The organism is Streptomyces sp. NPDC059696, from assembly GCF_042733745.1.
In the GTDB taxonomy this organism is placed as follows: domain Bacteria; phylum Actinomycetota; class Actinomycetes; order Streptomycetales; family Streptomycetaceae; genus Streptomyces.
Genome location: NZ_JBHWFG010000047.1, coordinates 1 through 51,531, shown reverse-complemented (window position 1 = coordinate 51,531; position 51,531 = coordinate 1). Strand labels below are relative to the sequence as shown.

At 73.8% G+C, this 51,531-nt stretch carries 52 protein-coding genes; 30 read left to right on the top strand and 22 right to left on the bottom strand.

Going from position 1 to position 51,531, the window contains the following annotated elements; genetic code table 11:
- Nucleotides 1–417: 417 nt before the first annotated feature.
- Nucleotides 418–1,692, top strand: a complete 1,275-nt coding sequence (locus ACFV20_RS33680) for an MFS transporter (RefSeq protein WP_385664031.1) — start codon at nucleotides 418–420, stop codon at nucleotides 1,690–1,692.
- A gap of 13 nt (nucleotides 1,693–1,705) precedes the next feature.
- Here the strand turns inward: ACFV20_RS33680 and ACFV20_RS33675 are convergent, their stop codons facing one another.
- From ACFV20_RS33675 to ACFV20_RS33630, 10 genes are all read right to left on the bottom strand, one after another.
- Nucleotides 1,706–3,103 carry a PfkB family carbohydrate kinase gene (locus tag ACFV20_RS33675; protein ID WP_385664019.1) on the bottom strand — a complete coding sequence of 466 codons (1,398 nt, stop codon included), beginning with the start codon at nucleotides 3,101–3,103 and terminating at the stop codon, nucleotides 1,706–1,708.
- Entirely contained in the window at nucleotides 3,100–3,735 is a 636-nt protein-coding gene (locus ACFV20_RS33670; protein ID WP_385664017.1) for an SIS domain-containing protein, read from the bottom strand. Before ACFV20_RS33670 ends, ACFV20_RS33675 begins: the two co-directional genes overlap by 4 nt.
- Nucleotides 3,736–3,810: 75 nt before the next feature.
- Nucleotides 3,811–5,088, bottom strand: a complete 1,278-nt coding sequence (locus ACFV20_RS33665; protein ID WP_385664015.1) for a glycosyltransferase — start codon at nucleotides 5,086–5,088, stop codon at nucleotides 3,811–3,813.
- The gene (locus ACFV20_RS33660; RefSeq protein ID WP_385664012.1) at nucleotides 5,085–6,050 is read right to left on the bottom strand and encodes a glycosyltransferase; all 966 of its coding nucleotides are present in this window, start codon (nucleotides 6,048–6,050) and stop codon (nucleotides 5,085–5,087) included. The genes ACFV20_RS33665 and ACFV20_RS33660 overlap by 4 nt, the downstream gene beginning before the upstream one ends.
- Nucleotides 6,047–7,108 (bottom strand): glycosyltransferase family 9 protein, encoded by a 1,062-nt coding sequence (locus ACFV20_RS33655; protein WP_385664009.1) that lies wholly within the window; start codon nucleotides 7,106–7,108, stop codon nucleotides 6,047–6,049. The genes ACFV20_RS33660 and ACFV20_RS33655 overlap by 4 nt, the downstream gene beginning before the upstream one ends.
- Nucleotides 7,105–7,713 (bottom strand): D-glycero-alpha-D-manno-heptose-1,7-bisphosphate 7-phosphatase, encoded by a 609-nt coding sequence (locus ACFV20_RS33650; protein ID WP_385664007.1) that lies wholly within the window; start codon nucleotides 7,711–7,713, stop codon nucleotides 7,105–7,107. Before ACFV20_RS33650 ends, ACFV20_RS33655 begins: the two co-directional genes overlap by 4 nt.
- A complete protein-coding gene (locus tag ACFV20_RS33645; RefSeq protein WP_385664005.1) occupies nucleotides 7,710–8,783 on the bottom strand; it encodes a glycosyltransferase family 2 protein in 1,074 nt (357 codons plus the stop codon). Before ACFV20_RS33645 ends, ACFV20_RS33650 begins: the two co-directional genes overlap by 4 nt.
- Nucleotides 8,780–10,456, bottom strand: coding sequence for a carbamoyltransferase (locus ACFV20_RS33640; RefSeq protein WP_385664003.1), 1,677 nt, complete (start codon nucleotides 10,454–10,456; stop codon nucleotides 8,780–8,782). The genes ACFV20_RS33645 and ACFV20_RS33640 overlap by 4 nt, the downstream gene beginning before the upstream one ends.
- 64 nt (nucleotides 10,457–10,520) lie before the next feature.
- On the bottom strand, nucleotides 10,521–11,486 hold the full coding sequence (locus ACFV20_RS33635; protein WP_385664000.1) for an NAD-dependent epimerase/dehydratase family protein: 966 nt from the start codon (nucleotides 11,484–11,486) through the stop codon (nucleotides 10,521–10,523).
- A gap of 204 nt (nucleotides 11,487–11,690) precedes the next feature.
- The gene (locus ACFV20_RS33630; RefSeq protein WP_385663997.1) at nucleotides 11,691–12,218 is read right to left on the bottom strand and encodes a hypothetical protein; all 528 of its coding nucleotides are present in this window, start codon (nucleotides 12,216–12,218) and stop codon (nucleotides 11,691–11,693) included.
- Nucleotides 12,219–12,635: 417 nt separating this feature from the next.
- Here ACFV20_RS33630 and ACFV20_RS33625 point away from each other — a divergent pair, with 417 nt between their 5' ends.
- Complete coding sequence (locus ACFV20_RS33625; protein WP_385663994.1) at nucleotides 12,636–13,268, top strand: hypothetical protein; 633 nt, start codon at nucleotides 12,636–12,638, stop codon at nucleotides 13,266–13,268.
- A complete protein-coding gene (locus ACFV20_RS33620) occupies nucleotides 13,265–13,798 on the top strand; it encodes a hypothetical protein (protein WP_385663991.1) in 534 nt (177 codons plus the stop codon). The genes ACFV20_RS33625 and ACFV20_RS33620 overlap by 4 nt, the downstream gene beginning before the upstream one ends.
- A 15-nt stretch (nucleotides 13,799–13,813) precedes the next feature.
- Here the strand turns inward: ACFV20_RS33620 and ACFV20_RS33615 are convergent, their stop codons facing one another.
- Entirely contained in the window at nucleotides 13,814–14,137 is a 324-nt protein-coding gene (locus tag ACFV20_RS33615; protein WP_385663988.1) for a hypothetical protein, read from the bottom strand.
- A gap of 188 nt (nucleotides 14,138–14,325) precedes the next feature.
- Between ACFV20_RS33615 and ACFV20_RS33610 the strand changes: the two genes are divergently transcribed.
- On the top strand, nucleotides 14,326–15,180 hold the full coding sequence (locus ACFV20_RS33610; protein WP_385663985.1) for a fructosamine kinase family protein: 855 nt from the start codon (nucleotides 14,326–14,328) through the stop codon (nucleotides 15,178–15,180).
- Nucleotides 15,181–15,184: 4 nt separating this feature from the next.
- On the opposite strand, the gene ACFV20_RS33605 is transcribed toward ACFV20_RS33610, so the two are convergent.
- A complete protein-coding gene (locus ACFV20_RS33605; protein ID WP_385663983.1) occupies nucleotides 15,185–16,843 on the bottom strand; it encodes a catalase in 1,659 nt (552 codons plus the stop codon).
- A gap of 213 nt (nucleotides 16,844–17,056) precedes the next feature.
- On the opposite strand from ACFV20_RS33605, the gene ACFV20_RS33600 reads away from it, so the two are divergent.
- Nucleotides 17,057–17,683 (top strand): hypothetical protein, encoded by a 627-nt coding sequence (locus ACFV20_RS33600; RefSeq protein ID WP_385663980.1) that lies wholly within the window; start codon nucleotides 17,057–17,059, stop codon nucleotides 17,681–17,683.
- Nucleotides 17,684–17,738: 55 nt separating this feature from the next.
- Here the strand turns inward: ACFV20_RS33600 and ACFV20_RS33595 are convergent, their stop codons facing one another.
- Nucleotides 17,739–17,975, bottom strand: a complete 237-nt coding sequence (locus ACFV20_RS33595) for a hypothetical protein (protein ID WP_385663977.1) — start codon at nucleotides 17,973–17,975, stop codon at nucleotides 17,739–17,741.
- A 328-nt stretch (nucleotides 17,976–18,303) separates the two neighbouring features.
- On the opposite strand from ACFV20_RS33595, the gene ACFV20_RS33590 reads away from it, so the two are divergent.
- The 6 genes from ACFV20_RS33590 to ACFV20_RS33565 are packed head-to-tail and all read left to right on the top strand — an operon-like array spanning nucleotide 18,304 to nucleotide 23,658.
- On the top strand, nucleotides 18,304–19,824 hold the full coding sequence (locus ACFV20_RS33590; protein WP_385663975.1) for an ATP-binding protein: 1,521 nt from the start codon (nucleotides 18,304–18,306) through the stop codon (nucleotides 19,822–19,824).
- A complete protein-coding gene (locus tag ACFV20_RS33585) occupies nucleotides 19,821–20,243 on the top strand; it encodes a roadblock/LC7 domain-containing protein (protein ID WP_385663973.1) in 423 nt (140 codons plus the stop codon). The genes ACFV20_RS33590 and ACFV20_RS33585 overlap by 4 nt, the downstream gene beginning before the upstream one ends.
- Nucleotides 20,240–20,602, top strand: coding sequence for a DUF742 domain-containing protein (locus ACFV20_RS33580; RefSeq protein ID WP_385663971.1), 363 nt, complete (start codon nucleotides 20,240–20,242; stop codon nucleotides 20,600–20,602). Before ACFV20_RS33585 ends, ACFV20_RS33580 begins: the two co-directional genes overlap by 4 nt.
- Nucleotides 20,574–21,200, top strand: a complete 627-nt coding sequence (locus ACFV20_RS33575; RefSeq protein ID WP_385663969.1) for an ATP/GTP-binding protein — start codon at nucleotides 20,574–20,576, stop codon at nucleotides 21,198–21,200. Before ACFV20_RS33580 ends, ACFV20_RS33575 begins: the two co-directional genes overlap by 29 nt.
- Nucleotides 21,197–22,435: a cytochrome P450 gene (locus ACFV20_RS33570; RefSeq protein WP_385663967.1), complete on the top strand. Its 1,239-nt coding sequence runs from the start codon at nucleotides 21,197–21,199 to the stop codon at nucleotides 22,433–22,435. Before ACFV20_RS33575 ends, ACFV20_RS33570 begins: the two co-directional genes overlap by 4 nt.
- Nucleotides 22,432–23,658 (top strand): cytochrome P450, encoded by a 1,227-nt coding sequence (locus ACFV20_RS33565; RefSeq protein ID WP_385663964.1) that lies wholly within the window; start codon nucleotides 22,432–22,434, stop codon nucleotides 23,656–23,658. Before ACFV20_RS33570 ends, ACFV20_RS33565 begins: the two co-directional genes overlap by 4 nt.
- 268 nt (nucleotides 23,659–23,926) lie before the next feature.
- Here the strand turns inward: ACFV20_RS33565 and ACFV20_RS33560 are convergent, their stop codons facing one another.
- Nucleotides 23,927–25,417, bottom strand: coding sequence for a helix-turn-helix domain-containing protein (locus ACFV20_RS33560; RefSeq protein WP_385663961.1), 1,491 nt, complete (start codon nucleotides 25,415–25,417; stop codon nucleotides 23,927–23,929).
- Nucleotides 25,418–25,588: 171 nt separating this feature from the next.
- Here ACFV20_RS33560 and ACFV20_RS33555 point away from each other — a divergent pair, with 171 nt between their 5' ends.
- From ACFV20_RS33555 to ACFV20_RS33515, 9 genes are all read left to right on the top strand, one after another.
- Nucleotides 25,589–26,209, top strand: coding sequence for an L-threonylcarbamoyladenylate synthase (locus ACFV20_RS33555; RefSeq protein WP_385663958.1), 621 nt, complete (start codon nucleotides 25,589–25,591; stop codon nucleotides 26,207–26,209).
- A 144-nt stretch (nucleotides 26,210–26,353) separates the two neighbouring features.
- Nucleotides 26,354–27,109, top strand: coding sequence for a dienelactone hydrolase family protein (locus ACFV20_RS33550; protein WP_385663955.1), 756 nt, complete (start codon nucleotides 26,354–26,356; stop codon nucleotides 27,107–27,109).
- 335 nt (nucleotides 27,110–27,444) lie between these two features.
- Entirely contained in the window at nucleotides 27,445–28,950 is a 1,506-nt protein-coding gene (locus tag ACFV20_RS33545; RefSeq protein WP_385663952.1) for a metallophosphoesterase family protein, read from the top strand.
- Between the two features lie 120 nt (nucleotides 28,951–29,070).
- Nucleotides 29,071–30,099 carry an LLM class flavin-dependent oxidoreductase gene (locus ACFV20_RS33540; RefSeq protein ID WP_385663950.1) on the top strand — a complete coding sequence of 343 codons (1,029 nt, stop codon included), beginning with the start codon at nucleotides 29,071–29,073 and terminating at the stop codon, nucleotides 30,097–30,099.
- Nucleotides 30,100–30,518: 419 nt separating this feature from the next.
- Entirely contained in the window at nucleotides 30,519–30,629 is a 111-nt protein-coding gene (locus ACFV20_RS33535; RefSeq protein ID WP_107047813.1) for a keywimysin-related RiPP, read from the top strand.
- Nucleotides 30,630–30,655: 26 nt separating this feature from the next.
- A complete protein-coding gene (locus ACFV20_RS33530) occupies nucleotides 30,656–32,506 on the top strand; it encodes a lasso peptide isopeptide bond-forming cyclase (protein WP_385663947.1) in 1,851 nt (616 codons plus the stop codon).
- A gap of 126 nt (nucleotides 32,507–32,632) precedes the next feature.
- Nucleotides 32,633–32,887, top strand: coding sequence for a lasso peptide biosynthesis PqqD family chaperone (locus tag ACFV20_RS33525; RefSeq protein WP_385663944.1), 255 nt, complete (start codon nucleotides 32,633–32,635; stop codon nucleotides 32,885–32,887).
- On the top strand, nucleotides 32,884–33,321 hold the full coding sequence (locus ACFV20_RS33520) for a lasso peptide biosynthesis B2 protein (protein WP_385663941.1): 438 nt from the start codon (nucleotides 32,884–32,886) through the stop codon (nucleotides 33,319–33,321). Before ACFV20_RS33525 ends, ACFV20_RS33520 begins: the two co-directional genes overlap by 4 nt.
- The gene (locus ACFV20_RS33515) at nucleotides 33,318–35,204 is read left to right on the top strand and encodes an ABC transporter ATP-binding protein (RefSeq protein WP_385663938.1); all 1,887 of its coding nucleotides are present in this window, start codon (nucleotides 33,318–33,320) and stop codon (nucleotides 35,202–35,204) included. The genes ACFV20_RS33520 and ACFV20_RS33515 overlap by 4 nt, the downstream gene beginning before the upstream one ends.
- 70 nt (nucleotides 35,205–35,274) lie before the next feature.
- On the opposite strand, the gene ACFV20_RS33510 is transcribed toward ACFV20_RS33515, so the two are convergent.
- Entirely contained in the window at nucleotides 35,275–36,249 is a 975-nt protein-coding gene (locus ACFV20_RS33510; RefSeq protein ID WP_385664028.1) for a TauD/TfdA dioxygenase family protein, read from the bottom strand.
- 171 nt (nucleotides 36,250–36,420) lie between these two features.
- Here ACFV20_RS33510 and ACFV20_RS33505 point away from each other — a divergent pair, with 171 nt between their 5' ends.
- Entirely contained in the window at nucleotides 36,421–37,251 is an 831-nt protein-coding gene (locus tag ACFV20_RS33505; RefSeq protein WP_385663936.1) for an aldo/keto reductase, read from the top strand.
- 84 nt (nucleotides 37,252–37,335) lie between these two features.
- The gene (locus tag ACFV20_RS33500) at nucleotides 37,336–37,944 is read left to right on the top strand and encodes a DNA polymerase ligase N-terminal domain-containing protein (RefSeq protein ID WP_385663934.1); all 609 of its coding nucleotides are present in this window, start codon (nucleotides 37,336–37,338) and stop codon (nucleotides 37,942–37,944) included.
- A gap of 32 nt (nucleotides 37,945–37,976) precedes the next feature.
- Here ACFV20_RS33500 and ACFV20_RS33495 read toward each other — a convergent pair whose 3' ends face one another.
- Genes ACFV20_RS33495 through ACFV20_RS33485 form a run of 3 tightly spaced genes read right to left on the bottom strand, consistent with a single transcriptional unit; the run spans nucleotide 37,977 to nucleotide 39,634 of the window.
- Nucleotides 37,977–38,444 (bottom strand): peroxiredoxin, encoded by a 468-nt coding sequence (locus tag ACFV20_RS33495; RefSeq protein WP_385663931.1) that lies wholly within the window; start codon nucleotides 38,442–38,444, stop codon nucleotides 37,977–37,979.
- Nucleotides 38,441–38,821: a DoxX family protein gene (locus ACFV20_RS33490; protein WP_385663928.1), complete on the bottom strand. Its 381-nt coding sequence runs from the start codon at nucleotides 38,819–38,821 to the stop codon at nucleotides 38,441–38,443. The genes ACFV20_RS33495 and ACFV20_RS33490 overlap by 4 nt, the downstream gene beginning before the upstream one ends.
- 45 nt (nucleotides 38,822–38,866) lie before the next feature.
- The gene (locus ACFV20_RS33485) at nucleotides 38,867–39,634 is read right to left on the bottom strand and encodes an AraC family transcriptional regulator (protein WP_385663925.1); all 768 of its coding nucleotides are present in this window, start codon (nucleotides 39,632–39,634) and stop codon (nucleotides 38,867–38,869) included.
- Nucleotides 39,635–39,724: 90 nt separating this feature from the next.
- Here ACFV20_RS33485 and ACFV20_RS33480 point away from each other — a divergent pair, with 90 nt between their 5' ends.
- From ACFV20_RS33480 to hemC, 4 genes are all read left to right on the top strand, one after another.
- Nucleotides 39,725–40,879, top strand: a complete 1,155-nt coding sequence (locus ACFV20_RS33480; protein WP_385664025.1) for an MFS transporter — start codon at nucleotides 39,725–39,727, stop codon at nucleotides 40,877–40,879.
- 169 nt (nucleotides 40,880–41,048) lie between these two features.
- Nucleotides 41,049–42,029 carry a non-homologous end-joining DNA ligase gene (ligD, locus tag ACFV20_RS33475; protein ID WP_385664022.1) on the top strand — a complete coding sequence of 327 codons (981 nt, stop codon included), beginning with the start codon at nucleotides 41,049–41,051 and terminating at the stop codon, nucleotides 42,027–42,029.
- A gap of 142 nt (nucleotides 42,030–42,171) precedes the next feature.
- Entirely contained in the window at nucleotides 42,172–42,948 is a 777-nt protein-coding gene (locus ACFV20_RS33470; RefSeq protein ID WP_385663922.1) for an NPP1 family protein, read from the top strand.
- Between the two features lie 166 nt (nucleotides 42,949–43,114).
- Nucleotides 43,115–44,050, top strand: a complete 936-nt coding sequence (gene hemC, locus ACFV20_RS33465; RefSeq protein ID WP_385663919.1) for a hydroxymethylbilane synthase — start codon at nucleotides 43,115–43,117, stop codon at nucleotides 44,048–44,050.
- Between the two features lie 24 nt (nucleotides 44,051–44,074).
- Here hemC and ACFV20_RS33460 read toward each other — a convergent pair whose 3' ends face one another.
- Nucleotides 44,075–44,596: a hypothetical protein gene (locus ACFV20_RS33460; RefSeq protein WP_385663913.1), complete on the bottom strand. Its 522-nt coding sequence runs from the start codon at nucleotides 44,594–44,596 to the stop codon at nucleotides 44,075–44,077.
- 446 nt (nucleotides 44,597–45,042) lie between these two features.
- On the opposite strand from ACFV20_RS33460, the gene ACFV20_RS33455 reads away from it, so the two are divergent.
- Complete coding sequence (locus tag ACFV20_RS33455) at nucleotides 45,043–45,834, top strand: RNA polymerase sigma factor SigF (RefSeq protein WP_385663910.1); 792 nt, start codon at nucleotides 45,043–45,045, stop codon at nucleotides 45,832–45,834.
- A gap of 78 nt (nucleotides 45,835–45,912) precedes the next feature.
- Here ACFV20_RS33455 and ACFV20_RS33450 read toward each other — a convergent pair whose 3' ends face one another.
- Nucleotides 45,913–46,233, bottom strand: a complete 321-nt coding sequence (locus tag ACFV20_RS33450) for an ANTAR domain-containing protein (RefSeq protein ID WP_385663907.1) — start codon at nucleotides 46,231–46,233, stop codon at nucleotides 45,913–45,915.
- A 246-nt stretch (nucleotides 46,234–46,479) separates the two neighbouring features.
- Here ACFV20_RS33450 and ACFV20_RS33445 point away from each other — a divergent pair, with 246 nt between their 5' ends.
- On the top strand, nucleotides 46,480–47,283 hold the full coding sequence (locus ACFV20_RS33445) for a VOC family protein (protein ID WP_385663905.1): 804 nt from the start codon (nucleotides 46,480–46,482) through the stop codon (nucleotides 47,281–47,283).
- A gap of 115 nt (nucleotides 47,284–47,398) precedes the next feature.
- Here ACFV20_RS33445 and glgX read toward each other — a convergent pair whose 3' ends face one another.
- Both glgX and ACFV20_RS33435 read right to left on the bottom strand, forming a co-directional pair.
- Nucleotides 47,399–49,555 (bottom strand): glycogen debranching protein GlgX, encoded by a 2,157-nt coding sequence (glgX, locus tag ACFV20_RS33440; RefSeq protein WP_385663902.1) that lies wholly within the window; start codon nucleotides 49,553–49,555, stop codon nucleotides 47,399–47,401.
- Nucleotides 49,552–50,064 (bottom strand): pep a2, encoded by a 513-nt coding sequence (locus tag ACFV20_RS33435; RefSeq protein ID WP_366718295.1) that lies wholly within the window; start codon nucleotides 50,062–50,064, stop codon nucleotides 49,552–49,554. Before ACFV20_RS33435 ends, glgX begins: the two co-directional genes overlap by 4 nt.
- 364 nt (nucleotides 50,065–50,428) lie before the next feature.
- Between ACFV20_RS33435 and ACFV20_RS33430 the strand changes: the two genes are divergently transcribed.
- On the top strand, nucleotides 50,429–50,797 hold the full coding sequence (locus tag ACFV20_RS33430) for a DUF5133 domain-containing protein (protein WP_385663899.1): 369 nt from the start codon (nucleotides 50,429–50,431) through the stop codon (nucleotides 50,795–50,797).
- A gap of 74 nt (nucleotides 50,798–50,871) precedes the next feature.
- On the top strand, nucleotides 50,872–51,531 hold a 660-nt coding region (locus ACFV20_RS33425; RefSeq protein ID WP_385663896.1), incomplete at its 3' end, for a maltotransferase domain-containing protein.

The following is a 51,531-nucleotide window of genomic DNA, read 5'->3' as shown; positions in this document are numbered from 1 at the left end:
GCAGCGGCTTGGTGGCCCGGGTGCGTCCGGCGCTCCGGGTACGGGCAATCTCCCTTTACCGCCGCTCACCCCGTGGGTGCGGGCCCCCTCGCGGCGCGGCCCCGGGCCCCGCTCCCATGTGCGTGTGATCAACCACACTGTGGTCTCAACGCCTTTGTGAGGGCGGCTCCTTGGAAGCTGCGGACGGCGGATCAAGGCCAGGCGGAACCGCTTCTCCGGCCCCCTCTGCCACGATGGTCGGCGCCGTACCCGTCGAGGGGATCCACCGTGCAGCGCCGCCGGTGTGACGCGCCCCTCGTCCCCTCCTCCTGAGTCCTCCGACTCGTCTTCGAGTACCGCACTGTGTCTTCCCTCTCCTCCCCCTCCCCTGCCCTGCCCGCCTCCCGCTCGCCCTGGCGGTCGCTGCGGTACCGCAGCATGCGCTGGTGGTCCGTTGCGAACTTCGTGTCGAACGCCGGTACGTGGATGCAGCTCACGGTGCAGAACCTGCTGGTCCTGCAGATCACCGGGTCCGCCGCCGCGACGGGGCTGTCCATGTCCGTGCAGGCCGCTCCGGCGCTGCTGATCAGCGTGCTGGGCGGGGCCGCCGTCGACCGGTGGCCCCGCAAGCTGACGGCGGCCGTGAGCCAGGCGGTGCTCGGCGCGATCGCCTTCACCACGGCCGTCCTCGTGGCGCTGGACCTCATCGACATGACCTCGCTGATGGTGCTGGCCGCCCTCACGGGCATCGTCGCCACCGTCGACAACCCGGCGTGCGCGCTGCTGGGGAACGATCTCGTGCCGGCCGAGGACGTGCCCTCGGCCATCGGGGTCGGTGCGCTGGTGCACCAGGCGGGCCGGCTGGCGGGAGCGGCCCTTGCCGGTGTGGCCGTGGGGTTCCTCGGCACGTCCGCCGCGTACTTCGGCAACGGGCTGTCGTTCCTGTTCGTGGCCTCCGTCATCCCGTTCCTGCGCCCCGCGGCGGGTGCGGCGCGGCGGGACGTCCCGGTTCCCGACGACACCGTCGCCGGCCCCGGGGAGACCCGCAGCGGCACCGGGCCGGACCTGACCGTCCGGGAGGGGCTGGCCTACTTCTGGCGGCGGCCGCGCCTGGTGGCGCTGGCGGGTGTGACGGGCATCAGCTCCGTCTTCGGCCGCAACTACGGGCTCACCCTGGCCGTGCTCGTCACCGGGCCGCTCGCCGGTGGTGCCGGTTCGTTCGGCACGGTGTCCACGGTGCTCGCCGTCGGCGGCATCCTCGGCGCGGTGCTCGGCGCGCGGCTGCGCAAGCCGTCGGTGCGGCTCGTGGGGGCGCTGGCGGCCGCGGGGGCGTTGCTGCAGGTGGTGGCGGGGCTGTCGCCGTCGCTCGCGGTGCTGATCGCCCTGGTGCTGCCGATGGCCGTGGTGGAGTCCGTCTCCGACACCGCCGGCACGGCCGTCCTGCAGACCGACCCGCCTGCGCACATGCGGGGCCGGGTGCTGGGCGTGTGGGGCAGCATCGGCACGGTGTGGGGTCTGGGCGGCCCGCCCGCGCTGGGCCTCCTGATGGAGCTGGCCGGGCCGCGCGGCGCCCTCGTCACCGGTGGACTGCTCATCGCCGGCGCGATCGGGGCGGGCGCCCTGCTGCGCCGGCGCCGGACCACGGCACCGGTCGTCCTGCGCACGCAGGAACACGAGGCCCCGGGCCGCCCGGCCCTGACCCCGGCGGCCTGACCGGACGCCATGCCTACGGCCGCAGTGCCGTCCGGGCCGCCTTCGCCGCCCGCCGGGCCAGCAGGGTCGTGGAGCGGCCGTCCAGGTAGGGCAGGACCACCGCCTGGCCGCCCCACGTGCGGAGCACCTCCGCCTCGGGCAGGTCCTGGACGGAGTAGTCGCCGCCCTTGACCCAGACGTCCGGCCGCAGGCGGGCCAGAACCGCCTCGGGCGTGTCCTCCTCGAACACCGCCACCGCGTCGACGCTGCCGAGGGCGGTGAGGACCCGGGCGCGGTCCGCCGCCGGGGTGAGCGGCCGGCCCGGTCCCTTGCGGCGGGCGACGGACGCGTCGGAGTTCAGGCACACGATGAGGCAGTCCCCGATCCGCCGGGCGCTCTCCAGCAGCCCGACGTGACCGGCGTGCACCAGGTCGAAGCAGCCGCCGGTGGCGACGACGGTGCCGCCGCGGGCCCGCACCCGCTCGGCGAGCCCGAACGCGTCGGTCGCGGACTCGTCGGCGGGGCCGGGCGCCGACTCGGTCCGCCACAGGCCGGGGTTGCCCGCGCCGCCCGCCGCGACGAACGCCGCCGCCTCGGCCACGGCCCGCTGCAGCGCCTCCTCGGGGAGCAGACCGTCGGCGAGGGCCGCAGCCGCAGTGGCGGCGAAGCAGTCGCCCGCCCCGCAGGGGTCCCCGTCGGCCCGGTAGGGCACCGGCACCAGCATCGGGGTGCCGGGTCCGGGCCGGGCCAGCAGCACCCCGCGTTCGCCGAGGGTGACGGCCACCCCGGCGGCGCGCCAGCGCTGGGCGAGCTCGGTACCCCGCTCGGCGTAGGCGCCCAGCGAGGTCCCCCCGGAGCCGGGATGCAGCGCCCGTGCCTCCGCCGCGTTGGGGGTGACCAGGCGGGCTCCGGGGACGGGCGGGTCGCCGGCGGGGTGCGGGTCCCACACCAGGGGTGTGCGGCGGGCGGCCTCCTCGAGGAGCGGTCGCAGGGCGCCCACGGTGTGCCGGCCGTAATCGGCGACCAGGACGGCGTGCGCGTCGGCCAGCGCCTGCCGGACCGCGTCGCCGGGTTCGCCCGGGGTGCCGCCGCCGCGGTCGATGCGGACGACCGGCCGGCCCTCCGCGAGGACGCGGGTCTTGACCGGCAGGGTGCCGTCCAGCGGGATCTCCAGCAGCCGGACCCGGCCGCGCAGACCCCGTCGTACCGTCTCGCTGGCCTCGTCGTCGCCGAGCGCGGTCACCAGGACCACGTCCCGGCCGCCCCGGGCCGCGAGGGCCGCGGCCAGGCCGGCTCCGCCGGGGTGGCGTCGGTCGCCGGTGACGTCAACGACAGGAGCGGGCGCGTCCGGGGACAGGCGGGTGGCGACGCCTTCGATGTCCTCGTCGAGGAGCACGTCCCCCACCACGACGAGCGGGCGTGGCCCGGTCATGACGTGCCTCCGCGGGTCAGGACCGCGCGCCGCGCCGACGGCGTGGACACGGCCGTGTCGAAGCATTCGCAGAGCAGGTGGACCGCGACGAGATGGGTCTCCTGGACGTTCGCGGTGGCGTCCGCGTCGATGCACAGGGCCTCGTGCGCGGCTTCCGCCAGGGGGTTGGGACCCCGGCCGGTGAGCGCCCAGACGCTCAGTCCGGCCTGCCGGGCGGTGACGGCGGCGGCGATGAGGTTGCTGCTGCGCCCGGAGGTGGACAGCAGCATCAGGACGTCGCCGGGGCGGCCGTGCGCGGTGACCTGGCGGGCGTAGACGTGGTCGAAGCCGTAGTCGTTGCCGATGGCGGTCACGCTGGACGTCTCGGCGTGCAGGGCGAGCGCGGAATAGGCGCGGCGTTCCCGGCGGTAGCGGCCGACCAGTTCGGCGGTGAGGTGCTGGGCCTGGGCGGCGCTGCCGCCGTTGCCGGCGGCGAGGAGCCGGCCGCCCGCCTGAAGCACGTCGGCGAGGCGGCCGCCCCAGTCCGCGATCTTGTCCAGGCCGTTCTCCCGGAACCGTCCCAGGACCTCCTCCAGCGACCGGCAGTGCAGACGGGCGGCGTCGAGGCCGGGCTGTGCAGAAGATTCGCTCATGCGGATCGGGCGCACCGCCGTGCGGGGACGGCGGGGACCCACACCTCCTTCGGACTGTGGGCTGGGGCGGACGGGTCAGCCGGCGTCGGTGGCGGCGGGCTCGGAGTCGAGGACCTCGCAGTAGGCGGCCTCGGTGGCGGCGGCGACCTGACCCCAGCCGTATCTGCTCAGCACCCGGCGGCGGCCGGCCGCACCGCAGGCCGCGCGGGCCTCGGGGTCGGCGAGCAGCCCGGCGACGGCGGCGGCCAGGGCCTCCGGGTCGCCGGGCGGCACCAGCCGTCCGGTGCCGGGGTCGGCGACGGTGTCGAGCTGCCCGCCGACAGCGCTGGCCACCACCGGCACGCCGCAGGCCATGGCCTCCAGCGGGACGATGCCGAACGGTTCGTAGTCGGCGGGGCAGACCACCACGTCGGCGGAACGCAGCAGCGCCGGCACCTTCTCGCTGGGGAGGGCTCCGGTGAAGCGGACGCGGTCGGCGACGCCGGCGTCCCGGGCGATGCCGCGCAGGCGCCGCACCTCCGGGTCGTCGTCGAGCCGCCCGGCGGGCGGCCCGCCCACCACCACCAGCTCGGTGCCGGGCAGCCGGGCCAGCGCGGCGAGGGTCACGGCGGCGCCCTTGCGCGGCACGAGCCGGCCCAGCTGGAGGATCCGGTGCGGGTGGGGCCCGCGCGGCGCGGCCGGGCCCTTGGGGGTGAACCGGTCGATGTCGACACCGCACGGCACGATCCCCACCCGGTGCGGGGGGATGCCCATGCGGGCCAGTTCGTGGACCTCGTCCCGGCAGGTGGCGATGACGCGGTCGCAGTTCAGGCCGATCTCGATCTCGCCGGGTATCCGCTCCGGCGGGCTGGTGTCGGCGAGCCGCTGGTGCCGTCGCTTCACCGTGCCGAGGGCGTGGTAGGTGTGCAGCAGGGGCAGGCCGTGCTCCCGGGTGGCGCGCAGTGCGGCCAGGCCCGACATCCAGTAGTGGGAGTGCACGACGTCCGGCGCCCGGGTGCGCCAGCCGCGCGCGAGGTGACGGCCGAACTCGTCCATGTGCGGCAGCAGTGCGTCCTTGGGGAGCGGTTCGGCGGGTCCGGCGGGTACGTGGTGCACCTCGACGCCGTCGCGCAGCTCGACCCGCCAGGGCAGGTCGGGCGCGTCACGGCGGGTGTGCACGGTGACGCGGTGGCCGCGGTCGGCGAGGGCGCCGGCGAGACAGGCGACGTGCATGTTCTGCCCGCCGGCGTCGACTCCGCCGAGGGCGGCGAGGGGGCTGGCGTGCTCGGAGACGAGCGCGATCGCGAGGACGCCCGGGGCCGGCGGTTCACCGCCGAGCGGTCCGGCGGGCAGGGGACTGAGGGACGGAGTCATGCGCACACCTCCGTGATCAGGCGCTCCCAGTCGGCCAGGAAGCGTTTGAGCCCGTAGCGTTCGAGGGCCGCCTGGCGGGCGCGGGTCCCGTCCGCGGCCGCGGCCTCGGGTTCGTGGAGGTAGTGGCGGGCGGCGCGGGCCAGGACGTCCGGGCGGGTGGTCAGGGTGCCGGCGCCGGGCGGGACCGCCTCGACCGCCTCGGTGGTGGCGAGCGCCAGCACGGGCATGCCGAGGTGCATCGCCTCCAGCAAGGACAGGCCGAGGGAGGTCCAGCGCACCGGGTGCAGGTACATGCGGCGTTCGGCCAGCGCCGTGTGCAGCTCGCTCTGGGGCAGGTCCGCGGTGCGGCAGTGCTCCGGCGGCAGGCCGAGGTGCCGGGCGAGCCCCTCGGTGCCCATCCCGAACACGTCGAGCGGCACCGCGTCGGCGAGGGCGGGCAGCAGGTCGGTGCCGGTGTACCGGGCGCGCCGTACGGGTTCGTTGACGACGACGGCGGCGCGGGCGAGCCGGCCGCTGTAGCGGTGGCCCGGGTCGACGATGCCGTGTTCGATCACGTGGGTGCGGGTGCTGCCGCTGTCCCAGAACAGCCGGTTGAAGTGGGTGACGTGCACGAGAGTCAGGTCGTCGCGGTCGGCGCACGGATGCCGGGTGTCGGGCACGTCGCCGTCGGGCGCGTTGTGCTCCAGGTACACCGCGGGCACGTCCCGGCCCGGCCGGCGCCCGCCGAGCCATTGTTCGGCCAGCGCCGCCTCGTGCGGCCGCTGGAGGAGGACCAGGTCGACCGGCGTGTCGCGCAGGTCGCCGGGGGTGATCTCGCGCACCTGGCCGGGCCAGGTGAAGGTCCGGGCCCGGCCCAGGCCGTCCGGGCCGCGGTCGGGCGTGACGGGGACGAGGTAGGTGTGGGGACCCTGGACGAACGCGGTCGTCCAGGAGCCGTGCACGTGCCACAGCAGGATGTTCATACGGCCGCTCCTCGCTCGGTCTGGTCTCCCCGGTCCGCCGGGCGGTCCGCGAGTGCCGCCACGGCGGCGAGCACCTCGCCGTCCCCGATGCCGTCGAGGCACGGGTGTCCGGGCACCGGGCAGTGCCGGGCCCGGGTCTGTGCGCACGCCGCGTGCGGGTCGCCGAGCAGGACGTGCGGTACGCCGTGGGGCGCCCACCGTTCGGCCGGCACGACCGGCGCGAAGAGGCTGACGACGGGGGTGCCCACGGCGGCGGCGAGGTGCGCCGGGCCGGTGTTCCCGGCCACCACGGCCCGGGCTCCGGCGAGGACACCGGCCAGGTGCGGCAGGTCCGTGGCGCCGCCGAGGTCGAGGCCGTGCCGTCCGGCGACGCGCGCGGTCAGGTCGCGCTCGCCGCTCCCGCCCGTGACCACCACCCGGTGCCCCGCCTCGGACAGGGCGGCCACGGCCCGTGCCGCCCGGCCCGGCGACCAGGCCCGTGCGGGCACGGCCGCGCCGGGGTGGAGCACGACGTAGGGTCCGGGGCCGGTGAGGTGGCCGGTGCCGGGTGGCGGCAGGACGCGCAGCCGGCCGTCGTCGCCGGGCGGCAGTGCGAAGCCCTCGGCGCGGGCCAGGTCGAGGGCGGCCAGGGCCTCGTGGCGGTGCGGTCTCCTGCGGTGCCGGTGGTCGAGGAGCGCGCCCGGGTAGTCCTCGCAGTCGGCGGCGGTCCGTCCGATCCCGGCCAGCTTCAGCAGCAGGGCGGCCGGCAGCGGGCTCTGGTGGTACGACACGAGCACCAGCGCCCGGTCGAAGCGGCCCGCCGTGAGCGTCTCCATCAGCCGCCGGGTTTCGGGGCGCGTGACCGGCGGCGGCTCCAGGCCCACCCAGGGGGCGTCGTAGGTCAGCACGTCGTCGACGCCGGGCAGCATCCGCCCGGCCGCCGCGCCCTGTGGTCCGCAGAGCAGCGCCGTGTACGCGGAACCGGCGGCGACGGCCCGTACGGCGGGCCCGGCGAGGAGGACGTCCCCGGCGCTGTCGAGCCGGACCACGAGGGTGCGGGGCAGGCGGGAGGGGGTCATCGCGGCTCCCGGGCGGGGACGGCCGGTGCGAGGACGAGGCGTACGGCCGCCGGCAGGTCCGGTGCCGTGACGTCGGCCGCCGCGGTCTCCTCGGTGCGCGTCGCGGCCGTGGGGACCAGGACCCCGCGGGCCCCCGCCGCGCGCGCCGCCTCCATGTCGGCTCCGATGTCGCCGATGACGGCGGTGTGCTCCGGTGGCACGGCGAGCCGGCGGCACGCGGCCAGGATCAGCCCGGGTGCCGGTTTGCGGCAGCCGCAGCCCTCGGCCGGCCCGTGCGGGCACACGGCCCAGACGGCGAACGGCCCGAGCAGTTCCTCGACCCGCAGCCGGACGTCCTCCACCTGGCGCCGGGTCAGCAGGCCGCGGGCCACGCCCGACTGGTTCGTCACGACGCCGACCGGCACGCCCGCGGCGCGCACGGCGTCCACGGCCTCGCGGGCGCCCGGCATGGGTGTGACCCGCGACGGGTCGCCGTTGTAGGGCACGTCCGCGACGAGGGTGCCGTCGCGGTCGAAGAGAACCGCGGCGGGGCGGGGGCCGCCCGGCCCGGGCGGGTGCTGCCGCACGGGGCCGGGGAGCAGCCAGGGGCCGGGGGACGGCGTCATGAGCGCAGCCGTTCCCTGGCCGCGGGGCGGGGCGAGGGCGTCGGCTCACCGCTTCCGGACGGGGTGTACCGCGCGGCCTTGCGGTGGGCGACGCGCCCGCGCAGCCAGTGCCAGGTCGCCGCGGGTGGGACGAGCGCGCTGGTCACCGTCATGGTGAGGACCTCGTCGCGGGTGCCCGGGCCGGGCAGGATGCGGGCGAGGGCGAACTCGGCGGTACCGGCGAGCCAGACGGCGGCGCACGCGGCGGCGGCCCGGTGCCGGCCGAGCAGGGCGCAGCCGAGGGCGGACACCCCCGCTCCGGTCAGGGCCAGATGCAGGGGGAGGCGTCCGCGCTGGGCCTGCGCCCGGCGCCACCAGTGACGGCCGTGCAGCCGGGTCATCAGCACGTCGTCGGCGTTGCCCGCCTGGAGCCGGACGGAGATCCAGCGCCCGGCCGGCCGTACGGGGTGGGTGGTGGTGCGCCGGCCGACGGTCAGCGTCCAGCCGGCGTCGAGCAGGCGCAGGGCGAGGTCGGCGTCCTCCCGGAAGGCCCGGCGGAAGCGTTCGTCGAATCCGCCCACGGCCGTCAGGGCGGCCCGGCGGTAGGCCATGTCCGCGGTGATCCAGTGGGCGGTGGCGAGTCCGGCCGTGTTGCGTTCCCAGTCCGTGGGGCGCCGGTCGGCGGGCAGGGGGACCTCGATCCGGGCGGTGATCCCGGCCGTGCCCCCGGCCGCCGCCGCCAGGTCGAGGGTCAGGTCGTCGCCCCAGGTGGCCCCGGGCACGACGTCGTCGTCGAGGAAGACGATCCAGGGCACGTCGCCGGCGGCCCGCCAGCCGAGGTTGCGTGCGGCGGCGGGTCCGCGCGCGCCGCCCGGGACGACGATGGTGCGTGCGCGCAGGGACGGCGGGACGTGGCCGGTGAGGGGGACGCCGTCGGCGGCGGGCCGGTCGTCGACGAGGACCACCCGGACGGGGCCCGGCCCGCTCGCCTCGGCGAGGGCGTGCAGGCAGGCGGCCAGGCTGGGCCGGCCCAGGGTCGGGATCACGACGGCGTAGGCGGCGTCGCCCGTCAGGGCCTCGGGTCCGGTCATCGGAGGCCTCCGGTGTCGGCGCTGCGGGGGTCGGTGCGGAACAGGTCGCCGCGCCGGATCGCGTACGGGCCGATGGCCAGCAGGTCGACGGGTGAGGAGCCGAAGCACTCCAGGGCGTCGCGCGGGTCGTCGACCATGGGCCGGCCGGCGGTGTTGAGGCTGGTGTTGACGACCACGGGCAGCCCGGTGAGCCGTTCGAACTCGCCGAGCATGCGCGCCACCAGGGGTTCCTGCTCCGGGTCGACGGTCTGGATGCGGGCGGTGCCGTCGACGTGCACGACCGCGGGGATGCGCTCCCGCCACGCCTCGGCCACGTCGTGCACGAACAGCATGTACGGGCTGGGCAGCGGCCCGTCGAAGAGTTGCGCGGCGCGCCCGGCCAGGACCATGGGGGCGACGGGCCGGAACTGCTCGCGGCCCTTGACGTCGTTGAGGCGTTCCAGGTTGCCCGCGTGCCCGGGGTGGGCCAGCAGGGAGCGGTGGCCGAGGGCCCGGGGGCCGTATTCGGAGCGCCCCTGGAACCAGGCGACGATCCCGTTGTCCGCCAAGGCGCCGGCGACGGTCGCGGCGATGTCCGGGGGTCGCTCGAAGGGGACGGCAGCGGTCTTCAGCCAGGCGCCGAGCTCGGCGTCGGACCACTCCCGGCCGAGGTCGGCGCCGGTCATGGGCTCCGGTCCGTCGCCCTCCACGGCGGCCAGCAGCAGCGCCCCGCCCAAAGCGGTCCCGGCGTCTCCCGCCGCGGGTTGCACCCACACCCGGTCGAAGGGGCCCTCGCGGGCGATCCGGGAGTTGGCGACGCAGTTGAGGGCGACGCCGCCGGCGAGGGTGAGCACCCGGTCGTGCGTGTGGCCGTGCAGCCAGCGCACCAGGTCGAGCAGGGTCTCCTCCAGCACGGCCTGGGCGCTGGCGGCGACGTCGGCGTGGTCCTGTGTCCACGGCTCCTCGGGGCCGCGGGGGGCGCACAGCTCGTGCCAGGGCACGCCGGTGGCGTGGAAGCCTCCGTCGCCCGTGGGATACACGTGGCGGCGCAGTTCGGCGAGCATGCGCGGCCTGCCGTGGGAGGCGAGGGCCATGACCTTGAACTCGTCGGAGGAGCGCAGGAAGCCGAGGTGCTCGGTGAGGTCCTCGTAGACCAGGCCTAGGGAGTGCGGCAGGTCCTGGGCGTGCAGGGCCTCCAGGCGGTCGCCCACGCGGCGCGCGGCCAGGTGGGAGGCGCGCTCACCCCGGCCGTCGAGGACGAGGACGGAGGAGTTCCCGGCGTCCGGTGCGGCGAAGGCGCTGGAGGCGGCGTGGGCCATGTGATGCGGCACGAAGCGGACGAGGCCGGGGTCGAGACCGGGCAGGGCGGTCGTCAGGAAGCCGGGTGCCTCGCGGGCATAGGTCAGCCGCAGGTGGTCCCAGGGGTCGTCCAGGCCCATCTCCTCGGCCGGCCGGGCGAGTGAGGGGTCGAAGGAGTAGGTGACGGCGTCGAGGTCCTGCGGGCGCAGTCCGGCCCGTTTCAGGCACCAGGCCGCGGCCCGCTCGGGCAGCTCCCAGGCGGAGAACGGCAGGGGTCGCTTGCCGTGCTTGCGCCGGGAGAACCGCTCCTCCTCCGCGGCGGCGACGGTCCGTCCGTCGATCACCAGGGCGGCGGCGGGGTCGTGGAAGAGGGCGTTGATTCCGAGGATGCGCATGGGGAGGCGGGCCTTTCGGCGGTCGGGGGACACCGGACGCGGCGGTGCGGGGCGCCCGGGTGGTTCACTCCTCGGTGCCGGCCTCGCGGAACCAGGCGATCGTGCGCCGCAGCCCCTCCTCGGCCCGCACCTGCGGTTCCCAGCCGAGCTTGTCGCGGGCCAGCGAGATGTCCGGGCAGCGCACGGCCGGGTCGTCCACCGGGCGCTCGATGTAACGGATCTCGGAGGGCGAGGCGGCGAGTTCGACGACCAGGCGTGCCAGGTCGAGCATGGTGATCTCGGTCGGGTTGCCGATGTTGACGGGGCCGCGCATGCCGTGGGCGGCGGCGGCGAGGATGCCGCGCACGGTGTCGTCGACGTAGCACAGCGACCGGGTCTGGTGGCCGTCGCCGGTCACGGTGAGGGGCTCACCGGCCAGGGCCTGCCGTACGAACGTCGGCACCGCGCGCCCGTCGTGGCCGCGCATCCGGGGGCCGTAGGTGTTGAACAGCCGCACGATGCAGGTGTCGGTGCCCTCGGCCTCGGTGTGCGCGGTGGTCAGCGCCTCGCCGAAGCGTTTGGCCTCGTCGTAGACGCTGCGCGGCCCGACGGGGTTGACGTTGCCCCAGTAGCGCTCGTCCTGGGGGTTCTGCTGCGGGTCGCCGTAGACCTCGGAGGTCGAGGCGAGGACGAAACGCGCCCGGCTCGCGTGCGCGAGTTCCAGGACGTGGCGGGTGCCGAGACTGCCGGTCTCCAGGGTGTGCAGCGGGAGGCGCAGGTAGTCGGCGGGGGACGCCGGGGAGGCGAAGTGCAGGACCAGGTCCGGCCGCCGCTTGATCCGCAGTCCCTCGGTCACGTTGGCCTGGACGAGCGTGAAACCCGGGCGTTCGAGCAGCGGCGATATGTTCTCGGGCCGGCCGGTGCTGAAGTCGTCGACGCAGGTGACGGCCGCGCCCGAGTCCAGGAGGGCGGCGCACAGGTGGGAGCCGACGAACCCGGCGCCGCCGGTGACGACGGCGTGCTCCCAGGTCCGTGAGAGGGCGGTGGTCATGGGGTCTCTCCTCCGTCGGCGTCGGCGCGCGGCACGACGGTCGCTTCCCGGCCGGGGTGGGGCCGGAGGGCCGTCGCGCCCACGCTCAGCGTCCGCCGACCGTGCGGGCACGGCACGGCCGCGTACGGCAAACCGGTGAGTGACGGAGGGTGAGAAGTGCGGCGGGGGCGCTGTCCTCACAGGTCAGCGCATTGCACCCGTAGGTCAGGCGATCAGCGCGCGGCCCGGGTTCAGACGGTCGAGGAGCTGGTCCTGGTGCAGGCCGGCGACGGGGGCGAGCAGGTCGGGGTGGCGCAGCAGGGCCGCGGCGTCGCGGTCACTGCCGTCGGGAGCGAGGAGCCTGCGGAACTCGGCAGGTGGGCCGCTCGTGCGGCTGCCCTCGGCGAGCGCGGTCACCGCCCGGTCCGCGAGCACCGGATCGGTGAGCAGGCAGGCCGCCCAGCTGGCCACGACCTCGTCGACCCAGGTGCGCCAGGCCTGTGCGTCCCTGTCGTCACCGAGGGCGGCGTCGGCGCCGGTGACCCAGTCGAGCCGCCCGGAGCCGCCGGGGCCGGCCATGCCGAGCAGGGCGGCGTCCATCGCTGTGGGGTACCTGAGCCGGGCCGCGACCGTCACGGCCTGCCGGGCCTGGACCTCGCACAGGACGCAGGCGAGGGCGCCGCCGGAGGCGGGGAAGGCGCGGGTCAGCCACTGGGCGGTCGCCGCGATGACCGGGGAGAGATCTGCGTGCACTGCCGGGCCGTCCGAGGGGAGGGAGCGGGGATCTGGTCGTAGACGGTAACCGCCGCTCGCCGGCCCCGGACGTGATCGGGACCTCGTCCGGGACGTGGCCTCGGCCACACCACCGCGGGACCGGCCACCACCCGTGCGGCTCGTCCCCCGGGCCCTTCGCGCCGAGTGCTCGCGTAGAGCCGTGTGCACCCCGTGGAGCCGTGTGCACCCCGAGGAGCGTGCCCGCCGTCGCGCCATGTGCACCCCGTGGAGCCGTGTGCCCGCCGTCGCGCCATGTGCACCCCGTAGAGCCGTCCGTCGCCCTGCGCGGGGCGGTGGTGGCCGTTTCGCCGGGGAGGCGTCGGGCACCCGGCCCGCGTGTTCTGCCCCCGACCCGAAACCTCAGGTCCGGCGCGGCGCGCGGGCGCACGGCCGCCGTTGCGCCCGCTGCGCTTCGACGGCTGGATCGCCGGGATCGGCACCGCGTCGGGCACGCGTGTGGTGCTCGGCCACTGGCCCCGCTCGCCGTTCGGGCCGTTCAGTGACGTGATGGTCGAGGGGGCCGACGGGCACCGGCTGCTGCTGGCCCCCACCCACGCGACGGCGGACTTCGTGGCCGCGACGTACGTCTTCGACGAGGTGCGGGTCGTGCCGGTCGAGGTGCGCGTCACCGACCGCAGGTACTGGACCGTCACGTCCCCGCCGTTCGAGGTGGGCTTCACCACCGGCCGCCGGAACCTGCCGGGTCTGGCGCTGCGGGCGGTCCCGGGGCGGCTCGCGTCCCGCCCGGGCTGGATCGCGCTGTGGGACCGGCCCGCCCGTCTGCTGCTGGGAGCACACACCCACGCCGGCGCCCGGGCCGGACGGCACCAGTGGTACGGGGCCCGGGATCTGCACCCGGTCACCTCGGCCCTCGTCACCCGCAACGGCGAGAGCCTCGGCGCTCTCGCCCCCGTCGAGCCCCCCGTGCGTTTCGGGACCGGCTCGACACCCCGACCTCCCTGTCTCGTGCGGGTCACCACGACGGTGACCGTGGAGCAGGGCCGGAGTACGACAGGAGTCGCGTCATGACGGAACAGCGAGCGGATTCGCCGGGCGCCCAGCGTGCCCCGGCCACCGACATGTCCCTGCTGGGCATCTACCTCAACGACCATCTCGCCGGTGCCACCGCCGCGACCGCGCGGGTGCGCTACCTGCTGCGCTCGTGCGCCGGCTCGCCGCTCGCCGACGCGCTGGCCCCGGTCGCCGACGAGATCGCCGACGACCGGTCGAGCCTGCTGGGCATCATGCGGCGTCTGGACGTGCCGGTGCGCCGCTACAAGGTCTATGCGGGCCGGGCGGCCGAGCAGGTGGGGCGGCTGAAGAGCAACGGCAGCCTGGTACGGCGTTCCCCCTTGAGCACCCTGTGGGAGCTGGAGGCGCTGGCGCTCGGGGTGGAGGGCAAACTGGCCGGCTGGGAGACGCTGCGCGATCTGGCGGCCACGGACGAACGTCTGGACCGGCGCCGGCTCGACGAGCTCATCGAACGGGCCCGGCAGCAGCACGCCACACTGGAGGCGCTGCGCCACCGGCAGGTCGAGGTCGCCTTCCGGGGAGCGTGACGAAGCGGACCCGGCTCACCAGAACCTGCTGCTGAGGGCCGGCTGATGGGCCGGCTGCACGGCGTCGCGCAGCCGCAGCGCGACGCTGATGGTGGCGCGCAGCGCGGACGGGGGTACCGTCTGGGCGGTCTCGGTGGCGAGGACCAGGAGGCACGCCGCCGCCTGTTCGACGATCGAGACCGGCAGGATGAAGTCGTTGTCGGCGGCCTCACGGAATGCCTTCAGCGGGGCGGCGGCCCCGTCGACGGCCCGGCGCGCGGCCTGCTCCAGGTGCTGTGCCGCCTGTTCGCACACGGGGGCCGGCAGGGCGATGGTGTGCTGGAACGGTGAACTCGTCATGACCCGACTGCTCCCCCGGCGGTGGCCGGTTCTGTCGCCCGGCGGCGGGATTTCACCGTCCCGCGTGACCGGCGCGTGGCGCATGTCCCGTCACCGGAACGACGTCACGCGTACGGAGATCTCGATGCCTCGCGGCCGATTCGGCTGCTCGACGTGGACCGCGGGTCCCGGCCTGACAAGGAGCTCTCATGACCGTCCGTGCGGAAGTCGTCGCCCGGCTCACCGGGCGGGCGGTCAGCGGTGAGCGGCCCCTGTCGGGGGCCCTCGCCGAAGTCACCCTGGACGACGGGCGGGTCGTGGTCGTCAAGCGGTCCGGCGCGCCGGGGGCGGCACGGGCCGAGGCGGCGGGGTTGCGGTGGCTGGCCGCCGCCGGAAGCGTGCGGGTGCCGGTGGTGCACGGGCACGAGGAGGGCTGGCTGGTCATCGACCGGGTCCCGCCCGGCCGGCCGGGTCCCGAGGCGGCGGTGCGGTTCGGACGGGACCTCGCGACCCTGCACGCCGCCGGGGCACCGGCGTTCGGGGCGGCGCCGCCGGACGGCCCCGTCGACGCGTACATCGGGCTCGCGCCGATGCGCAACGAGCCCGGCACCGACTGGCCGCGCTGGTACGCCGGGCAGCGGGTGCTGCCGTATCTGCGGCGGGCGGTCGACGAGGGCACGCTCCGGTCCGGTGAGGCGGCCGTCGTGGAGCGGCTGTGCGAGCGGCTGCCGGAGCTGGCCGGACCGGCGGAGCCGCCCGCGCGGCTGCACGGCGACCTGTGGAGCGGCAATGTGCTGTGGGCGGCCGACGGGCACGTCCGGCTGATCGACCCGGCCGCGCACGGCGGGCACCGCGAGACGGACCTCGCGATGCTGCGGCTGTTCGGCTGCCCCTTTCCGGAACAGGTGCTGGAGGGCTACCAGGAGGTCGCACCGCTCACGGACGGCTGGGCGGAACGCGTCGGCGTGCACCAGCTGTTCCCGCTGCTGGTGCACGCCGTGCTGTTCGGCCGGGGCTACGCGGAGCAGGCCCTCTCGGTGGCCCGTTCGGCCCTGGCCGGGTGACCCGTCAGCGGGTCACGACGTGCCGTTCGTCGGGGACGCAGTGGGTCATGGTGAGGCCCGCCACGTCACGCGGCTCGTTCTTGCCGAGGTGGGCGAGGCGTTCGCGGTCGTCGTCGGTGAGGTCCTGGCTCGCCAGCGGCTCCAGTCCGGCCACGTCCTGCGGGGCGATGCCCAGTCCTTCGCCGACCCGCAGGCCGAGGTCGTTCTCGACCAGCAGGAAGTGCCAGACCATGCGCTCCTGGATCGCCCGGTCGCACTGGGACAGTTGACCGATGAAGTTCTTCACCAGATCGTCCCGCTCCCAGTCCTCCAGCAGCAGGTAGCGCTGACCGGCCTGGAGGTAGTCGTTGGTGCGCGGGATGCGCTTGCGGGTCAGCCGGCCGGTGATCTCGGGGCCCTGCTCGTCGTGGGTCGGGTAGCGGGCTTCGCGCAGGCCGCCGGTGATGGACGGCTCATAGTTGACCTGCGGGTTCTCTCCTCCGCCGTCCACGTGATACGCCATCTGCCCGTCGCGCTGGTTGGTGCGCACGTCCGCGTTCCTGGCCTGGTTGACGGGCAGCTGCAGATAGTTCGGGCCGACCCGGTGGCGCTGGGTGTCGCTGTAGGAGAAGGTCCGGCCGACGAGCATCTTGTCGTCGGAGAAGTCCAGTCCGTCCACGAGGACGCCGGTGCCGAAGGAGATCTGCTCGTTCTCGGCGAAGAAGTTCTCCGGCATGCGGTCCAGCACCATCCTGCCCACCGGCTTGGGCGGGAAGTCCTGCTCGGGCCACGTCTTGGTGTCGTCCAGCGGGTCGAAGTCGAGTTCCGGGTGGTCGTGGTCGTCCATCATCTGGACGAGCAGCTCCCACTCCGGGTGGTCACCGCGGGCGACCGCCTCGTACAGGTCCTTGGTGGCGTGCCCGAGGGTGTCGGCCTGGACGTTGGCGGCGTCCTCCTCGGTCATGCTGCGCACGCCCTGCTTGGGCATCCAGTGGTACTTGACGAGCTTGGTCCCTCCCTCGGCGTCGACCCACTTGTAGGTGTTGACGCCGAAGCCCTGCATGTGGCGGTAGTCGGCCGGGATGCCCCGCGGGCTGAAGAGGTTGACCAGCATGTGCATGGCCTCGGGCGTCTGCGACATGAAGTCGAAGATGCGGTTCGGCTGCTGCTCGAAGGTCACCGGGTCGGGCTTGAGGGCGTGGATGACGTCCGGGAACTTGATGGCGTCGCGGATGAAGAAGACGCCCAGGTTGTTGCCGACCAGGTCCCAGTTGCCGTCCTCGGTGTAGAACTTGACGGCGAATCCCCGCGGGTCACGGGCGGCCTCGGAGGAGTCGCGCCCGCCGATCACGGTGGAGAAGCGGACGGCCACGTCCGTGCGCTTGCCGGGCTCCTGGAACAGCCTGGCCCGGGTGTAGCGGCTGATCGGCTCGTCGCCCCAGGTGCCGTAGGACTCGAAATGTCCGTAGGCAGTGACGCCGCGGGCGTGCACGACGCGCTCGGGGATGCGTTCCCGGTCGAAGTGGCTGATCTTCTCCAGGAACTGGTAGTTCTCCAGAGTGGCGGGGCCCCGGGCGCCGACCGTGCGCTGGTTCTGGTTGTCGTGGACCGGATGGCCCTGGCGGTTGGTGAGAATCGCGCGGTCGTCGCCCGGAGCGGGGCCGGTACCGGATACGTCCGTCATGTGGGTGGGCTCCTTCGGCTCGTGGCCGCTGCCTGCCGGGTCGTCTGCCGCGAGCGGCGCCCGGCCGGTCCTGGCGGGACGGGCCGGGTACCCGGAGGGGGAGGTCACTCACGTGCCGTCACCCGGTCGGCGGCATGTTCAGGACAGCGACGGCGGCAGGTGCGCCGTCGAGCCCGCGCCCGCGGGCCGGCGGTGGAAGAAGAGAGGAGAGGGATGCGGCACGTCTACTGGCTCGGAGGGGGCAGTGGCGCGGGCAAGTCCACGGTCGCCCGCCGGCTCGCCCGCTGGCACGGCTGGCGCCTGTACGCGACCGACGCCGTGATGGCGGATCACGCACGCCGGACCACCGCCGAGGAGGCGCCCCTGCTGCACGCGTTCCTGGCCATGGACATGGACGAGCGGTGGGTCGACCGGTCCCCTGGGGCCATGCTGGAGACGTTCCACTGGTTCAGGGGCGAGGGCTTCGGTCTGATCGTCGAGGATCTCGCGCGGCTGCCCCGCGACACCCCGGTGATCGTCGAGGGGTTCCGGCTGCTGCCGCACCTGGTGCGGCCGCTGCTGCCCGGTCCCGGACACGCCGTCTGGCTGCTGCCCACCCCCGGGTTCCGCCGGGCCGCGTTCGCACGTCGCGCCACAGCGGGGGGAGGGTTCACGCAGCGCACCCGTGACCCCGAACGGGCGGATCGCAACCTCGCCGAGAGGGACGCCCTGTTCACCGAGCGGCTGCGGGAGGAGACCTCGCGTCTGGGGCTGCCCGCGCTGACGGTGGACGGCACGATGACGGAGGACGAGCTGACCGAACGGGTCGGCGCGGTCTTCGGGCACGTCGAGCGCCGCTGACACGGGAAGGGGCCCGGACCCGCGCGGGGTCCGGGCCCTCTATGGCCGGTGAGCCTCAGCCTCCGTCGAGGCGTGCGCGCAACAGCCCCTTGCCCAGTTCGGCACCCTTGCGGCTGTCCGCCTGGGCCTTGCGGAACAGGTCCGCGACCTCGGTGTCCTTGGCGCGCTCCGCGTCCTGGATGTAGCTCTCCAGGCGCAGGGCGTTGCTCAGGCACGCCTCGACATACCAGATGAGGTTGTAGTCCTTGTCCTGCGTACCGGTCACATCGCCGGTCTCCGATGCACTGCTCATGCGGGCCTCCTTGTCGGGAGCGGACCTCTTCGAGCGCCGGACGGGTACCCGCCCACCCGGCGGGCACACAGCCCGGGTGCGTCGCGGCCCGCGACCGTCCGGTCAGGGTGGGCGCTCCCACGGCCAGACCCCCACACACCGCCAACTCCCCTCCGCTGTAGGGCAATCCCGACAGTTGACCCGGAAGCCCACAGACCCCGATCGCTTTCGGAACGAAGTGGCACTCCACCGTGCGAGATCGGTCGATGACGGTGTGTACTGTGCTGCGGGTGCCTCGCCTGAGCACCTCGGACCCAGCCCTGCCCGACTCCCTCCTGGAATCGACTCGATGATCGAAGTACCGGACCTGGCCGTCGGCGCCCTCGCTCTCGGCACACTGTCCGCGTTCGCCCTCGGCGGCGGGCTGCTGCGCTCCCGGCGGCAGCTGGCCGCGCAGCGCGCGAAGTCGGCCGCGCTGAGGGCTCAACTCGACGGCACCACCCGGGCGTTCATCTCCGAGGTGGAGCATCTGGCGGCACGGCGGGTGCCCGCCGCGGCCCGGCAGGCCGCACACTCCCACGTCACCGTGCCCGGCCCGCTCAACCCGCAGCTGGCCGGCTCACCCCTGGACTCCGCGCTGGAGCAGGTGCTGAAGGGGCTGCACGCCGAACTGGCCGCACAGCGCACCCGGATCGACGCGGCGGCACAGGCCGGGATGCGCGGGGCCACCCGGGAGATCCAGGCGGCGCTGTACCGGCTGCAGGACGCCCTGCGGCAACTGCAGCAGCGTTACGACGACCCCGAGTTGACGCAGACCCTGTTCGAGCTGGACCACGAGAACGAGCAGTCACTGCGGCGCGCGCAGATCGCCGCGGTGGTGTGCGGAGCATGGGTGGGTCTCGCCCGGGAGGAGTCCCACCTCGTGGACGCGGTGACGGGCGGCCAGGCCCGGCTCGCCGGATACCGGCGCGTCCGGGTCGGCAACCACGTCGCGCCCGGTACCGGTCTGGTGTCCCACGCCGTCGAACCGGTCGCCATCATCGTCGCCGAGCTCCTCGACAACGCGCTGCGCCACTCCGCGCCCGACACGGACGTCGTGGTCCATCTCGAGGCGGTCCACCACGGCGTCTGCGTCACCGTGGACGACGCCGGTCTGGGCATGACGCAGGACGAGCGGGACCGGGCCCGGCGGATGGTCGCCGGGTCGGATCCGATCCTGCTGACCGAGCTCGGGGACCCGCCGCGCATGGGGCTCGCGGCCATCGGCCGGCTGACACGGCAGTTCGATCTGAGCGTGGACCTGTCGTCCCCGTCCCCGTACGGCGGGGTGCGGGCGGTGCTGCGCATCGACAGCCACCTGCTGACCCGTATCGACCCCGAAGCGGTGCCTCCGGCGGCCGGCGCACCACGTTCGACCCGACGGGAGGCGGCACCCGGCGCGGGGGGCGTTCCCGGCGCATCCCGTCCCGCGGCCGCCGAACCCCGCACACCCGCACCGCTCCCCGCCGCGAGCGACGATCACGGCTACGGCGCGGAGACGGACCCCGGCGAGGACACCCCGGCGTCCGGCCACCAGGGTCCGCGCGACAGCGGCGGTCTCCCCCAGCGGCGGCGGCGCGGCCGGACCACGGCGGCGGCCGGCCCCGCCGTCGCACCCGCGCCACCACCGCGCGCACGCCGTCCCGAGGAGTCCGCCGCCGCCCTGGGCGCCCTCCAGTCCGGCACCACCGCGGCGCGCACCGCCGCCCGGTCGAACGCCGGCACCGATCCGGCCGTACCTGAGGGTGCCCCGGCCGCGACCACGGCCGACGCGGCGCCCGAGAACACCGACAGCAGCGACGACGACCACGAGGGGGGAACCGCTCGATGACCAGCCGCACGGCGGGGGACACGGCATGGGTGCTCGAACCGGTGCTGGAGGTGCCGCACGTCCAGGCAGCCGTCCTGCTCACCCGCGACGGTCTCGTCACCGGCTACACCGACGCGCTGTCACGGCCGTCGGCCGAGCGGGTCGCGGCCATCACCAGCACCGTGCAGGGCGCCTGCCGTACCGCGGCGGCGGCGTTCGCCGACACCGACCGGGCGGAGATCCGGCAGGTCGTCATCGAGTCGGACCACGGCTATGTGCTCATCGTGCCGACGGACCACGGCACCTGCGTCGCCGCGTACGGCGATCCCGAGGTGCGGCTGGACCTGCTCGCCCACCGGGTGCACTCGCAGGTCGCGCGGCTGGGTGAGAAGGCGATGGCCGCCGGGCCCCGAGGTGCCGACGGCGGCACGCCGGCATGACCGGCCGCCGAGGCGGCCGTCCCCTGGTTCCCGCGTACCTGTCGACCGGCGGGGTGGCGCGGCCCAGCCGTGCGCACCTGGAGCGGCTGTCGGTCCTCACCGGCTCCGGTGAGCCGGCCCCCGCCGACCTGCCCGCCGCCCAGACCGCCCTGCTGGAGGAGCTGGAGCACGGATCGCTGACGGTGCTGGAGGCCGCGGCCCTGCTGCGGCTGCCGGTCTCCGCGGTGCTGGTGCTGGCCGCCGACCTCCTCGACCGTGACCTGGTCCTGGCCCGCGCGCCGATCCCGCCCGCCCGGCGCTTCGACCCCGACCTGCTGAAGAGAGTGGCCGATGGCCTCCGCGACCTCAAACACCGTTGACGCCGAGCCGGGAGATGTCGACGTCCATCTCCCCGACACCGCCCGGGACTTGGTGAAGATCCTGGTCACCGGACCGTTCGGCGTGGGCAAGACGACGCTGATCCGCTCCGTTTCGGAGATCCGGCCGCTGCACACCGAGGAGCGGCTCTCGCAGGCGTCCGCACGCATCGACGATCTCGCCGGCGTACGGGAGAAGTCGACCACCACGGTCGCCATCGACTTCGGCCGGATCAGCCTGCCGGGCGGCATCGTGCTGTACCTGTTCGGCACACCGGGCCAGGAGCGCTTTCGGGCCCTGTGGGACGACATCGCCTACGGGGCGCTCGGCGCGCTCGTGCTGGTCGACGCCCGCCGGATCGACGCCTCGTTCGACGTGCTGGGACTGGTGGAGGAGTCGGGACTGCCGTACGCGGTCGCCTTCAACACCTTCCCGGACGCGCCCCGCCACCACACGCCCGAGCAGGTGCGCGCCGCCCTGGACCTGGAGCCCACGACTCCCATGGTCACGTGTGACGCGCGGGAGACGGGCTCCTCCGTCGACGCCCTGCTCGCCCTGGTCCAGCACCTGATCGACCACCAGCCCCCGGAGCCCCGGTGACCCGTCCCTCCCCCGCCGAGCAGGCGTTCTCCCGCGCGGCCCCCGTCCGCCTCTGGGAGGACGGCTTCGCCCGCGATCCCCACCCCTACTACGCCGCCCTGCGCGCTCACGGCCCGGTCGGCTGGGCGGAACTCGCGCCCGGTGTCCCGGCGTACGTCGTCACCGACCGGCGGGCGGCCCTGGATCTGCTGCACGACACTCAGACGTTCTCGCACGACCCCCGGCCGTGGGAGGCGACCGTGCCCGACGACTCGCCGGTGCTCGGCATGATGCGCTGGCGTCCCAACACCCTGTTCGCGGACGGCGGCGCCCATCTGCGCTACCGCACCTCGCTGATCGACGCCTTCGACCTGGTGGAGCCGCACGACCTGCGGGCCCGGGTGCACCGGGCGGTGCACGTGCTGGTGGGCCGGTTCGGGCCGCGGGGCGAGGCCGACCTGGTGGGCGAGTTCACGCGGCCGCTGATGGCGCTGGTGTTCAACAGCCTCTTCGGCCTGCCGGACAGCGCGAGCGAACGGCTGGACGCCGCGCTGGGCAAGCTGATCGAGGGCGGTGCCCAGGCGGCCGAGGGCGAGGCGGAGTTCGGCGGGTACGTGCTGGAGCTGATCGCGGCCAAGACCGAGCGGCGGGGCGACGATCTGCCGAGCTGGCTGCTGGACCACCCGGCGGGGCTGACGCCCGAGGAGGTCACCTGGCAGGTGTTCCTCACCCTCGGCGCGGGGCACGAGCCGACGGCCAACCTGGTGTCCAACGCGCTGTCCAGGATTTTGGGCAACCCGGCCTACTACTCGACGCTGACCAGCGGCGCCCGACCGGTGACGGACGCGGTGCTGGAGGTCCTCCACCACGAGACACCACTCGCCAACTACGGCATCCACTACGCCCGTACGCCGGTCACCCTGCACGGTGTGTGGATCAGGACCGCGGTGCCGGTGGTGATCTCCTACGGCGCGCTCGCCCAGGCCGCCGAGCAGGAGCGGGGCACGGACCGCCACCCGTCGGACGCCTCGCACCTGTCCTGGTCGGCGGGCCCGCACGCCTGCCCGGTCAAACAGCACACCCTGCTCATCGCCACCGAGGCGATCGAACGGCTCACCCAGTGGCTGCCCGACCTCGAACCGGTGCTGCCCCGCGAGCGCCTGACGTGGCGGCCCGGCCCGTTCCACCGTTCGCTGACGGCGCTGCCCGTGCGTTTCAGCCCCCGCACCCCCGACCAGCCAGGAGGACGTCCGTGACCGTGACCGACCGCATCGCTCTGGACCCGCTGGGCGCCGACATCGCCGCCGAGAGCGCCCGGCTGCGTGCCCTCGGCCCGATCGTGCCCGTGGAGCTGCCGGGCGGCATCCCCGCGTGGGCGCCGACGCGCCACGAGACGCTGAAGGAGCTCATCCTCGACCCGCGGGTCAGCAAGGACCCGCGGCTGCACTGGCGGCTGTGGGGCGAGGTCGGCGAGAACCCGTCCTGGGCGTGGATCCTGGGCTGGGTCGGCGTGGTCAACATGCTGTCCACGTACGGCGCCGACCACACCCGGCTGCGCAAGCTGGTCGCGCCCAGCTTCACGCACCGGCGCACCGAGGCGATGCGGCCCCGGGTGGAGTCGATCACGGCGGAGCTGCTGACCGCGCTGGAGGCCGCCGACGGTGACGTCGTGGACGTCAAGGAGGGGCTCGCCCATCCGCTGCCGATGCGGATGATCTGCGCACTCATGGGCGTGCCCGACGAGCTGCGGGAGGACACCGGCCGGCTCATCGCGGCCATCATGGACACCTCCGACCCGAGCCCGGAGCACGCGGCGTCCGTGCAGGAGCAGATCGGGACGGTGCTGCCGGCACTGATCGCCCACCGGGCCGCGCACCCCGGGGACGACATGACGTCCGAGCTGATCCGGGTCCGCGACGAGGACGGCGACCGGCTGAGCGACGAGGAACTGCTGTACACGCTGCTGCTGGTGATCGGTGCCGGGTACGAGACCACCGTGAACCTCATCGGCAACGCGGTGGTCGCCCTGCTCCGCCGGCCCGAGCAGCTGGCGGCCGTCCGGGCCGGGGAGATCGGCTGGGACGCTGTCGTCGACGAGACGCTGCGCGTCCACCCGTCGATCGCGTCGCTGCCGCTGCGGTTCGCCGTCACCGACCTCGCCGTCGGCGGGGTGACGATCCCGGCCGGCGACGCCATCATCACCACGTACGCCGCGGCGGGGCTGGATCCCGAGCACTACGGGCCGGACGCCGACCGCTTCGACGCCACGCGCGGCGCCGACGACCATCTGGCGTTCGGCATCGGCGTCCACCGCTGCATCGGGGCGCCGCTGGCCCGGCTGGAAGCCCTCACCGCGCTGCCCGCGCTGTTCGGCCGGTTCCCGGATCTGCGCCTGGCCGCCGGCGACGAGGGACTGCGGCAGGTGCCGTCGTTCATCGCGTTCGGCTGGCAGGAGATCCCGGTGCGGCTACGGGGCTGACGCCCCGGAAAAGGAGGGCGCCGCGCGCGGGTCCGGCACCCCGGAGGGAGCCCACCTGCGCCATGCGGGGCGCGGGAGCGCGACCGGTCCCCCGTTCCGGTCGAGCCCCCGCGACGAGTCGAACCTACGTCCCGGTCCGAGGCCTTGTGAACCGTGTCGATGCCCACTGCACGCGTGCCGGGGCTCACCCGTGCACAGCCGCGTCCGGATGGCCCGGGTTCGTCCCGCCCGGACGGGGCCGTCCGGTTGCCCGGGAGGCAAAACGGGGTCACGCCGGCGGCGGGAGGACCGGCAGGTCGAGGTCGCCCACGGTCAGGTGCGCCAGGACGACCTCGTACAGGTCGGTGCCGGCAGCGAGCAGTTGGCGCTCCAGGACGGGTTCGGCGCTGCGGACGTGCTCGCGCACGGTCTGGGCGTGCACCCCCAGGGCCTGGGCGGCGCGCTCGGCGTTGCCGCCGACGGCGATCCAGGTGCGCAGCGTGCGGCGCGGATTGCGGGCGTCGGCGTCGAGCCGCCCCAGCAGGTCCCGGCCCCAGGTGCGCACGGCGGGGCCGGACAGCAGGTCGGCCAGGCGCGGGTCCGGGTCTCCCGCACCGTCGGCGGGTGCGTCGGGCAGGCCGATGCGGGTGTTGAGCGCCAGGTGGACCACGGCCCGGACCGTGAGGTCGGCGAAGTCGGTGCCGAGCAGGGTCTCGACGCGTTCCATGCGGGCGCGGACGGTGTTGCGGCTGACGCCGAGGACCTTGGCGGCGTTGACGGCGGTGAACTCCAGGCCGAGCCGGGTGGTGGCGAGGAGCTCGGCGCGGGTGTGGTGCGGCAGGGCGTCGAGGGGGCGCAGCACCCGGAAGGTCCAGGCGCGCAGTGCCACCGGGTCCATCAGGCGTTCGGGGTGGGTGCGCTCGGCGTAGACGGCCGTCTTGTCGGCCCGGAAGTGGGCGACGGCCAGGGCGCTGACGGCCTGCCCGTAGGCGGTGGCGGTCTGGGCGAGGCTCTGGCGGACGCTGCCGCCGAGGAAGAGGTCCGAGTGGCGTCCGACGAGGGACCGCAGCGCCTCGTCCGTGGTCTCCCGGGGGCTGACGACGATCACGTGCCCGTCCATGGCCGGGCAGCGCACCACCAGGGCGTCCTCCCGGGTGGTGTCGAGGCATTCCTCGGCGATGCGGTCCCGCACGGCGGGAGCGGACTCGACGACGTACACGCACGCCGTGTCGGCGTCGAGCAGGCCGGGCCAGAGTCCGGCGGCGACGCGGCGGGCGGCGATGGTGTCCTCGACCATCAGCAGCTGCAGGATCGCCAGGCGCAGGTCGGCGGTGGCCCGGCGCAGCCGGTGCCCGGCCGCGGTCGACTCCCTCGCCGTCAGCAGCAGCTCGATCACCTGGGCGGTGTGCGTGACGACGCCGGAGGCCCGCCGGTCGAAGGGGTCCTGCCGGGAGACGGCCAGCACGCACGCCTGGGAGGGGTGGTCCACCCTGACCAGGCGCAGGTGGCGCTCCGCGCTCTCCCAGGCCGCGGAGGCGATCCGGCCGGCGGTGATGTCCGCGACCAGGCCCTCGTCCAGGGCGATCCGGTTTCCGGCGACGAGGTTCCCGGCGGCGTCCTGGAGGGCCACGGTCGCGCCCAGGGCCCCGGACAGCCAGGCGACGACTCTGCGGACGTCGCGCCCGGCCGGGCGCAGATGCTCGAGCAGTTCCTCCGCCCACTCCGGGCCCGTGCCGGTCTGCGCCTCCCGCAGCCCGTTTCCGTCCTCTCCGCCAGCCACCTGGGCCTTCCCCTCGCTTTTCGTGCCGCCTCCGGCACACCGGTCGGGGACGTTACCTCACGTCCGCCGGGCACTCCCGCGGGCCCGGAGAGCGGACGGCGGGGCCCGGTGTCCCCGGTCCCGGCACCCCTGCTGCGCCGCCGGCCCGCACCGGCGGCATAAGCTCGGCGGATGGCGAAGTACTACGACGTGCACCCCGACAACCCGCAGGCCCGCACCATCGGCCAGATCGCCGACAGCATCCGCGTCGACGCTCTTGTCGCCTACCCCACGGACTCCTGCTACGCACTGGGCTGCCGCATCGGCAGCCGTGACGGCATCGACCGGATCCGTACGATCCGCAAGCTGGACGACCGGCACCACTTCACGCTCGTGTGCCAGGACTTCGCCCAGCTCGGTCAGTTCGTGCGGATCGACAACGACGTGTTCCGCGCGATCAAGGCGTCGACGCCCGGCAGTTACACGTTCATCCTGCCCGCGACGAAGGAGGTGCCGCGCGTGCTGCAGCATCCCAAGAAGAAGACCGTCGGCGTGCGCATCCCCGACCACGTCGTCACGCAGGCGCTGCTCGCCGAACTCGGTGAGCCGCTGCTGTCCAGCACCCTGCTGCTGCCCGGTGAGGAGGAGCCGCTGACGCAGGGCTGGGAGATCAAGGACCTGCTCGACCACGTGCTGGACGGGGTGGTCGACTCCGGTGACTGCGGTACCGAGCCGACGACGGTCGTCGACTTCTCCGGCGGGGAGGCCGAGATCGTGCGGTACGGGGCGGGCGACCCGTCACGGTTCGAGTAAAGCGCGCACCAAAGGCCGTTCACGGTTCAACCGTGTGGCGGGGGTGGGCGAATTGCCCCGGGAAGGGACGTGTCACGATGCCCGTGATCCGCCCGGTCACGCGGGCGGGTTGCGCCCCCACCCCCGCAGAGAGGCAGCTCAGCCATGACCGCCGTACAGGGAACCGCCGTCGACATCCCCACCGGGGACGGCACCGCCGACGCGTATCTGGCCCATCCCGCCGACGGGGCCGCCCACCCGGGGGTCCTGCTCTTCATGGACGCCTTCGGGCTGCGTCCGCAGCTGAGGTCCATGGCCGACCGGCTCGCCGCCGAGGGGTACGCGGTGCTGGTGCCGAACGTGTTCCACCGGCACGGCCCAGCGCCCCTGTTCGCCCTTCCCGCGTTCATCGACGCGGGCGCCCGCCCGGAGATATTCGAGCGCATCGGACCGGCCATGCGGGAGCTGACGGACGAGCGGGCGATGCGGGACGCGGGGGCGTATCTGCGGTGGCTGGCAAAGTCGCCGGCGGTGGCCGGCGGGCCGGTCGCACTGACCGGCTACTGCATGGGCGCCCGCCTCTCGCTGCTGACCGCGGGCACCTACCCGGACCGGGTCGCGGCCGCGGCCGGATTCCACGGCGGGCGGCTGGCCACCCAGGCCCCGGACAGCCCTCACCTGGTGGCCGGCAAGGTGACCGCCGAGCTGTACTTCGGCCACGCCGACCAGGACCACTCGCTGCCCGAGGAGCAGATCGAACGCCTGGAGCGGGCCTTGACCGAGGCGGGCGTGCGCCACCGGTGCGAGGTGTACACGGGCGCGCCGCACGGTTTCACGCAGGCCGACACCGCGGCGTACCACCAGGAGGGCGACGAGCGGCACTGGTCGGCACTGCTGGACCTGCTGAAGCGCACATTCTGACCTCGATCACCCTGCTTCCCCGGTCGCGTATCGACGGCAAGGGCCTGCTGTCCGCCGATCTCTGCGCGTGGCCCTCGCCGAACACGGTCGACGGAATCCCGCGGCACGGGCGGTGCCGCCCTGGCGGCCGCGGGCGCCGTCACCGGCCTGGGCATGGCGGGCACGCACCACCTCGGCATGGCGGCGACGCGGCCCAACGGCGACATCGGCTACGAACCGGCCGCCAACTCGACGGCTGGGCACCGCCCTTCACGGCGCGCGTCGGCCACCTCCGCACGCGGGCGAAGAGCGGCCCGCCCACGGGCCTGGCCCGGACCGGTTGTTACGGTGCACCGGTGTCCGACTCCTCACGCGATACCGCCGAAGGCGCCGGCTGGGGCACCAGCGAACGGGGCGCCTACCGTCAGTTGATGCCGCCGACGGCCGAGAAGATCTCCTGGCTGAACCCGAAGATGCTGTGGATCGCCCGCAACGGCGTGCTGGCCTCCTGGTTCGGGGACCCCACCGGCCGGACGCGCAGCCGGTGGGTGGCGCAGCGGGCGGCTTGCGGCGCGCCGGCCGACAAGGTGATCCGCCGCGACGACCCGGACCGGTTCTCGTTCCTGGTCATCGGTGACACCGGCGAGGGCGACGACCCTCAGTACGCCGTCGTGCCGGGCTTTCTGAAGACCGGTCAGGACACCCGCTTCGCCGTGCTGGCCAGTGACGTGATCTACCCGGTGGGCAGCGCGGACGACTACGACACCAAGTTCTTCCGCCCCTACCGGGACTACCGGGCCCCGATCTACGCGATACCCGGCAACCACGACTGGTACGAGGACCTCGGCGGTTTCATGCGCGTCTTCTGCGACGACGCCCCGCCCCTGCCGCCCGAGCCCCGGCCGCGCCCCCTCACCCGGGCCTGGCTGCGGTCACTGCTGTGGCACCGGCCGCGTCCGGACGTGGGGAAACGCCTGCCGGAGGCACGGAAGATGCGCGCCGCGCCCGAACAGCGGGCCGTCCAGCCGGGCCCGTACTGGGCGATCGACGCCGGCCCCCTGCGGATCATCGGCATCGACACCGGCCTGCTCGGCACCCTCGACGCCGAGCAGGGCGCGTGGCTGCGCGAGGTGTCCCGGGGACCCCGCCCGAAGATCCTGGTCACCGGCTCACCGCTGTACGTGGACGGCCGGCGCGAGCCGTGCGCCGTCGAGGGGGGCGGCACCGTCGACGACATCGTCCGCGACCCCGGCCACCACTACGTGGCGGTGATCGGCGGGGACATCCACAACTACCAGCGCTACCCGGTGCGGCTGGACGACGGCCGCACGCTCCAGTACGTCGTCGCGGGCGGGGGCGGCGCGTTCATGCACGCCACCCACACGATCCCCCGGGTCGACGTCGCGGGCGTCACCGAGCAGGACTTCCGCTGCTACCCGCTGCGCGGCGACTCCCTGGCCTTCTACAGCCGGCTCTACGGCCGTCGGCTGCGGATGCGCCGCTTCTTCACGCTCACCGAGGCCGAGGCCACGGCCGTGATCGCGGAGCGGCTCGGCATCAAGCCCACCCGCACCGCGGGCGCCCCGGCCCGCCTCACCCGGCGCGTGCGTCTGGTCGCCGGGCTGCTCGGCACCGGCCGCCGCCCCGACCGGGCCAGGCGGTTCCGGCTGCCGGTGCGCAAGATCTACACGTCGTTGTTCTCGCCGAGCTCGGCGACGTACGACCCGCCGTTCTTCAAGTGCTTCCTGCGCCTGGACGTCTCCCCCGAGGCGGTCCGGCTGCGCTGCTACGCGGCGACCGGCAACCGCGCCCAGGAGATCGACCCGCCGGTCGAGGACGAGGTGACGATCCCCCTGCGCTGACGGGGCGGCCGGGGAACCGGCCCGGCGGGCGGGGAACCGATCCGGCGGCCGGGGAACAGCGACGATCGCCGCCGGGTTGGCACCGTCGTACGCCATTGAATGTTCAATGATGGAGGGCTCGTGTCGCCGACCCCACGACCGCTGCGCAAACTGGGCTTCCTGACCATCGGGCTGTTCGACCCGGCCGATCCGCGCCCGGGCCACGAGTCCACCCTGGAGATCATCGAGCTGGGCGAGCGGCTCGGGTTCGACAGCGCGTGGGTGCGGCACCGGCACCTGCAGCACGGCATCTCCTCGCCGGTCGCGGTCCTCGCGGCGGCCTCCCAGCGCACCCGCCGCATCGAACTCGGCACGGCGGTGATCCCGCTCGGCTGGGAGAACCCGCTGCGGCTGGCCGAGGACCTGGCCACCGTGGACCTCCTGTCGGGCGGACGTCTGAACCCCGGTGTGAGCGTGGGCCCTCCGATGCACTTCGACCAGGTGAAGGGTGCGCTCTACCCGGACACGGCCGACGCCGAGGACTTCGGCTACGGGCGGGTGCGGCGGCTGCTGGACTTCGTGCGGGGCGAGGCGGCGACGGACTTCAGCGGCGTCGAGGGCTTCGAGGTCTTCTCGGACCGGGTGCAGCCGCACTCCCCCGGTCTGGGCCGGCGCCTCTGGTACGGCGGCGGCAGCCTGCGGTCGGCCCGCTGGGCCGGTGAGCACGGCATGAACCTCCTCACCAGCAGTGTGGTGAAGGCCGAAGCCCCCGGCGGTCCCCACGACTTCGCGCAGATCCAGCTCGCCCAGATCCGCGCCTTCCGGTCCGCCCACCCCGACGGCGAAGCCGCCCGCGTCTCGCAGGGCCTGGTCGTCATCCCCACGGACTCGGCCTCGCCCGCGCAGCGCGCCCGGTACGAGGAGTACGCCGCGCAGCGCACCCCCCGCACAACGGCACCGCAGGGCCCGGCGCGGTTGTTGTTCGCGCAGGACCTGGTGGGGACCTCGGCCGAGATCGCCGAACGGCTGCGGGCGCACGCCGCGTTCCGGGAGGTGGACGAGGTGGCGTTCGCCCTGCCCTTCTCCTTCGAGCACGAGGACTACGTACAGATCCTCACCGACATGGCGACGAAACTGGGGCCGGCCCTGGGATGGCAGCCAGATGCCTAGATGCGGCAGCGAATCTCGTGGCTCCGCGGCGAAGGGGAGCACGCCGTAGGCCTGGAATGCGCCACGGCGGCGCCCGCCCGGGCCGCCGCGGGACCGGCCCGGCAGGTGCCGCGAGCATCTGCCGGAGACGCATGTCGAAACGTTCATGCGCACCTCTGCCCACGTCGGCCGCGCCGTGTGGGGGCGCCTGCGCCGGCCGAACGAGAACCGGCGCACCACCCGATGGCGCGGGATTGTGCAGATAATCCGAGCTTTACGAAGGCTCTTGCCCTGAGCTCACGCTCTGCAGCTAGCTGGTGATGCATCCGCTTCCCGGCCCGGGTTCCCGATGAGCCCGGCGCCGACCGGCTGCACCTGGTCTTTCCCCAGGGGCTGCCGGTCAGGGAAGCGGGTGGCGGAACCGCACGTGAGGAGTGGTCATGAAGAAGGCTTACGAGGCACCGACGCTCGTCCGGCTCGGAACGTTCCGGAAGGAGACGGGGCTGCTCCAGCGCTCCGGCAACGACCGGCTGATCCTGAGCAAGAACTGACGACCGACGGTCCTTGACCCGACGTCATGACTGAACTGCACGAAAGTGCGGGGACGGGCCCCGGCGACGCGCACTTCGCGGTCTTCACGGACCGTGCGGACGCGGCCGCCGCGGCCCGCTCCTTCGCCCGCCCCGGAACCCGGACCCTCGCACACACGTCGGGCCGGCCCTGGCTGGTCGGCCACTGGCACGACCACGAGGTCGTCACGGCGAGCGCCCGCGGCGCCTCCCTCGCCGTCGTCGGCTGCTGTCCGATCGACGCCGGCGAACTCGGGCGGCGAGCGGCGCGGTTGCGTGATCTCGCGGAGCTCGACACGCTGGCCCGGTCCCTCCCCGGCAGTTTCCACCTGGTCGGCGCCCTCGACGGCCGGATCAGAGTGCAGGGCACGGCCTCCGGGCTGCGGCTCGTCTTCCACGCCGAGGTCGACGGCGTGCGCGTGGCCGCGACCCGGGCCGACACCCTGGCCGCCGCCCTGGGCGCCGAGCCCGACATGCAGGAACTGGCCGTGAGGCTGCTGTGGCCCGCCCCCTACCCGCTGTTCGAATCGTCGATGTGGCGTGCGGTCACCGCCGTTCCCCCGCAGACCGCCGTAGTGATCGCCGCGGACGGCCGCACCGCACGGCACACGCGCTGGTGGACGCCACCGGAGCCGGTCCGCCCGCTCGCCGCTGCGGCTCCCCTCGTCCGGGCGGCGCTGCACGAGGCCGTCGGCGCGCGGACCCGGCAGGGCGGCGTGGTGAGCTGCGACCTGTCCGGGGGCCTGGACTCCACCTCCGTGTGCTTCCTGGCCGACCGCTCCCCCGCACGCGTGGTGGCCAGTACGTGGCCGGGACGCGATCCGGCGGACACCGACCTGGCCTGGGCGAAGCGGGCGATGGGCCATCTGCCGGACGTCGAGCACGTGGTCTGGGACGCCGACGCCTCTCCGCTGGTCTACGAGGACCTGCTCGGCATCGACGACCTCCTCGACGAACCCACCATCGGCGTCATGGACCGTTCCCGGGTGCTGCACCATCTGCCCGGCCTCGCGGCACGCGGCAGCCGGTTGCACCTGACCGGCATCGGCGGCGACCACGTGGCCTGGTGCTCCGAGGCCTACTACCACCGGCTGCTGCGCACCCGCCCGCTCTTCGCCGCACGCCAGTTGCGCGGGTTCCGGGCGCTGTGGCAGTGGCCGCTCGGCGGCACACTCCGCGCGCTCTGCGACGTCCGCCCGTACGGCACGTGGCTCGCCGACGCCGCCGGTGACCTGCGGGGCACCTTGCCCCCGTCCGTCGCGACAGGTCTCGGATGGGGCATGGCCCCACGCCTGTTCGACTGGGTGACGCCCGAGGCCGAGCGGATGGCCCGCCGGGCACTGCTCGAAGCGGCGGCGACGGCGTCTCCGCTGCATCCGGACCGCGGGCTGCACACCGACCTGGAGCAGATCCGCTCCTGCACCCGCGTCATCCGGCAGTGGGACCGGATGGCGGCCCACGCCGGCCTGCCGATGGCCTCTCCCTTCCTGGACGACCGCGTCATCGAGGCGTGTCTGTCCGTACGTCCGAGCGAGCGCGTCACGCCCTGGCGGTACAAGCCCGTCCTGAGCGCCGCGATGCGCGGGATCGTTCCGGAGGAGTGCCTGCGACGCAGCAACAAGGCCACCGCCTCCATGGACGCCTCGAACGGACTGCGCGAGCACCGTGCCGACCTGCTGGCCCTGTGGGAGGACTCACGGCTGGCGGAACTGGGCCTGGTGGACGGCACCGAGCTGCGCCGTCTCGCCCGACGGCCCGCCTCGCCGGGGCTCTCCGACGCCATCCTCTACTCGACGATCGCCGCGGAGGTGTGGCTGCGCGGGCTCGCACGCGGCCGGACCCATGTCCGGCAATCCTGATCGCTCCTCCGCCGGACACGCGACACGTCAAACACGCGACACGACAGACACGCGGCACGACAGACACGCGGCACGACAGACACGCGGCACGACAGACATGTCAGACACATCAGAAAGGCTCCCCCCATGCCCCTGCGGTTCGGCGACAACGTCTCCACGGCCGAGACCGACTACGGCACCGTCCTGCTGGACGAACAGGTCGGCGCCTACTGGGAGTTGAACCCGACGGCAACCTTGGTGGTACGGACCCTGCTGGACGGCGGTGAGGAGTCGGACGCGGCCGCCGCCCTGGTCCGGGAGTTCGACGTCGACCAGGCCCAGGCCCTCCAGGACGTCGAGACGCTCGTCCACGGGCTGCGCGCGTCGGGGCTCGCCTCATGACGACGCCCAGCGCGCTGGAGCGGCCGACCGGTGTGCCCTTGGCACGGCGTCTGACCGCCCGCCTCGTCCTGCTCCCCGCGGTCGCCCTCGCCCTGCTGCCGCCCCGCCACATCCGCACCGTGCTCGGCCTCCTGCGGCGCGGGGCCGCACCGGCGACCGCCGGGCAGGCCCGCAATGCCCGTGACGCCATGTGCGCCGTCAGCCTGCGCTGCGCCGGGCCGAAGGGGTGCCTGCCGCGCTCCCTGGGAGCGGCACTGCTGTGCCGGCTCGGCGGAACCTGGCCGACCTGGTGTACCGGTGTGCGGGTGACCCCGCCCTTCACCGCGCACGCCTGGGTCGAGGCCGAAGGCGCTCCCGTCGGCGAGGGGGTCCCGCAGGGCTACTTCGCCCGGCTGGTGACCGTCGCCCCGCTGCCCGGTCCTGCCGACCGATGACCGGGGCGACGGTCCCGCGCGGCGACCGGACCACGGTCGCCGAAACCGGCACCGAAACCGGCACAGGCACCGGCACCGGCACCGGCACCGGCACGAGCAAGTCCCCCCTGGCCGCGATGGCCACGGTGTACCGGCTCACCGCCGGGCACCGGAGCGCCATGGCGGTCGCCGGCGTGCTGACCCTCGTCGGATCCGCCCTGGGGCTGGCCCAGCCGCTCGTCGCCAAGCAGGTCGTGGACGCCAGCGGCCGCGGGCAGGTCGTCTGGCCGCTGCTGGCCCTCCTGGCCACACTGTTCGTCGTCGAGGCGGCGACGGGAGCGGCGGGGCGCTTCCTCCTGGAACGGATGGGCGAAGGCGTCGTACGGCGGCTCCGGCACGGGCTGGTGGACCGGCTGCTCCGCCTGGAGATGAGGGAGTACGACCGCCACCGGGGCGGCGACCTCATCTCCCGGGTGACCAGCGACACGACTCTGCTGCGCGAGGTCGTCTCCCAGGCCTTGGTCGATCTCGTGACGGGAAGCCTGGTCGCGGCCGGGGCGCTCGCCCTCATGGCGTGGCTGGACCCGCTGCTGCTGCTCCTGGTCCTCGTGACCGTGGCGGCGTCCGCCGTGGTGGTCGCCTCACTGCTCACGGGGATCAGGAACGCGTCCGCACACCTGCAGGGCTCGGTCGGTGCCGTCGCCGCCGACCTCGAACGCGCCCTGAGCGCCCTGCCGATGGTCCGGGTGCACCGAGCCGAGGAGCGGGAGGCGGCGGGCATCGGCGCCCGCGTGGACGCGGCCTACGGAGCGGGGGTCCGCACCGCGAAGCTCGCCTCCGTGATGAGCTCCGCAGTCGAACTCGCCGTGCAGGGCTCCTTCCTCATCGTCCTGGTCGTCGGCGGCCTGCGCGTCGGCGGTCACGCCGGCTCCCTGGGCGATCTCGTCGCGTTCCTGCTGTACGCCTCGTTTCTGGTCCTGCCGTTGTCGTCCGTCTTCCGTGCGGTGGGCCTCATCCAACGCGGGATGGGCGCTTACCAGCGCATCGACGAGGCACTCCGCCTCCCTGTGGAGCCCACCGACCCCGCGGACCCGGCGGACCGCGCACCCGCGGCGCAGCCGACCGGGCCGTCCGGGACGCACGAACCGTCCGTTCTCGCCCTGCACGACGTCCACTTCGGCTACGCCCCGGAGCGTCCGGTCCTGCGCGGAGTCTCGTTCGACGTCCCACAGCACCGGCAGGTGGCCTTGGTGGGCCCGTCCGGGGCCGGCAAGAGTACGGTGTTCGCCCTCGTCGCAAGGTTCTACGAGCCGGATGCGGGCACCTTGCTCTTCGGCGGGCGGCCGGCGACCGGGCTCTCGCGCGGTGAGTGCCGCCGGGGCATCGCCGTGGTCGACCAGAACACCCACGTGGTCCGCGGCACCCTGCGGGACAACATCACCTACGCCGTACCCGACGCGACGGAGGCGGAGATCCGGCGCGTCGTCGAACTGGCCCGGCTCGACGAGGTCGTCGAGCGGCTGCCCGGGGGCCTGTCCGCCGTCATCGGTGAACACGGCTGCAACCTCTCCGGCGGCGAACGACAACGTGTCGCCCTCGCACGCGCGTTGCTGGCCCGGCCCGCGTTGCTGCTGCTGGACGAGCCCACTTCTCACCTCGACGCGATCAACGAGTCGGCGCTCACCACCGTCATGAAGGACGTCGCCCAGGAGTGCGCCCTGCTGGTCATCGCCCACCGCCTGTCCACCGTGCAGCACGCCGACCACATCGTGGTGCTCCAGGGCGGCCGCACGGTCGCCCGCGGGCGTCACGAGGACCTGCTGGCCGGCAGTGCCCTCTACCGTGAGCTGGCCGCGAGCCAGATGCTCCGGCCGGGCGGGGAGCCCCCGGCGAAGGGCGCGTGAGCAGGACACCGGGCCTGCGGGCCCGCCTGACGACGAGCGCGCACCCGTGGTCCGGCCCTCGTGTCCGGGGTCACCAGCGGCCTGGCTCGGTCCCCGTGATCGGCTCCGACGGTGTGCCGTCCACCCCGACGGGCACGTCCCCGGCGAGCATCACGCGGTGCATGATCCGCGGATGGTCGAGGTGGGCGGTGTCGCTCGGGGCGAGATGCATGGTGGCGCGGTTGTCCCAGAACGCCACGCTGCCCGGCTCCCAGCGGAACCGGACCGTGTACTCGGGCCGGACCGCCTGCTCCAGCAGCATCTCCAGGACGGCGCCGCTCTCGGGCCGGGAGAGGCCGGTGATCTGCTCGACGTAGTAGCCGTTGACGTAGAGGATCCGCTCTCCGGTCTCGGGGTGGACGCGCACCAGCGGGTGCAGGGACGCGACCTGCCGGTCCAGCAGGTGCCGGACGTACGCGTCGTCTCCGGGCCGTGGCTGGTAGCCGACCCCGAGGCGGTGCTCGGCCCGCAGCCCGTCGACGAACTGCCGCAGCGGCGCGGAGAGTCCGGCGTACGCCGCCGCCAGGTTGGCCCAGGTGGTGTCGCCGCCGTAGGGCGGTACCGTCTCGGCGCGCAGGATGGTCGCGGCGGGCGGGTCGACGCGGGCGCCGTGGTCGCAGTGCCAGCCGCGCAGCAGCGTGTGACGGCGGCGGCGCAGCCACTCGTCGTGCTCCATCCCGAACCGGCCGCCCAGCTCCAGCCGGTCGGCGGTCGTCTCGACCTCGGGAAAATCGGGAGGTGAGGCCTTGCCCCGCCGCGGCAGCACGACCGGCTCTCCGAACCGCCGCGCCAGTGCCACGTGCCCGGCGTGGTCCAGCCGCTGCCCCCGGAAGAACACCACCTTCCACCGCAGCACGGCGGCCCTGATGGCCGCGACCACGGCGTCGTCGAGTTCCGTGGCCAGATCGACACCGCCGATCTCCGCCCCGATGTATCCCGCCACCGGACGCACCTCGACCCCGGCCTCCCCGACCGCCACGTCCGTCGTCCCGCTGTCCGTCGTCATGAGCACTCCGCTGGTCGTGATCCTGCCGTCCCGAAGATCGTGACAGCGATCCCCGCCGAGGGCGACCATCAGGACGAGGGCGGTCACCTCATGCGGTCCTCATGGCGGCGACGGTGGGACGCTGGAGGGACGACAAACCAGCGCACGCACAGTCAACGGGAAGGCCCGACGGTGACCAGCATCCCGACGCACACGCTCAACGACGGTACGACGCTCCCCGCCCTGGGCCTCGGCACCTGGCCGCTCGGCGACGACGAGGCGCAGCAGGCCGTGCTCTCGGCCCTGGAGGCGGGCTACCGTCTGATCGACACGGCGGCGAACTACCGCAACGAGAGGGGGGTCGGCCGCGCCGTGGCCTCCGGTGTGGTGCCGCGCGAGGAGGTCGTCGTGACGACGAAGCTCCCGGGCCGGCACCACGGCTACGAGGAGACCCTCGCCTCCTTCGAGGAGTCCCGGGCCCGCCTCGGCCTGGAGTACGTCGATCTGTACCTGATCCACTGGCCGCTGCCGCGCGTGGACCGGTACGTCGGCTCCTGGAAGGCCATGATCAAGCTGCGCGAGGACGGGCTCGTGCGGTCGATCGGCGTCTCCAACTTCACGGCCGGGCACATCGAGCGGCTGGAGGAGGAGACCGGGGTGCTGCCGTCGGTCAACCAGATCGAGCTGCACCCGCTGCTGCCGCAGGACGATCTGCGCGCCTTCCACGCGGGCAAGGGCATCGTCACCGAGAGCTGGAGCCCGCTGGGCCGGGGCACGCCCCTGCTGGAGGATCCCGCGCTGACGAGGATCGCCCGGGCGCACGGGGTGTCGCCGGGGCAGGTCGTGCTGCGCTGGCACACGCAACTGGGCGCGGTACCGATCCCGAAGTCGGCGAACCCCGAGCGGCAGCGCGCCAACCTGGACGTCTTCGGCTTCGAGCTGAGCGAGGACGAGATGCGGGCCGTCGCGGACCGGGCGCAGCACAGGGTCGGCGGGGACCCCGAGGTGCACGAGGAGTTCTGACGGGTACCCGGGGCGCCCGTGAGGCACCCGCGATGCAGCCGTGAGGCGCGCCTGAGGCGTCCGTGGGGCAGGAAGGAGCCGGAGGTGGCCGAGGCGGACCGGCTGCGGGACTACCGCGGCAAGCGCGACTTCGACCGGACCGGCGAGCCCCGGGGACGCGGTGCGTCCGGCGGTGACATGCCACGGTTCGTGGTGCAGATCCACGACGCGAGCACGATGCACTTCGACTTCCGGCTCCAGGTGGGCGATGTGCTGAAGTCCTGGTCGATCCCCAAGGGCCCCTCGGCGGACCCGAAGGACAAGCGCCTGGCCGTGCCCACGGAGGATCATCCGCTGGAGTACGAGGAGTTCGAGGGTGTGATCCCGAGCGGCGAGTACGGCGGCGGCACGGTGATCGTCTGGGACCACGGCACGTACGAGCCGCTGAGCCATGACCGTCAGGGCCGGCCCGTCGACTTCGCCGAGTCGCTTCAGCGCGGGCACGCCACGTTCCGGCTGAGCGGTTCCAAGCTGCACGGCGAGTACGCCCTGACCCGGTTCCGCGGGGGCGGTGACGGCGAGGAGGCCTGGCTGCTCGTGAAGCGGTCCGGGGACGCGGCCCGTCCGCACGGGACCCCCGATCCGCGCCGCGCCCGCTCGGCGAAGTCCGGCCGCACACTCGCCCAGGTGGCGTCGGAGACGGCCGGGGAGTGAGCGGCGGCGGCCGACGGGGCGTACCAGGAGGGTCAGGCCCGGTGGGAGCGCAGCGCGGCGAGGGCCCGGTCGGCGTGCGCGTTCATGCGCAGTTCGCTGCGGACGACGTCGAGGACGGTGCCGTCCCGCGCGATGACGAAGGTGGTGCGCTTGGTGGGCGCCAGTGAAAAGCCGCGCTTCACGCCGAACCGCTCACGGACCGCCCCGTCGGCGTCGGACAACAGCGGCATGCCGAGGCCGTGCCGTCCGGCGAACTCCTGCTGCCGTTCGACGGCGTCGCCGCTGATGCCGACGGGCCGCGCTCCGACGGCGGCGAACTCGGCGGCCAGGTCCCGGAAGTGGCAGGCCTGGGCGGTGCAGCCCGGGGTGAGGGCTGCCGGGTAGAAGAAGAGCACGACGGGGCCCTCGGCGAGCAGCGCGGACAGACTGCGCGGGGTGCCGGTCTCGTCGGGCAGGGAGAAGTCCTCGACCTTGTCGCCGGGCTCCACGCGCGCGGTCACGCCCCGCCCTCCGCGTTGCGGGCGACGCCGCGCGCCCAGAGCACGAGGGGCACCTGCAGGGGCAGGCGCCCGAAGGCGGCGGCCTTCTGCCGGGCGGGGCGGTGGCGCCAGTCGGCGGCCATCTTGACGTTGGCGGGGAACACCCCGACGAAGAAGGCCGCCGTGGCCAGGGCGGCCGCCTTGCGGGTGCGGGGCAGCGCCAGGCCGGCGGCCAGCGCGAGTTCGGCGGCGCCGCTCGCGTAGGTCCAGGCCCTGGGCGTACCGGGCAGGCCACGCGGGATGGTGGCGTCGAACGGGCGGGGGGTGGCGAAGTGGGCGACGCCCGCGGTGGCCAGCAGGCCGGCGAGCAGCAGGGGTGAGCGTTCGGACCGGGGCACGGTTCCTCCTCTGAAGGCCTGCCGCGCATTATTACCGGTCGGTAGTCAGGTCGGTCCACCCGGGTCCCGGGCGGGCCCGAGATGTCTGCCCGGCGTGTAGCCGAAGGAGCGGCGGAAGACGTCGATGAAGGCGCTCGCGGAGGACCAGCCGCAGCGGTGGGCGACGGTGGTGACGGGCAGGCCGTCGGCCAGCAGCCGCAGGGCGTGGTAGAGCCGCGATTGGGTGCGCCACTGAGGGAACGTCATCCCGAGCTCCGTACGGAAGAGCCGGCTGAGGGTCCGCTCCCCCACCCCGGCCGCGGCACCGAGCTCGGCGAGGGTGCGGACGTCGGCCGGTTCGGCGTGCACGAGCGCGCAGACGGCGGCCAGCCGCGGGTCGGTGGGCGTCGGCAGGCGCAGGGGCTGCTGGGGCGAGACCCGCAGCTGGTCGCGCAGCACGGCGCGCAGCCGGTGCCGCTCCGGGCTGCGGTCGTGCGGGTCGCGGGTGTAGGCGAGGATCAGCTCGCGCAGCAGCGGGCTGACGGCGAGGACGGCCGGGTGGTCCAGGCCGAGGGGGTTGTCGTCGGCCGGAAGGCCGATCAGGTGCAGATCGAGGTGGCCGTGGGCGCGGTGGGCATGCACGGTGCCGGCCGGGACCCAGATGGCGCGGGTGCCGGGCGCGAACCAGGTGCCGGCATCGGTGGTGACGGCCACGACTCCGGCGCCCGCGTAGACGATCTGGTGGTCGTCGTGCCGGTGCGCGTCGATGCGGCCGCCGGCGGTGAGCCGCCGGGCGCGGGTGGGTGCGGTGGCGGTGTGGCGGATGTTCGGCACGATCCGGCAGATTATCGGAAGCGGGCCGGACCGCTCGCGGACGACGATCGCCGGGTGACCTCTTCCCGATCCGGCCGACCCGTCGCCCTGATGTCCCTGGGGCACGCCTGTGTGGATGTGTACCAGGGTGCCGTCGCCGCCCTGGTGCCGTATTTCGTCGCCGAGCGCGCCTACTCCTACGCCGCCGCCTCGGGTGTCGTGCTGGCGGCGTCCCTGCTGTCGTCGCTGGTACAGCCGCTGTTCGGGGTGCTCACCGACCGGTGGGCGATGCCGTGGCTGCTGCCGCTGAGCGCGGTGGCGGCCGGGGCGGGTGTCGCCCTGAGCGGGGTGACCGGCTCCTACGCACTGACCCTGGCGGCGGTGGCTGTGACCGGGGTGGGCGTGGCCGCCTACCACCCCGAGGCCGCCCGGGTGGCGCGGGCCGTGGCGCACGGCCGGCACACCGCGATGGGCTGGTTCTCCTTCGGCGGCAACGCCGGCTTCGCGCTGGCGCCCCTGCTGGTCTTCGCCGTGACGGCCACGGGCGGACTGCGCGCCTCTCCCCTGCTGGTCGTGCCCGCCCTGGCGGGTGCGGCCCTGTGTGCGGCGGCCGTGCGGGCCGCGGGGCCCGGCACCCGGGGTCACGGTGCGTCCGCCGCCGTCGGTGAGGACGACTGGCGGTCCTTCCTGCGGCTGTCCGGGGCCGTGGCGTGCCGCTCGGTGGTCTTCGTCGGCCTGAGCGCGTTCGTCTCCCTGTACGTGCGCGAGCGCACCGGCGGCGGGGAGGTGGCCGGTACGGCGGCGCTGTTCGTGCTCTACGCCGGCGGTGCGCTCGGCACGCTGGCCGGGGGCCGGCTGGCCGGGCGGTACGGGCGGGTGACGGTGGTGCGCCGGTCGTACGCCCTGACGGTCCTGGCCGTGGCCGGGCTGGTGCTGGTGCCCGGGCCGCCGGTGTACTTGTTCGTGGCGCTGACGTCGGCGGGCCTGTATGTGCCGTTCTCGCTGCACATCACTCTGGGCCAGGACTTCCTGCCTCGGCGCGTGGGCACCGCGAGCGGGGTCACGCTGGGGCTCACCGTGAGCGTCGGCGGTCTCGCGGCGCCCGCCCTCGGGGCGCTGGCCGACGCGACGTCCCTCCGGTCGGCCCTGCTGCCGCTCGTCGTGCTGCCCGCGCTCGGCCGCCTGCTGCTGTGCGGCCTGCGCGAACCGGCGCCCCTGGGGGTGGCCGCCGTGCGGGCGGATCCGCGTGACCCGGCCGCACGCTGACCGGGGATCAGGCCGACGTGTCCGGAGCCGGCGGGGGTTCGCCTTCCTCGTCGCCGTGGGCGGGGAAATCGTCGCGACGCCCGGTGAGGCCGCACCCGGGTCGGCGCCGTTCAGGGGAAACCGCCGGAGAACACGCGTGAGCGCCCGCCGGTTCGTCGACACCTCACCCGTGGACCTGCCGCTGATCCCGCCCATGCTCGCCACGTCCGGCGCCCTGCCGCCCGCCGCCCAGGACGCGCGCTGGGCCTACGAGACCAAGCAGGACGGCCAGCGGGTGGTGGTCTATCTGCCCGGGGACGGCACCGTACTGCTGCGTGCCCGCTCCGGCGACGACATCACCGCCGCCTACCCCGAACTCCGGCCGCTGGGCACCGCTCTCGGGGCCACCCCCGCCGTCCTGGACGGAGAGGTCATGGCCCTGGACGCCGAGGGCCGCGCGAGCTTCCAGCTGCTGCAGTCCCGGATGGGCCTGGCCCACGCACCCGCCAGGGCCGCCCGGCGCGCGGCCGAGGTCCCCGTCCACCTCGTGCTGTTCGACCTGATGCACCTGGAGAACCACTCCCTCCTGCGCCTCCCCTACGCACGACGCCGCGCCACGCTGGAGGACCTCGGCCTCACCGGGCCCTCCTGGTCGACCCCGCGGGCCCTGGTCGGCCACGGCGCCGAGGCCCTGCGCGCCACCCGGGAGCACGGCCTGGAGGGTCTGGTCTGCAAGCGGCTGGACTCCGTGTACGAACCCGGGACGCGCTCCCGGGCGTGGATCAAGATCCGCAACATGCGCACGGAGGACGTCCTGGTCGGCGGCTGGCAGCCCGGCAGGGGTCGCCTCACCGGTCTGCCGGGCGCGGTGCTGGTCGGGCAGCGCGCGGCGGGCCGGCTGCGTTACGTCGGCAGTGTGGGCACGGGCTGGAGCGAGGCCGAACGCACCGAACTCGCCGGGTTGCTGGAGGCCGCCGCGACCGGCGTGTGCCCCTTCGACCCGGCCCCCCGGGCCCCTGGGGCGCACTGGGTGGTGCCCCGCCTGGTCGGCGAGGTCCGCTACAGCACCCGCACCCGGGAGGGGTTGCTGAGGCAGCCGTCCTGGCTGCGGCTCCGGCCCGATCTGGCGCCCGAGGACGCGGCGGCCGACATCCCGGACGACATGGTCTGAAACGACGCCCGGTCTCCCGCTGTTGGGCAGCGATTCACCCCGGAGCCCCTCCGGCCCTCTTGGCATGGACGCGTTCAACCTGGAAGCTGAACCCCCGTTTCCCCCACAGCCGTTGGGCTGCGCCCGGACCAAGGAGGACGCAGTGTCGTCACGCACGTTCGCCCGCCACAGCAGGAGATGGCTCACCGCAGCGGCGGGTGCCGCCGCCCTCGTCCTGGCGGCCCCCGCCACGGCCTTCGCCGCCCCGCCGTCGGCGCTGCCCGCCAACGCGGACCCGCTGGAGCAGACGTACCAGCCCGCCTACGACTACGACACCGACGGCTGTTACTCCACGCCGGCGATCGGCCCGGACGGCACGGTGAACGGCGGCCTGAAGCCGAGCGGCGCCCTGAACGGCAGCTGCCGGGACGCCTCGGACCTCGACAACACCAACGGCTACGCGCGTGCCAAGTGCAACAACGGCTGGTGCGCCATCCTGTACGCCCTCTACTTCGAGAAGGACCAGGCCGTGGCCGGCAGCGGCCTCGGCGGCCACCGGCACGACTTCGAGCACGTCGCGGTGTTCGTGCAGGACAACCAGGTCAAGTACGTGTCGACGTCCAACCACGGCTCGTTCACCGTGCACGCGGCGTCCGCGATCCGCTTCGACGGCACGCACGCGAAGATCGTCTACCACAAGGACGGCATCAGCACGCACTGCTTCCGTGCCGCGAACACGAACGACGAGCCGCCGGAGAACCACAAGCGCACCTGGCAGTACCCGGCGCTGGTCGGCTGGAACGGCTACCCGGCGGGCGTGCGCGACAAGCTCACGTCGTACGACTTCGGCAGCGCCCACTTCGGCCTGAAGGACGGCGACTTCGCCGGCCACCTCGCGAAGGCCAAGCCCTCCGGCATCTCCTTCGACCCGTACGCCTGAGACGGGCGGACCGGCCGGGCCCGGACGCCCGGCCGGTCCGGCCCCGGATCGCGGGGCGGCGGTACCGGCTCGCGGGAGATCCACTCGCCCCGAACTGACGTGCGCCGCCCGGCAGTCGGGGGAGGTACGGCACGAACACCCCCGCGAGAGGGTCTATCGTGTCCGCATGTCCGTCCCCGAACTGATTCGCATCGTCTCCCGCGACTCCCCCATGGCGCTCGCCCAGGTGGAGCGCGTCCGGACCGAATTGGCCGCCGCCCGTCCCGGAGTGCGCACCGAGGTCGTGCCGGTGAAGACCACCGGCGACAAGTGGATGGGCGATCTGTCCCAGGTCGAGGGCAAGGGCGCGTTCACCAAGGAGGTCGACGCGGCACTGCTGGCCGGCGAGGCCGACCTCGCCGTGCACTGCGTGAAGGACGTGCCGGCCGACCGGCCGCTCCCGGCGGGCACGGTGTTCGCCGCGTTCCTCAAGCGGGACGACATCCGCGACGCCCTGATCCACCCGGGCGGGCTCACCCTGGACGAACTGCCGGCCGGCACCCGGATCGGCACCTCGTCGGTGCGCCGCGTCGCGCAACTGGCCGCCACGCACCCGCACCTGGAGTGCGTGCCGTTCCGGGGCAACGCCAACAAGCGTCTCGCGAAGCTGGCCGCCGGGGAGGCGGACGCACTGCTGCTCGCGGTCTCCGGCCTGGAGCGCATCGGCCGCGAGGACGTCATCAGCGAGATCCTCTCGACCGAGACGATGATGCCGCCCATCGGCGCGGGCGTGCTGGCGCTGCAGTGCCGTGAGGACGACACCGCGCTGATCGACGCGGTGAGCGGCCTCGGCGACCCCGACACCCACCGGGAGACCACCGCCGAGCGCATGTTCCTGCATGTGCTCCAGGGGCACTGCAACAGCCCCATCGCCGGGTTCGCCCAGGTGGACCGCAGCGGCGAACTGTCCCTGCGAGCCTGTGTGTTCACCCCGGACGGCAAGACGCGCCTCAACGCCCACGAGTGGGCGGGCCGGCTCGACCCGGCCACCCTCGGCACCTCGGTCGCCGTCGCCCTGCTGCGTCAGGGTGCGCGCGAGATCATCGACGGCATCCCGCACTGAGCCGCGCGAGGCCCTGACACCGGATCAGGCGGTGCCTTCCTCCGCCTGGTCCCGCAGGAAGACGCTCACCTGGTGCGCAAGGCTGTCCCGCACCGCGCCCTGCTGACCGCCCGTGACCGCCTCGTGCGCGCCGATGCCGCCCGACCACAGCCGGCGGGCGGTCCACTCCTCCTCGACGCGCAACTGCACCTGGACGTCCACCAGACCCAGGGCGGCCTCGGCGCCGGCCGCGTAGAGCACGGCGGTGGCCCTGCGCAGCGGGTAGACGTCGAAGCCCTCGATGAACTGCGAGTTGCGCCAGTCGATGAAGGCGCCCTCCCCGTCCGGACCGAGACGGACGTCGATCTGGCCGTCCTCCAGATGGACCCCGAGCTGGCGGTTGCCGCGGTTCTCGACCGTCACACGGAGGCAGAAGTACGTCAGCCCGTCGGCGGCGTCGTCCCGGCCGCGGGGCGGCTCGGCCAGTTCCAGACGGTGGACGCGGACGCGCAGACCGGCATGCTCGTCGTACTCCTGCCAGTCCCCGACCACGTTCGGCTCGTACACGCTGCACCCTCTCGACCTCTGGAAGCTGCTTCCTATCTGTGCGCTCAGCGCACTGTCAAATGAGCAGAATGCGCTGTGGCCTGGCAGTTCATCCTTTTTGATCGGCGATCAAGCCGTGCCCAGCGGTTATCCGGAAAGAGCGGGGGAAAGCGCTTACCCAGGCGTGCCGCACATCACTTCCACGAGTGAAGATCAACGGACCGGACGACCGGCAGAGTCAAGGGACGCCAGCGGTCCGAACCGGTCACGGGGCATGAGCGAAAGAGCGGCACCTTGAGAGCGCCCCCGTCCCCCGAATGCCGTATTGTCTGAATTGTCAGTGCTTCGGACAGGAGGCACGTACGTGGGGAGCCGGCCGCCCGGACTCCTGGTGCTGTCCGTGATGTCCGAGGCCGCGCTTCCCACGGTGTCTGCCCACTCAGCACCTGCTCAGGGAGGTGCGCACCATGCGTATCGCCGGCAGCACCCGAACGCACCCCCACGACGACGCCCCCGACACCACGGCGGCGTTCGCCCGTCTCGCCCGTCTGCCCGAAGGGCCCGAGCGCAAGGCCCTGCGGGACGAGCTGGTCGAGGCCTGGCTGCCCATGGCCGAGCGGATCGCCGTCCGGTTCCGGGGCCGCGGAGAGGCCCTCGAGGACCTGTACCAGGTCGCCGCACTGGGCCTGGTGAAGGCGGTCGACCACTACGACCCGGCCCGCGGCAACGCCTTCGAGGCGTACGCGGTACCGACGGTCACCGGCGAGATCAAGCGCCACTTCCGCGACCACATGTGGACGCTGCACGTACCCCGCCGGGTCCAGGACCTGCGCAACCGGGTGCGGCACGCGGCGAAGGAGCTGTCGCAGACCACCTCGGGGCGCGCCCCGACCGTCGCCGAGATCGCCGAGTACGCCCAGCTCACCGAGGGCGAGGTACGCACCGGCACGGAGGCCCTGGAGTGCTTCTCCGCGCTGTCGCTGGAAGCCGAGATGCCCGGGACCGACGGCTACGCCCTCGGGGACGCGATCGGCGGGCCCGACCCGGCCTTCGACACCGTCGTCAACCGGGTGGCCGTCCGGCCCTGCCTCGAGGCGCTGCCGGAACGCGAACGGATCATCCTGTATCTGCGGTTCTTCAAGGGCATGACACAGAGCCGCATCGCCGAGCAGCTCGGCATCTCGCAGATGCACGTCTCCCGGTTGCTCAGCAGCTGCTTCGCCCATCTGCGTGAGGAGCTGCTCGCGGAGTCGCGCTGAGCACGCGCCGGGGCGGCGGTGACCGGTTCCGCCGAGGCGGCAGCGACCGGATCCCGGATCCCCGGATCCCCGCCGGGATCACACCTCCGGCGGCGATCCGGGGATCTGCGTCGGCCCGGCACGGTCGAGGGCGTCCTCCAGGACGGACCGGATCTCCTCGGGCATCAGGCCCGTGCGCCCCCAGACGAGGATCAGTTCGGCGACGTTGCGCAGCTTGATGTTGGTGTGCTGCGACACCTCCTTCAGCACTCTCCACCCCTGGTCGGGGGAGATCCTGCCGAGTGCCACGACCATCCCGATCGCCTGGTCCACGACGGCATGGGAGACGACCGCCTCCTTCAGCTGCTGGACCTCTTCCTGCAGTGCGAGGATCCGGTCCGAGCCCCCGTCCGTGGGCATGGTCACCTCCGGGTGCGGTGCGCCGCTGCGCCTGAGGCCCCACCGGGTGCTTGAGTACCTTGACGCAGTGTCCGACCCATCCATCGTCGTCACTCGGCCCGCCCGGTGCCACCGGGGCGGACCAGGCGGGACACCGTTTCGGCGCCCTCGCCGGGGTACTCGACAGGCGCCCACAGCGGTTCCGGTTGGACACTGGTGTCAATCCTCCGGTGGCTGCCAGGCCGACGAGATCAGGACGCGACTGCCATGAACCACGACATGCCCACCTCCTCCGGCACGAAGGACGTCGTCTCATCACACTCCGTGTTCGGCGCGCCCTGCTGGGTGAGCCTGACCAGCCGGGACGTCGAGGCGACCGAGGAGTTCTACGGTGCCGTGCTGGGCTGGCAGTGGCGGCCGGCCAAGCTCGGCGACCGGTTCCGGATCGCGCTGAAGGACGGCTCGCCGGTGGCCAGCATCGCGGGGGTGGCGACCATGTGGCAGATGGCGGTCGCGTGGACGCCGTACTTCGCGGTGCGCAGCGCGGACGAGGCGGTCGCGCGGGTGCAGGAGCGCATGGGGACGGTCGCGGTGGGGCCGATCTCGCTGCCGCCGGGGCGGGCGGCGCTGCTCGCCGACCGGGACGGGGCGACCTTCGGCATCTGGGAGGGCGACCTCTTCACCGACTGGGAGACCTGGCGCAACGCACAGCCGGCCTTCATCACGCTCCACACCCGGGACGCCTTCGACGCGGCGATCTTCTACGGCGAGATCCTCGAGTGGGCGACCCAGCGGCCCGGCTGCTGCGAGGTGCACTACGAGGGCGGCGAGGTCGTGCTGCGCAGCCGCGGGGACGTGGTGGCCCGGATCGAGTCCGGGGCGCTGGAGGCGGCCCCCGACCCCGCGATCCGGCCGCACTGGCAGGTCCACTTCTCCGTCGACGACGTGGAGGCCTGCGCCCGCGCGGCCGAACTCCACGGCGGCAGCGTCCTGTCGAAGGGCAGTGACGAGGCGGTGCTGCGCGACCACGACGGAGCGCAGTTCACCGTGACCGCGCGCCGCGACCGCTGATCGCCGCTGTCGCCGTCGCTGCTACGCAGGTCACTTCCCCGCCTCCTGTGCGACACGCGTGAGGGGTGACGCCCGGCGGGCGTAAACCCACACGCGTTTCGTTGGCCGTTAGGCGTCACTCCTCGTCGCGCGTCGCGCGTGACGGGCGGGAGAGCAGAACCAGGCTGCGGGCACCGACGGTGAGGCCCGTCCCGGCCTTGTGCTCCGACTCGTCCGGGGTGCCCTCCGGGTCGGCCGTGTCGATGAGGGCCCTCCAGCATTCGCCGTAGGAGGGGCCCGGAAGGCGGAAGTCGACCGGCTCCCAGTGGCTGTTGAGGAGCAGCAGGAACGAGTCGTCGACGACGGGGCGGCCCCGCGGGTCGGGTTCGGCGATCGCGTCACCGTTGAGGAAGACGCCGACGTGGTGCGCGTCGCCGCGCTGCCAGTCGTCGTCGGTCATCTCGCGGGCGTCCGGCGCCAGCCACACCAGGTCGGGCAGCGGCTGGTCCGCCCGGGTCAGGGTCTCGCCGAGGAAGAAGCGGCGTCTGCGCAGCACGGGGTGGCCCGTGCGCAGCCGGATGACGTACCGGGTGAACTCCAGGAGGTCGCGCTGTTCCTCGGTGAGCCGCCAGTCGATCCAGGAGATCTCGTTGTCCTGGCAGTAGGCGTTGTTGTTGCCGCGCTGGGTGCGCCCGAGTTCGTCCCCGTGGGAGAGCATCGGGATGCCCTGGGAGAGCAGCAGGGTGGCGAGGAAGTTGCGCTGCTGGCGGGTGCGCAGTTCCCGCACGGCCGGGTCGCGCGTCGCGCCCTCCGCGCCGCAGTTCCAGGACCGGTTGGTGCTCTCGCCGTCCTGGTTGTCCTCGCCGTTGTCCTCGTTGTGCTTGTCGTTGTACGAGACGAGGTCGCGCAGGGTGAAGCCGTCGTGCGCGGTGACGAAGTTGACGCTGGCGCGGGGCCGGCGCCGGCTGTGCTGGTACAGGTCCGAGGAGCCGGTCAGCCGGGAGGCGAGCTCGCCGAGGGTGTGGTCCTCGCCGCGCCAGAAGTCCCGGACCGCGTCGCGGTACATGCCGTTCCACTCCGACCACAGGGGCGGGAAGTTGCCCACCTGGTAGCCGCCCTCGCCGACGTCCCACGGTTCGGCGATCAGCTTGACGCGGCTGATCACCGGGTCCTGCTGGATGAGGTCGAAGAACGCCGACAGCCGGTCCACCTCGTGGAACTGGCGGGCCAGGGTGGCCGCGAGGTCGAAGCGGAAGCCGTCGACGTGCATCTCGGTCACCCAGTACCGCAGCGAGTCCATGATCAGCTGCAGGACGTAGGGGTGGCGCATCAGCAGGCTGTTGCCGGTGCCGGTGGTGTCGTAGTAGTGCTCCCAGTCGCCGTCGACCAGACGGTAGTAGGAGGAGTTGTCGATGCCCCGGAAGGACAGCGTCGGGCCCCTCTCGTTGCCCTCGGCGGTGTGGTTGTAGACCACGTCGAGGATCACTTCGAGCCCGGCCGCGTGCAGGGTCTTCACCATCTGCTTGAACTCGGCGACCTGTTCCCCGCGCGTGCCGTGGGCGGCGTAGCCGTTGTGCGGCGCGAAGAAGCCGATGGTGTTGTAGCCCCAGTAGTTCGACAGGCCGCGGTCGTGCAGCACCCCGTCGTGGACGAACTGGTGGACCGGCATCAGCTCCACGGCCGTGACGCCGAGGGAGGTCAGGTGCTCGACGACCGCGGGGTGGGCCAGCCCGGCGTAGGTGCCCCGGAGTTCCTCGGGCACCTCGGGGTGTGTGCGGGTCATGCCCTTGACGTGCGCCTCGTAGATGACCGTGTCGGCGTAGGGCCGGCCGGGCCGGGTGTCGTCGCCCCAGTCGAAGGCCGGGTCGGTCACCACGCCGAGCATGGTGTGCCCGGCGCTGTCGGCCGCGTCGGGACCCCCGTCGGGGTTGCGCTCGTAGAGCGAGGGGTGGTTGTCGATGTGGCCGTCCACCGCGCGGGCGTACGGGTCGAGCAGCAGTTTGGCCGGGTTGCAGCGGTGACCCGCGGCCGGGGCCCACGGTCCGTGCACGCGGTAGCCGTAGCGCTGGCCGGGGCCGACGCCGGGGAGGTAACCGTGCCACACGAAGCCGTCGACCTCGGTCAGCGGCACCTGGGTGTGGGTGCCGTCGTCGTCGACGAGGACCAGCTCGACGCGTTCGGCGACCTCGCTGAACAGCGCGAAGTTGGTGCCGGCCCCGTCGTGGTCCGCCCCCAGGGGGTAGGGGCGCCCGCCCCAGGCGGACGCCCCCTTCCTCGACGGCCGGCGCGTCACCGGGCGTCCTCCAGGACCTCGGCCGGGGTACTGGCCGGGCCGGCCAGCTGCACGACCCGCTCCTCGCGGGGCACGTCCAGGCCCTCGCTCTCGCGCGGGGCGGGGGCGGTCGGCACCAGCGGGACGCGTTCACCGGCGCGGGCGCGCTGCGAGAACCAGATGACCTTGCTGCCGGTCTCGGTGGCGCAGCAGCCCCAGCCGTCGCTCATGGCCGCGAGGTGCTCCAGGCAGCCTCGCAGCTCCTGGTCCGGGCGCAGGGCGCGGTCGTTGTCCCCGATGGCGGTGATCAGGTGCTGCCCGTTCCACCACATCTCGATCGACGTGTTCTTGTCCGTGGCGTGCTCGTCGATGGCCTTGAGCAGCATCTCGGCACCGCCGCAGACGGGCTGGACCAGGTTGTCCAGGTCCCAGAACTTCAGGTGAGCGGCCAGAATGCGGCTGACCTGTCCCACCCGTTCCGGGCTGACTTCCACGTCGAGGTGGTAGTAGCAGGGCACTGCGGTCTTCATCGGTCGGCTCTCCTCACCGCGAAGCTCAGTTCCTTCTCACTCCCGCGGTCTGCGGGACGTTCCCCGAACACGGAACGTGAGCGCCTATCGCTTCTGAGTCACCCTCAGCCTGAGGGTGCTAGCCCGTTCGTGCAACACGAGCGCACAGCTGAGGCGTCTGCGTGCCCAAGTGAGCAGGTCCGGGGCGCCCGAACGGCCCAGCAGGGCGGTCAGTGGTTGAAGACCCAACAAGACGCTGTGTCGTCACGCGTGCACCATGTGTGAAGAACTCGATCGCCGTTACGGGTCCGTGCCGCTTGACGCACGGCCGCCGTCCGACCGTCGGGAGACCGTGCCCCTCGAGCCCCGAAAGGTGATCGGCGCCATGCTGCTACCCGCCAAAGCCGAAGTCGCCCGGCAGTTGCGGCGTTACCGGGCCTGGGAACGCGTGATGCTCGCGGCACCGAACGACCGCACGGTGCGGACGACGTTCGAGGACTCCGGCTACACGCTCTGCGTGCTGATGGGCAAGCGCTGTGCCCGGGAGGCGGCGGACGCCGCCGAGCGGTACCTGCGCACGAACCACGTCACCTACCTGCAGGAGCAGCAGATCACCTGCTTGCAGGAGCAGCACGTCACCTGTGTGCCGGAACCGAAGGAACGGCCTCGTCCGGCCACGGCGGTCAGACGCCGGACATCGGCGGCGGAACGCAGATCCCCGGCTGCCGAGCGCAGATCCACGGCGGGAAGGTAGTCGGCCTTCCCGCACACCCGTCCCCTGAACCGGGCCCCGCGGCCCGGCTTTCGAGCACGCTGGAGGTGAGGACCATGAGGAGGACCCGGGCCATCGGCCGCATCCCGGTACGGGACGTCCGCCCGGCCGTGGAGGGCGGCAACCGGCCGGCCAAGGCGGTCGTGGGTGAGTCGTTCGAGGTCACCGCCACCGTGTTCCGGGAGGGGCACGACGCGGTGGCCGCCAACGTCGTCCTGGAGGACCCCGAGGGCCGCCCCGGCCCGTGGACCCCGATGCGCGAACTCGCCCCCGGCAGCGACCGCTGGGGCGCCGAGGTCACCGCGGACGCCGTCGGCCGCTGGTCGTACCGGGTGGAGGCCTGGAGCGACCCGGTGGCCACCTGGCGCCACGCGGCGGGCATAAAGGTCCCGGCCGGCATCGACCCGGATCTGGTCCTGGAAGAAGGGGCGGAACTGTTCGAGCGGGCAGCGGCCGGCACACCGAAGGGAGCCGGCCGCGCGGTGCTGCTCGCTGCGGCGGAAACCCTGCGGGACGAGGAGCGTCCCGCGGCGTCGCGGCTGGCGGGGGCGCTGACGCCGGAGGTGGACGCGGTGCTGGCCCGCTATCCGCTGCGGGAGCTGGTCACCAGCAGTGAGCCGTTGCCGCTGCTGGTGGAGCGCGAGCGGGCCCTGTACGGCTCCTGGTACGAGTTCTTCCCGCGCTCGGAGGGCACGCGTGAGCAGCCCCACGGCACG

What these genes read in the sequence shown, in the direction of transcription:
- ACFV20_RS33520 (WP_385663941.1), top strand. Translation starts at nt 32,884, where the DNA reads ATGACGACGCCCAGCGCGCTGGAGCGGCCGACCGGTGTGCCCTTGGCA.
- ACFV20_RS33535 (WP_107047813.1), top strand. Translation starts at nt 30,519, where the DNA reads ATGAAGAAGGCTTACGAGGCACCGACGCTCGTCCGGCTCGGAACGTTC.
- ACFV20_RS33580 (WP_385663971.1), top strand. Translation starts at nt 20,240, where the DNA reads ATGACCGGCCGCCGAGGCGGCCGTCCCCTGGTTCCCGCGTACCTGTCG.
- ACFV20_RS33525 (WP_385663944.1), top strand. Translation starts at nt 32,633, where the DNA reads ATGCCCCTGCGGTTCGGCGACAACGTCTCCACGGCCGAGACCGACTAC.
- ACFV20_RS33615 (WP_385663988.1), bottom strand. Translation starts at nt 14,137, where the DNA reads ATGACGAGTTCACCGTTCCAGCACACCATCGCCCTGCCGGCCCCCGTG.
- ACFV20_RS33595 (WP_385663977.1), bottom strand. Translation starts at nt 17,975, where the DNA reads ATGAGCAGTGCATCGGAGACCGGCGATGTGACCGGTACGCAGGACAAG.
- ACFV20_RS33445 (WP_385663905.1), top strand. Translation starts at nt 46,480, where the DNA reads ATGAACCACGACATGCCCACCTCCTCCGGCACGAAGGACGTCGTCTCA.
- ACFV20_RS33555 (WP_385663958.1), top strand. Translation starts at nt 25,589, where the DNA reads ATGGCGAAGTACTACGACGTGCACCCCGACAACCCGCAGGCCCGCACC.
- ACFV20_RS33665 (WP_385664015.1), bottom strand. Translation starts at nt 5,088, where the DNA reads ATGACTCCGTCCCTCAGTCCCCTGCCCGCCGGACCGCTCGGCGGTGAA.
- ACFV20_RS33610 (WP_385663985.1), top strand. Translation starts at nt 14,326, where the DNA reads ATGACCGTCCGTGCGGAAGTCGTCGCCCGGCTCACCGGGCGGGCGGTC.
- hemC (WP_385663919.1), top strand. Translation starts at nt 43,115, where the DNA reads ATGTCCGTCCCCGAACTGATTCGCATCGTCTCCCGCGACTCCCCCATG.
- ACFV20_RS33660 (WP_385664012.1), bottom strand. Translation starts at nt 6,050, where the DNA reads ATGAACATCCTGCTGTGGCACGTGCACGGCTCCTGGACGACCGCGTTC.
- ACFV20_RS33635 (WP_385664000.1), bottom strand. Translation starts at nt 11,486, where the DNA reads ATGACCACCGCCCTCTCACGGACCTGGGAGCACGCCGTCGTCACCGGC.
- ACFV20_RS33550 (WP_385663955.1), top strand. Translation starts at nt 26,354, where the DNA reads ATGACCGCCGTACAGGGAACCGCCGTCGACATCCCCACCGGGGACGGC.
- ACFV20_RS33430 (WP_385663899.1), top strand. Translation starts at nt 50,429, where the DNA reads ATGCTGCTACCCGCCAAAGCCGAAGTCGCCCGGCAGTTGCGGCGTTAC.
- ACFV20_RS33575 (WP_385663969.1), top strand. Translation starts at nt 20,574, where the DNA reads ATGGCCTCCGCGACCTCAAACACCGTTGACGCCGAGCCGGGAGATGTC.
- ACFV20_RS33450 (WP_385663907.1), bottom strand. Translation starts at nt 46,233, where the DNA reads ATGCCCACGGACGGGGGCTCGGACCGGATCCTCGCACTGCAGGAAGAG.
- ACFV20_RS33655 (WP_385664009.1), bottom strand. Translation starts at nt 7,108, where the DNA reads ATGACCCCCTCCCGCCTGCCCCGCACCCTCGTGGTCCGGCTCGACAGC.
- ACFV20_RS33680 (WP_385664031.1), top strand. Translation starts at nt 418, where the DNA reads ATGCGCTGGTGGTCCGTTGCGAACTTCGTGTCGAACGCCGGTACGTGG.
- ACFV20_RS33530 (WP_385663947.1), top strand. Translation starts at nt 30,656, where the DNA reads ATGACTGAACTGCACGAAAGTGCGGGGACGGGCCCCGGCGACGCGCAC.
- ACFV20_RS33590 (WP_385663975.1), top strand. Translation starts at nt 18,304, where the DNA reads ATGATCGAAGTACCGGACCTGGCCGTCGGCGCCCTCGCTCTCGGCACA.
- ACFV20_RS33455 (WP_385663910.1), top strand. Translation starts at nt 45,043, where the DNA reads ATGCGTATCGCCGGCAGCACCCGAACGCACCCCCACGACGACGCCCCC.
- ACFV20_RS33605 (WP_385663983.1), bottom strand. Translation starts at nt 16,843, where the DNA reads ATGACGGACGTATCCGGTACCGGCCCCGCTCCGGGCGACGACCGCGCG.
- ACFV20_RS33650 (WP_385664007.1), bottom strand. Translation starts at nt 7,713, where the DNA reads ATGACGCCGTCCCCCGGCCCCTGGCTGCTCCCCGGCCCCGTGCGGCAG.
- ACFV20_RS33645 (WP_385664005.1), bottom strand. Translation starts at nt 8,783, where the DNA reads ATGACCGGACCCGAGGCCCTGACGGGCGACGCCGCCTACGCCGTCGTG.
- ACFV20_RS33620 (WP_385663991.1), top strand. Translation starts at nt 13,265, where the DNA reads ATGACGGAACAGCGAGCGGATTCGCCGGGCGCCCAGCGTGCCCCGGCC.
- ACFV20_RS33510 (WP_385664028.1), bottom strand. Translation starts at nt 36,249, where the DNA reads ATGACGACGGACAGCGGGACGACGGACGTGGCGGTCGGGGAGGCCGGG.
- ACFV20_RS33640 (WP_385664003.1), bottom strand. Translation starts at nt 10,456, where the DNA reads ATGCGCATCCTCGGAATCAACGCCCTCTTCCACGACCCCGCCGCCGCC.
- ACFV20_RS33480 (WP_385664025.1), top strand. Translation starts at nt 39,725, where the DNA reads ATGTCCCTGGGGCACGCCTGTGTGGATGTGTACCAGGGTGCCGTCGCC.
- ACFV20_RS33600 (WP_385663980.1), top strand. Translation starts at nt 17,057, where the DNA reads ATGCGGCACGTCTACTGGCTCGGAGGGGGCAGTGGCGCGGGCAAGTCC.
- ACFV20_RS33670 (WP_385664017.1), bottom strand. Translation starts at nt 3,735, where the DNA reads ATGAGCGAATCTTCTGCACAGCCCGGCCTCGACGCCGCCCGTCTGCAC.
- ACFV20_RS33515 (WP_385663938.1), top strand. Translation starts at nt 33,318, where the DNA reads ATGACCGGGGCGACGGTCCCGCGCGGCGACCGGACCACGGTCGCCGAA.
- ACFV20_RS33585 (WP_385663973.1), top strand. Translation starts at nt 19,821, where the DNA reads ATGACCAGCCGCACGGCGGGGGACACGGCATGGGTGCTCGAACCGGTG.
- ACFV20_RS33675 (WP_385664019.1), bottom strand. Translation starts at nt 3,103, where the DNA reads ATGACCGGGCCACGCCCGCTCGTCGTGGTGGGGGACGTGCTCCTCGAC.
- ACFV20_RS33435 (WP_366718295.1), bottom strand. Translation starts at nt 50,064, where the DNA reads ATGAAGACCGCAGTGCCCTGCTACTACCACCTCGACGTGGAAGTCAGC.